At 66.6% G+C, this 56,993-nt stretch carries 52 protein-coding genes (1 of these 52 running past the window's edge); 26 read left to right on the forward strand and 26 right to left on the reverse strand.

All coding sequences use genetic code 11. The features are described 5' to 3' along the window. Positions 1-95: 95 nt before the first annotated feature. Both fdhF and JHL17_RS24095 read right to left on the reverse strand, forming a co-directional pair. The gene (gene fdhF / locus JHL17_RS24090; RefSeq protein WP_247893784.1) at positions 96-2,255 is read right to left on the reverse strand and encodes a formate dehydrogenase subunit alpha; all 2,160 of its coding nucleotides are present in this window, start codon (positions 2,253-2,255) and stop codon (positions 96-98) included. A 267-nt stretch (positions 2,256-2,522) separates the two neighbouring features. Further along, a complete protein-coding gene (locus tag JHL17_RS24095) occupies positions 2,523-3,068 on the reverse strand; it encodes a 4Fe-4S dicluster domain-containing protein (protein WP_200197092.1) in 546 nt (181 codons plus the stop codon). Positions 3,069-3,617: 549 nt separating this feature from the next. Between JHL17_RS24095 and JHL17_RS24100 the strand changes: the two genes are divergently transcribed. The 12 genes from JHL17_RS24100 (at position 3,618) to JHL17_RS24155 (ending at position 15,985) form a co-directional block, all read left to right on the forward strand. Continuing rightward, the gene (locus JHL17_RS24100) at positions 3,618-4,211 is read left to right on the forward strand and encodes a 4Fe-4S dicluster domain-containing protein (protein WP_200197094.1); all 594 of its coding nucleotides are present in this window, start codon (positions 3,618-3,620) and stop codon (positions 4,209-4,211) included. Next, positions 4,208-6,235, forward strand: a complete 2,028-nt coding sequence (gene hyfB / locus JHL17_RS24105) for a hydrogenase 4 subunit B (protein ID WP_200197096.1) — start codon at positions 4,208-4,210, stop codon at positions 6,233-6,235. The genes JHL17_RS24100 and hyfB overlap by 4 nt, the downstream gene beginning before the upstream one ends. Before the next feature lie 12 nt (positions 6,236-6,247). Then, positions 6,248-7,186, forward strand: coding sequence for a respiratory chain complex I subunit 1 family protein (locus JHL17_RS24110; RefSeq protein WP_200197098.1), 939 nt, complete (start codon positions 6,248-6,250; stop codon positions 7,184-7,186). 19 nt (positions 7,187-7,205) lie between these two features. Continuing rightward, entirely contained in the window at positions 7,206-8,669 is a 1,464-nt protein-coding gene (locus tag JHL17_RS24115; RefSeq protein WP_200197099.1) for a hydrogenase 4 subunit D, read from the forward strand. A gap of 14 nt (positions 8,670-8,683) precedes the next feature. Further along, a complete protein-coding gene (gene hyfE, locus JHL17_RS24120; RefSeq protein ID WP_200197100.1) occupies positions 8,684-9,337 on the forward strand; it encodes a hydrogenase 4 membrane subunit in 654 nt (217 codons plus the stop codon). Positions 9,338-9,342: 5 nt separating this feature from the next. After that, positions 9,343-10,983, forward strand: a complete 1,641-nt coding sequence (locus tag JHL17_RS24125) for a hydrogenase 4 subunit F (RefSeq protein ID WP_247893785.1) — start codon at positions 9,343-9,345, stop codon at positions 10,981-10,983. After that, entirely contained in the window at positions 10,980-12,695 is a 1,716-nt protein-coding gene (locus JHL17_RS24130; protein ID WP_211113543.1) for a hydrogenase large subunit, read from the forward strand. The genes JHL17_RS24125 and JHL17_RS24130 overlap by 4 nt, the downstream gene beginning before the upstream one ends. A gap of 12 nt (positions 12,696-12,707) precedes the next feature. Then, on the forward strand, positions 12,708-13,268 hold the full coding sequence (locus tag JHL17_RS24135) for a formate hydrogenlyase complex iron-sulfur subunit (protein WP_200197102.1): 561 nt from the start codon (positions 12,708-12,710) through the stop codon (positions 13,266-13,268). Continuing rightward, positions 13,265-14,083 (forward strand): NADH-quinone oxidoreductase subunit B family protein, encoded by an 819-nt coding sequence (locus JHL17_RS24140; protein ID WP_200197103.1) that lies wholly within the window; start codon positions 13,265-13,267, stop codon positions 14,081-14,083. Before JHL17_RS24135 ends, JHL17_RS24140 begins: the two co-directional genes overlap by 4 nt. Further along, positions 14,080-14,550 carry a formate hydrogenlyase maturation HycH family protein gene (locus JHL17_RS24145; protein WP_200197104.1) on the forward strand — a complete coding sequence of 157 codons (471 nt, stop codon included), beginning with the start codon at positions 14,080-14,082 and terminating at the stop codon, positions 14,548-14,550. The genes JHL17_RS24140 and JHL17_RS24145 overlap by 4 nt, the downstream gene beginning before the upstream one ends. Then, positions 14,547-15,005: a hydrogenase maturation peptidase HycI gene (hycI, locus tag JHL17_RS24150; protein WP_200197105.1), complete on the forward strand. Its 459-nt coding sequence runs from the start codon at positions 14,547-14,549 to the stop codon at positions 15,003-15,005. The genes JHL17_RS24145 and hycI overlap by 4 nt, the downstream gene beginning before the upstream one ends. Positions 15,006-15,076: 71 nt before the next feature. Continuing rightward, the gene (locus JHL17_RS24155; RefSeq protein WP_200197106.1) at positions 15,077-15,985 is read left to right on the forward strand and encodes a formate/nitrite transporter family protein; all 909 of its coding nucleotides are present in this window, start codon (positions 15,077-15,079) and stop codon (positions 15,983-15,985) included. A gap of 75 nt (positions 15,986-16,060) precedes the next feature. On the opposite strand, the gene fdhD is transcribed toward JHL17_RS24155, so the two are convergent. Then, positions 16,061-16,927, reverse strand: a complete 867-nt coding sequence (fdhD, locus tag JHL17_RS24160) for a formate dehydrogenase accessory sulfurtransferase FdhD (protein WP_200197108.1) — start codon at positions 16,925-16,927, stop codon at positions 16,061-16,063. A 502-nt stretch (positions 16,928-17,429) separates the two neighbouring features. Here fdhD and hypA point away from each other — a divergent pair. The 6 genes from hypA to JHL17_RS24190 all read left to right on the forward strand — a co-directional run bounded on the left by hypA (position 17,430) and on the right by JHL17_RS24190 (position 21,770). Then, the gene (gene hypA / locus JHL17_RS24165; protein ID WP_200197110.1) at positions 17,430-17,771 is read left to right on the forward strand and encodes a hydrogenase maturation nickel metallochaperone HypA; all 342 of its coding nucleotides are present in this window, start codon (positions 17,430-17,432) and stop codon (positions 17,769-17,771) included. A 23-nt stretch (positions 17,772-17,794) separates the two neighbouring features. After that, complete coding sequence (locus JHL17_RS24170) at positions 17,795-18,076, forward strand: HypC/HybG/HupF family hydrogenase formation chaperone (protein WP_200197111.1); 282 nt, start codon at positions 17,795-17,797, stop codon at positions 18,074-18,076. 43 nt (positions 18,077-18,119) lie between these two features. Continuing rightward, positions 18,120-18,689, forward strand: coding sequence for a HupE/UreJ family protein (locus tag JHL17_RS24175; protein WP_200197113.1), 570 nt, complete (start codon positions 18,120-18,122; stop codon positions 18,687-18,689). A gap of 759 nt (positions 18,690-19,448) precedes the next feature. Beyond that, positions 19,449-19,823, forward strand: coding sequence for a hypothetical protein (locus tag JHL17_RS24180; RefSeq protein WP_200197115.1), 375 nt, complete (start codon positions 19,449-19,451; stop codon positions 19,821-19,823). A gap of 21 nt (positions 19,824-19,844) precedes the next feature. Continuing rightward, on the forward strand, positions 19,845-20,681 hold the full coding sequence (locus JHL17_RS24185) for a Crp/Fnr family transcriptional regulator (protein ID WP_200197117.1): 837 nt from the start codon (positions 19,845-19,847) through the stop codon (positions 20,679-20,681). A 201-nt stretch (positions 20,682-20,882) separates the two neighbouring features. Next, entirely contained in the window at positions 20,883-21,770 is an 888-nt protein-coding gene (locus JHL17_RS24190; RefSeq protein WP_200197118.1) for a universal stress protein, read from the forward strand. Between the two features lie 170 nt (positions 21,771-21,940). Here the strand turns inward: JHL17_RS24190 and JHL17_RS24195 are convergent, their stop codons facing one another. Then, positions 21,941-22,813 (reverse strand): universal stress protein, encoded by an 873-nt coding sequence (locus tag JHL17_RS24195; RefSeq protein WP_200197121.1) that lies wholly within the window; start codon positions 22,811-22,813, stop codon positions 21,941-21,943. A 192-nt stretch (positions 22,814-23,005) separates the two neighbouring features. Between JHL17_RS24195 and JHL17_RS24200 the strand changes: the two genes are divergently transcribed. Then, on the forward strand, positions 23,006-23,404 hold the full coding sequence (locus JHL17_RS24200) for a c-type cytochrome (protein ID WP_200197123.1): 399 nt from the start codon (positions 23,006-23,008) through the stop codon (positions 23,402-23,404). Positions 23,405-23,582: 178 nt separating this feature from the next. On the opposite strand, the gene JHL17_RS24205 is transcribed toward JHL17_RS24200, so the two are convergent. Beyond that, positions 23,583-24,038: a phasin family protein gene (locus JHL17_RS24205; protein ID WP_200197125.1), complete on the reverse strand. Its 456-nt coding sequence runs from the start codon at positions 24,036-24,038 to the stop codon at positions 23,583-23,585. Positions 24,039-24,455: 417 nt separating this feature from the next. On the opposite strand from JHL17_RS24205, the gene JHL17_RS24210 reads away from it, so the two are divergent. Beyond that, positions 24,456-25,250, forward strand: a complete 795-nt coding sequence (locus JHL17_RS24210) for a trypsin-like peptidase domain-containing protein (protein ID WP_200197127.1) — start codon at positions 24,456-24,458, stop codon at positions 25,248-25,250. A 294-nt stretch (positions 25,251-25,544) separates the two neighbouring features. Beyond that, complete coding sequence (locus JHL17_RS24215; protein ID WP_200197129.1) at positions 25,545-26,105, forward strand: Hsp20/alpha crystallin family protein; 561 nt, start codon at positions 25,545-25,547, stop codon at positions 26,103-26,105. A gap of 190 nt (positions 26,106-26,295) precedes the next feature. On the opposite strand, the gene mgtA is transcribed toward JHL17_RS24215, so the two are convergent. Continuing rightward, on the reverse strand, positions 26,296-28,857 hold the full coding sequence (mgtA, locus tag JHL17_RS24220; RefSeq protein ID WP_200197131.1) for a magnesium-translocating P-type ATPase: 2,562 nt from the start codon (positions 28,855-28,857) through the stop codon (positions 26,296-26,298). A 184-nt stretch (positions 28,858-29,041) separates the two neighbouring features. Here mgtA and JHL17_RS24225 point away from each other — a divergent pair, with 184 nt between their 5' ends. Both JHL17_RS24225 and JHL17_RS24230 read left to right on the forward strand, forming a co-directional pair. Beyond that, a complete protein-coding gene (locus JHL17_RS24225; protein ID WP_200197132.1) occupies positions 29,042-31,174 on the forward strand; it encodes a glycogen debranching protein in 2,133 nt (710 codons plus the stop codon). 139 nt (positions 31,175-31,313) lie between these two features. Further along, complete coding sequence (locus JHL17_RS24230; RefSeq protein WP_200197133.1) at positions 31,314-31,565, forward strand: hypothetical protein; 252 nt, start codon at positions 31,314-31,316, stop codon at positions 31,563-31,565. 23 nt (positions 31,566-31,588) lie between these two features. Here the strand turns inward: JHL17_RS24230 and JHL17_RS24235 are convergent, their stop codons facing one another. Next, a complete protein-coding gene (locus JHL17_RS24235) occupies positions 31,589-31,867 on the reverse strand; it encodes a hypothetical protein (protein WP_211113544.1) in 279 nt (92 codons plus the stop codon). Between the two features lie 122 nt (positions 31,868-31,989). Then, the gene (locus JHL17_RS24240; RefSeq protein ID WP_200197134.1) at positions 31,990-32,445 is read right to left on the reverse strand and encodes a DUF3775 domain-containing protein; all 456 of its coding nucleotides are present in this window, start codon (positions 32,443-32,445) and stop codon (positions 31,990-31,992) included. A gap of 203 nt (positions 32,446-32,648) precedes the next feature. Here JHL17_RS24240 and ftsH point away from each other — a divergent pair, with 203 nt between their 5' ends. Further along, positions 32,649-34,541 carry an ATP-dependent zinc metalloprotease FtsH gene (gene ftsH, locus JHL17_RS24245; RefSeq protein WP_200197135.1) on the forward strand — a complete coding sequence of 631 codons (1,893 nt, stop codon included), beginning with the start codon at positions 32,649-32,651 and terminating at the stop codon, positions 34,539-34,541. Between the two features lie 196 nt (positions 34,542-34,737). Beyond that, entirely contained in the window at positions 34,738-36,645 is a 1,908-nt protein-coding gene (locus JHL17_RS24250) for a PHA/PHB synthase family protein (RefSeq protein ID WP_247893786.1), read from the forward strand. A gap of 189 nt (positions 36,646-36,834) precedes the next feature. On the opposite strand, the gene JHL17_RS24255 is transcribed toward JHL17_RS24250, so the two are convergent. The 18 genes from JHL17_RS24255 to JHL17_RS24340 all read right to left on the reverse strand — a co-directional run bounded on the left by JHL17_RS24255 (position 36,835) and on the right by JHL17_RS24340 (position 56,034). After that, positions 36,835-37,215, reverse strand: coding sequence for a RidA family protein (locus tag JHL17_RS24255; RefSeq protein ID WP_200197136.1), 381 nt, complete (start codon positions 37,213-37,215; stop codon positions 36,835-36,837). A 26-nt stretch (positions 37,216-37,241) separates the two neighbouring features. Next, complete coding sequence (locus JHL17_RS24260; protein WP_200197137.1) at positions 37,242-38,714, reverse strand: NAD-dependent succinate-semialdehyde dehydrogenase; 1,473 nt, start codon at positions 38,712-38,714, stop codon at positions 37,242-37,244. Between the two features lie 38 nt (positions 38,715-38,752). After that, the gene (locus tag JHL17_RS24265; protein ID WP_247893787.1) at positions 38,753-39,718 is read right to left on the reverse strand and encodes a dipeptidase; all 966 of its coding nucleotides are present in this window, start codon (positions 39,716-39,718) and stop codon (positions 38,753-38,755) included. A gap of 43 nt (positions 39,719-39,761) precedes the next feature. After that, on the reverse strand, positions 39,762-40,502 hold the full coding sequence (locus JHL17_RS24270; protein ID WP_200197139.1) for a hypothetical protein: 741 nt from the start codon (positions 40,500-40,502) through the stop codon (positions 39,762-39,764). Beyond that, positions 40,499-42,244, reverse strand: a complete 1,746-nt coding sequence (locus JHL17_RS24275) for a hypothetical protein (protein WP_200197141.1) — start codon at positions 42,242-42,244, stop codon at positions 40,499-40,501. The genes JHL17_RS24270 and JHL17_RS24275 overlap by 4 nt, the downstream gene beginning before the upstream one ends. After that, entirely contained in the window at positions 42,241-42,963 is a 723-nt protein-coding gene (locus JHL17_RS24280; protein ID WP_200197142.1) for an IclR family transcriptional regulator domain-containing protein, read from the reverse strand. The genes JHL17_RS24275 and JHL17_RS24280 overlap by 4 nt, the downstream gene beginning before the upstream one ends. Before the next feature lie 226 nt (positions 42,964-43,189). Next, positions 43,190-44,767 carry an acetolactate synthase large subunit gene (locus tag JHL17_RS24285; protein WP_200197144.1) on the reverse strand — a complete coding sequence of 526 codons (1,578 nt, stop codon included), beginning with the start codon at positions 44,765-44,767 and terminating at the stop codon, positions 43,190-43,192. 2 nt (positions 44,768-44,769) lie between these two features. After that, a complete protein-coding gene (locus tag JHL17_RS24290) occupies positions 44,770-45,852 on the reverse strand; it encodes an ABC transporter ATP-binding protein (protein ID WP_200197146.1) in 1,083 nt (360 codons plus the stop codon). Between the two features lie 9 nt (positions 45,853-45,861). Beyond that, a complete protein-coding gene (locus JHL17_RS24295; protein WP_200197148.1) occupies positions 45,862-46,749 on the reverse strand; it encodes an ABC transporter permease in 888 nt (295 codons plus the stop codon). Further along, positions 46,746-47,582, reverse strand: coding sequence for an ABC transporter permease subunit (locus JHL17_RS37250; protein ID WP_200197150.1), 837 nt, complete (start codon positions 47,580-47,582; stop codon positions 46,746-46,748). Before JHL17_RS37250 ends, JHL17_RS24295 begins: the two co-directional genes overlap by 4 nt. A gap of 76 nt (positions 47,583-47,658) precedes the next feature. After that, the gene (locus JHL17_RS24305) at positions 47,659-48,747 is read right to left on the reverse strand and encodes an ABC transporter substrate-binding protein (RefSeq protein ID WP_200197152.1); all 1,089 of its coding nucleotides are present in this window, start codon (positions 48,745-48,747) and stop codon (positions 47,659-47,661) included. Between the two features lie 1,385 nt (positions 48,748-50,132). After that, positions 50,133-51,092 (reverse strand): agmatinase, encoded by a 960-nt coding sequence (gene speB / locus JHL17_RS24310; RefSeq protein WP_200197154.1) that lies wholly within the window; start codon positions 51,090-51,092, stop codon positions 50,133-50,135. A 7-nt stretch (positions 51,093-51,099) separates the two neighbouring features. Further along, entirely contained in the window at positions 51,100-51,888 is a 789-nt protein-coding gene (locus JHL17_RS24315; protein WP_200197156.1) for a creatininase, read from the reverse strand. Positions 51,889-51,903: 15 nt separating this feature from the next. After that, complete coding sequence (locus JHL17_RS24320; protein WP_200197159.1) at positions 51,904-52,614, reverse strand: SDR family NAD(P)-dependent oxidoreductase; 711 nt, start codon at positions 52,612-52,614, stop codon at positions 51,904-51,906. Then, a complete protein-coding gene (locus JHL17_RS24325) occupies positions 52,608-53,366 on the reverse strand; it encodes an SDR family NAD(P)-dependent oxidoreductase (RefSeq protein WP_200197161.1) in 759 nt (252 codons plus the stop codon). The genes JHL17_RS24320 and JHL17_RS24325 overlap by 7 nt, the downstream gene beginning before the upstream one ends. Beyond that, entirely contained in the window at positions 53,363-54,139 is a 777-nt protein-coding gene (locus JHL17_RS24330) for an ABC transporter ATP-binding protein (protein WP_200197163.1), read from the reverse strand. Before JHL17_RS24330 ends, JHL17_RS24325 begins: the two co-directional genes overlap by 4 nt. A gap of 12 nt (positions 54,140-54,151) precedes the next feature. Continuing rightward, positions 54,152-55,006: an ABC transporter permease gene (locus JHL17_RS24335; protein WP_247893788.1), complete on the reverse strand. Its 855-nt coding sequence runs from the start codon at positions 55,004-55,006 to the stop codon at positions 54,152-54,154. A gap of 32 nt (positions 55,007-55,038) precedes the next feature. Then, the gene (locus tag JHL17_RS24340; RefSeq protein ID WP_200197165.1) at positions 55,039-56,034 is read right to left on the reverse strand and encodes an ABC transporter substrate-binding protein; all 996 of its coding nucleotides are present in this window, start codon (positions 56,032-56,034) and stop codon (positions 55,039-55,041) included. Between the two features lie 122 nt (positions 56,035-56,156). On the opposite strand from JHL17_RS24340, the gene JHL17_RS24345 reads away from it, so the two are divergent. Further along, on the forward strand, positions 56,157-56,993 hold the 5' portion of the coding sequence (locus tag JHL17_RS24345; RefSeq protein WP_200197167.1) for a LysR family transcriptional regulator. 66 nt of this gene lie beyond the right edge of the window; only the first 837 of its 903 coding nucleotides appear in the window; it begins with the start codon at positions 56,157-56,159; its stop codon lies off the right edge, out of view.

Genomic DNA, 56,993 nt, shown 5'->3' on the forward strand with positions numbered 1-56,993 from the left:
TCTCAACCCTGTGCGAGGGCGCTGCCCTCGCACAGTACTTGTGTTGATAGATTAGCCCCGGAGGGGAGAGGGAGTAAGGTGCCGTTCCCCAAACCTCACGCGTAGGCCGGAGCCTTCTTCGCCGCACCGGTCACCGCATTGCTGAGACCGCCCTTCAGTTTCGCGTATTCCTGCTGGACGTGGTTCTCGGCCCAGACCTGATCGGCGATCGCCTCGACCCGGACGGCGGCGTATTTGTATTCCGGCGTCTTGGCGATGGGATCGACGGCGTGGATGGTCAGCTCGTTGCAGGCGCCGATCCACCACTGGTAGGTCATGTAGACGGCCCCCTTGTTGGTGCGGTCGGTGACGCTGGCCCGGCTGATCACCTTGCCGCGGCGCGACGACACCCAGACCAGTTCCTGGTCGCGGATCCCCAGGGCTTTGGCGTCCTTCGGGTTGATGGTGACATAGCCGGGCTCGTCGGCCAGCGTCTGCAGGGCGGCGCAGTTGCCGGTCATCGAGCGGCAGGAGTAATGGCCGACCTCGCGCACCGTGCAGAGGATCAGCGGGAACTCCTCGGTCAGCTTGTCATGCGGCGGACGCCATTCGGTGGCGAACAGCAGGCCCTTGCCGCCCGGCCGCTGGAAGACGTTGCCCTCGTAGAGATATTTGGATCCGGCCGAGTCGAGGTCGCGGCAGGGCCACGGCACGGCGCCCAGTCCCTCCATCTTCTCGTAGGTGGCGCCGTAGAAGATCGGGCAAAGCTCGCGCAGCTCGTCCCAGATCTGCTTGGTGTTGTCGTAGTGCATGGGATAGCCCATCGCCGTGGCGAGCAGGCTGATGATCTCCCAGTCGTGCTTGACGTCGCCCTTGGCGTCCACCGCCTTGGTGAAGCGCTGGAAGCTGCGGTCGGCGGCGCTGAACACGCCCTCATGCTCGCCCCAGGAGGTCGCCGGCAGGATCAGGTCGGCGAACATCGCCGTCTTGGTCATGAAGATGTCCTGGACGATGACGAACTCCATCGCCTCGAAGCCCTTGCGCACCTGCGCCAGGTCCGGCTCGGTCTGGGCCGGATCCTCGCCCATCACATACATCGCCTTCAACTTGCCGGTTTCCGCCAGATGCGGCACGTCGGTCAGGCGGTAGCCGATCTGGTCGGGCAGCGACTCGACGCCCCAGGCCTTGGCGAACTTGGCGCGAATCTCCGGATCGGTGACCATCTGGTAGCCCGGGAATTCGGTCGGCAGCACGCCCATGTCGCAGCTGCCCTGCACGTTGTTCTGGCCACGCACCGGGCCGACGCCGACATTCGGACGTCCGAGATTGCCGGTCAGCAGCGCCAGCCCCGACAGGCCCTTCACCACGTCGACGCCCTGGCCCCACTGGGTGACGCCCATGCCCCACAGGATGGTGGCGGAGGGAGCGGCGGCATAGATGCGCATCGCTTCGCGGATGTCGGCGGCGGGCAGGCCGGTGATCGCCTCGGCGTATTCGGGCGTGTATTTTTCGACGATCTTCCTGTACTCGTCGAAGCCCTCCGTGTAATTGGCGACATACTCCTTGTCGTAGAGCCCTTCATTGATCAGGACATTGGCGAAGGCGTTGACCAGCGCCATGTTGGAACCGTTGTTCAGCGGCAGCCACAGATCGGCCAGCCGCGCCGTCTCGATCTTGCGCGGATCGCAGACGATGACCTTGGCGCCGCGCTCCTTGGCCCTGATGATGCGCTTGGCGATCACCGGATGGCTGTCGGCGACGTTGTAGCCAAAGACCAGGACGCATTTGGTGTTCTCGATCTCGGGGATCGAGTTGCTCATGGCACCGTTGCCCAGCGTCACCTGCAATCCGGCGACCGACGGGCCGTGGCAGACGCGCGCGCAGTTGTCGACATTGTTGGTGCCGAGGACCGCGCGGGTGAATTTCTGCATCACATAGTTGGTCTCGTTGCCGGTGCCGCGCGACGAGCCGGTGGTCATGATCGAATCGGGGCCGTATTTGGCCTTGATCTCGCCGAGCTTCTTCGCCGCGTACTGGATCGCCTCGTCCCACGACACCGCCTCGAAGGCGGCATCGCGGCTGCGACGCAGCATCGGGTTGCGCAGCCGCGGCGTCAGGATCTTGGTGTCGTTGATGAAGTCGTAGCCGAAATACCCCTTGAGGCAGAGTTCTCCCTCGTTGGTGACGCCGTTCAGGGGTTCGGCACCGACGACCTTCCCACCCTCGACCAGCAGATTCAGTTTGCAGCCCGTACCGCAATACGGGCAGACCGCCATATGCTTTTCCATCTCGACCTCGATCTTCGTTCGATTGTGCCGGCTGTGCGTCAGCCGCAGTGATGGGAATCAGGGTTCGCAAGGGTCTGCCAGGAAGACGCCGGCCACTTGGGTCACCATGGCAACCCCCAGGCTGCACCTCTCCCAGGCGTCATTCCCGCGAAGGCGGGAATCCAGTCGGCTCAGCCACTTGCCTGCGGAGTTTCCTGGATCCCCGCCTTCGCGGGGATGACGACGGGAAAGTATCCCCTGCAAACCGATAGGCTCTCAGGCCGCGACTTCGGCGGCTTCCAGGGCGGCGCGCTCGCGCCGGCGGCGCAGGGTCTCGTCCATCGCCTCCCGGTCCATCAGGGTCAGGGCGCTGGTCGGGCAGACCGACACGCAGGCCGGGCCGGCATCGCCACGCTCGATGCACAGGTCGCATTTGTGCGCCTGCGCCTTGACGCCCAGGCTGAGCGTCATGCCGGCGAATTGCCGCACCGCCGGCACCGTCACCACGTCCATGACGCCGAACGGGCAGGCCAGCACGCAGTTCTTGCAGCCCAGGCAGCGCTCCTGCTCCACCTGCACGCTGTGCTGGCGGTAGACGATGGCGTTGTTCGGGCAGGCGTTGACGCAGGGCGCGTCCTCGCAATGGTGGCACATCACCGCGGTGCTGACGTCGGCCGTCTTCACCATGCGGATGCGCGGTTTGAAGGTCTCCGGCGCCAGTCCTTCGACGCCGGCTCCCTCGGAATGGGCAAGCGCACAGGCGACCTCGCATGTGCGGCAGCCGATGCACTTGCTCGGGTTGGCAGTGACGAATCTGTTCATTCCCGTCGTCCTTGTTGGCAGCCGGAGGAAGCCGTCGAACGGATCCGCCCCGGCATCGCTTCACTGTTCCCTGGCGTTGCGCGCCGGTTGGCCGCATCGGGCACCGGTGGCTTCACGTCCGATAGAAATCACTTATCGCTCGATCTTTAAAAGTAATCGCCGCCGATAAGCCGATCCTATCGAGTAAATTCTCTTTCTTATCGGAGTTCATCGGGGGCGATTTGACAGTCAAACCGTCTTCACACTCCCTGTCTTCGTGTCGCCGACCTTATACCCACTTTTTTTATGTGTCTAGTTGACATCGCATCATCGGGAGGAATAGCGTGGCGAAGTCAACGGCGATCCAAAATCAAGACCGCCATTTTGACAAAGATTCGCAACAGCTGGCTCTCCTTCTGCTGCACCGCCCGTGACAACAGGCGGCGCAGGGGTGTGCGCGAGCCAATACTGTCTTCCTATTGGTCGATCAGGTTTTCTTATCGGGACTTTTCAAAGAACACCCTGATCGGCCGATACGACGCACCCGCCCGGGAAGCCGGAGGCCTGGACATGAATCGCTTCGTTATCTCGGAACCGAGAAAGTGCATCGGGTGCAACACCTGCATGGCGGCCTGCACCGAGGCACATAAGAAACAGGGGCTGCAGGCGCATCCCCGGCTGACCGTCATGCGGACCGGCGACGACACCGGCCCCGTCCTCTGCCACCAGTGCGAGGACGCGCCCTGTGCCCGCGTCTGTCCGGTCAACGCCATCACCTTCGGGGCCGATGCCATCCTGCTGAACGAGCAGACCTGCATCGGCTGCAAGATGTGCGCGCTGGCCTGCCCCTTCGGTGCCATCACGCCAAGCGGCACCGGCATCGCCGGGGTTGCCGGGATCGCCGTCGCGACGCCCAGCCATTCGGCGGCGCTCGATCCGCTGCTGACCTGGGAGATCGGCGTCCGCAGCGTGGCGGTGAAATGCGATCTCTGCGCTTTCTCCGGCGACGGCCCGGCCTGCGTGCGCGTGTGCCCGACCGCCGCCCTTTACGCGGCCGACGCCGATGCCATCCGCCAGGCTGCCGCCGTCAAGCGCACGCTGGCCGCGGCGGCACCGGTCAGTCCTGAAACGCCGCTCGCCTCGCTGGAGGGGCTGGACCCATGATTCCACTCTCCCTGCTCATCATGTCGCTGCTGCTGTCCTGCGGCGGCGCCATCCTCTGCCTCCTCCTGAAACATCGGGAGGGGGACATCCGTCTTGGCGGCAGCGGCGTCGGCATCGCCGCGGCGCTCGCCGGGCTCGGCGCCGGGCTGACGGCCATCGGCGCCGGCCAGCCGGCCGTGCTCGACGCCGCCGGCCCCTACCCCTTCGCCCATTTCGTCCTGCGGCTCGACCCGCTGGCCGGCCTGATGATCGCGGTCATCTCGCTCTTGTCGCTGGTCGCCTGGATCTACGGCTTCGCCTATGTGCGCGAATATGCCGGGCGCGGCGTCGGGGCGATGGGCTTCTTCATGAACGCCTTCATCGCCTCGATGATGCTGGTGGTGGCGGCCGACAACGCCTTCTGGTTCCTCATCTTCTTCGAGATGATGTCGCTGGCCTCCTATTTCCTGGTCATCTTCGACCAGGACGACGAGGCGGTGGGCGCCGGCTTCCTCTATTTCCTGGTCGCCCATGGCGGCTCGGTGCTGATCATGGCCGCCTTCTTCCTGATGGCGAACCAGGCCGGCAGCTTCGATTTCGCCGCCTTCCGCGCCCATCCGCTGCCGGCCCCGCTGGACAGCGTCGCCTTCCTGCTGGCCTTCGCCGGCTTCGGTGCCAAGGCCGGAATGATCCCGCTGCACATCTGGCTGCCGCGCGCCCATCCGGCCGCCCCGTCGCACGCCTCGGCGCTGATGTCGGGCGTGATGATCAAGATCGGCGTCTTCGGCATCGTCAAGGTCGGCATCGACCTGCTGGGCGCCAGCGCCGGGCCGGCGATGCTGGGCTGGGGCCTGCTGGTGCTGGCCTTCGGCGCGGTGTCGTCGGTGCTGGGCGTCGTCTATGCCCTGGCCGAGCACGACATCAAGAAGCTGCTCGCCTACCACTCGGTCGAGAATATCGGCATCATCCTGCTGGGCGTCGGCACCGGCATGATCGGCATGGCGCTGCACCAGCCGGTGCTGGCGGTGCTGGGGCTGATGGCCGGCCTCTATCACCTGCTGAACCATGCGGTGTTCAAGGGCCTGCTGTTCCTCGGCGCCGGGTCCACCATCTTCCGCATGCACACCAAGGACATGGAGGAGATGGGCGGGCTGGCCCGCAGCATGCCCTGGACCGCCCTGTCCTTCCTGGTCGGCGCGCTGGCGATCTCGGCGATCCCGCCGCTGAACGGCTTCGTGTCGGAATGGTACACCTACCAGGCGCTGTTCGCCGCGGCGCTGGACGGCACCCCGCTGGTGAAGTTCGCCGCTCCCATCGCCGCCGTCATGCTGGCGCTGACCGGCGCGCTGGCGGTGATGTGCTTCGTCAAGGCCTACGGCATCATGTTCGCCGGTGCGCCGCGCAGCCGTCACGCGGAGGAGGCGCGCGAGGCGCCGGCCGCGATGGTCGCCGGCATGGCGGTGCTGGCCGTCGCCTGCGTCGCGCTCGGCCTGCTGGCTCCGCTGGTGGCGCCGGTGATGGGCCGCATCGCGGCGGCGACCATCGGCACCGCTCCGGTCACGCTGGCGGTCGGCACCACCCTGCTGCCGGGCGACGCCCAGCAGGCGACGCTGTCCACCCCGCTGATCGCCATCCTGCTGATCGCCATGGCCTTCCTGCCCATCGCGCTGAAGGCGGCCTTCGCCGCCAAGCGCGGCGGCGACCGCAAGGTGGCGGCCCCCTGGGCGGCCGGCTATCTGCCGGACCATCACATGCCCGCCAGCGCCGGCAGCTTCGCCCAGCCGATCCGCATGTTCTTCGCCCCGCTCTATACCATGCGCCGCGCGATCGCCGGGCGCTGGACCGGCATCGCGCTGGGCTTCGAGCGGGTGGTCACGCTGGCGCGGCGCACCGAACCGCTGGCCGACCGCAGCGTCATCGCCCCGATCGCCGGCGCCGTCGATGCCAGCGGCAAGTGGCTGCAGGTCATCCAGGCCGGCGATTTCCGCATCTACTGCCTCTACATCGTCGCGGCGCTCATCGCGCTGCTGGCGCTGGCCGTCTGACGGGAGGACGCCATGCTGACCTTCTCACACCTGATCCTGGGACTGTTCCAGGCGCTCCTCCTGCTTGCCGCGGCACCGCTGGTCTCCGGCCTGTCGCGCATGATCCGGGCGAAGCTGCACACCCGCCACGGGCCGGGCCTGCTGCAGGATTATCGAGACATCGCCAAGCTGATGACCCGCCAGGACCTGACCCCGCCGGACAGCGGCTTCGCCTTCCGGGCGATGCCGGCGGTGATGCTGACAACGGTGCTGGTCATCGCCATGGGCATCCCGATGCTGACCCGCTTCACGCCGGTGGCGCCCATCGGCGACCTGATCACCATCATCTACCTGTTCGCGCTCGCCCGCTTCTTCTTCTCGCTGTCCGGCATCGACAGCGGCAGTTCCTTCTCCGGCATCGGCGGCAGCCGCGAGCTGACCATGGGCGTGCTGGTGGAGCCGGTGATGCTGCTGTCGCTGTTCGTGGCGGCCCTGCTGGCCGGCTCGACCAACCTCGGCGCCATCGGCACCGCCATCGCCGACGGCCATGTCCACTCGGCCACCGCAACCATCGTCGCCGCCCTGTCCTTCGCCTACGCCATCTACATCGAGCTGGGCAAGCTGCCCTACGACATGGCGGAGGCGGAGCAGGAGTTGCAGGAAGGCCCGCTGACCGAATATTCCGGCCCGTCGCTGGCGCTGATCAAATGGGCGATGGCGCTGAAGCAGACGGTCGTCGTCGCCTGGTTCGTCGGCGTCTTCCTGCCCTTCGGCAGCGCGTCCGGGATGACGTTCTTCGGGCTGCTGTTCGGGCTGGTCGCCTTCGCCATCAAGCTGGTCCTGATCTTCGCCGCGGTCGGCGTGGTCGAGAACAGCGTCGCGCGCGTCCGCTTCCGCCTGACCCCCCAGCACAGCTGGGTCGGGGTCGGCGCCGCCTCGCTCGCCTTCGTCTTCTATCTGGTCGGCCTGTGAGCCGGCGAGGGGCAGCATCATGATAACACTCCCCACGGAACCGCTCGGGCTGTTGGCGCTGGCCGCCATCCTCGTCCCCTTCGGCGGTGCGGCGGCAATCGCGGCATCGGAACGGGCATCGGCCAAATGGCTGTGCCAGGGCTTTGCGGCCGCCACCGTCGCGGTGATCGCCATCCTCGCCATGTCGCTGCTCGGCGACGGCAAGATCGGCGGCACCTATGAACTGATCTCCTTCGGATCGGTCTCGATCCTCGGGCTGGTGGTGGACAGCGTCAGCGTGCTGATCGCGCTGGCGGTGATTTCCATCGGCCTCCTGGTGGCGATCTATTCCGCCGCCTACCTGAATGCCGGCAACCGCGAGCATCCAGACATCGGCCGGCGGCGCTACTACGCCTTCCTGCTGGTGTTCATCGGCGCCATGACCGGGCTGGTGTTCAGCTCCACCGTCGTCGGCCAGCTCGCCTTCTTCGAGCTGACGGGCGCCTGCTCCTGGGCCCTGATCGGCTATTACGAATCGCCCAAGGCCCTGCGCTCGGCGGCCAAGGCGCTGCTGGTCACCCATGTCGCCTCGCTCGGCCTCTATGTCGCGGCGGCGCTGCTGTTCCTGTCGACCGGCACCTTCGCCCTGACCGCCATCGCCGATCTGGCGCCGGGGATGAAGGCGGTGGTGCTGCTGGCGATCCTGGTGGCGGCCTGGGGCAAGTCGGCCCAGCTGCCCTTCCACATGTGGCTGCCCGACGCCATGGAGGCCCCGACCCCGGTCAGCGCCTACCTGCATGCGGCCTCGATGGTGAAGGTCGGCGTCTACATCTTCGCCCGCGGGCTGATGTCGGCCGGCGGCGCGCCGGAGATCGTCGGCTGGGTCGGTTCGATCATGGCGGTTCTGACGCTGGTCTACGGCTTCTTCATGTATCTGCCGCAGGTCGACCTGAAGCGCCTGCTGGCCTATTCGACCATCACGCAGCTGGCCTACATTCTGCTGGCGCTGTCGCTGTCGGTCTTCGGCTCCGACCTCGCCTTCAAGGGCGCCATCGCCCACATCTTCAATCACGCCTTCGCCAAGACGCTGTTCTTCCTGGTCGCCGGCGCGCTGAGCTACACCGCCGGCACCCGGCTGCTGCCGTCGTTGCGCGGCATCGTCACCAAATCGCCGCTGCTCGGCGTCGCCTTCGTCTGCGCCGCCCTGGCGATCACCGGCGTGCCGCCCTTCAACGGCTTCTTCAGCAAGTTCGCCATCTTCGCCGGCGGGTTCGAGGTCGGGGCGCATCATTGGGCTCTGATGCTGCTGGTCGTCATCGCGCTGGCGGAATCGGTCGGCTCTTTCGCCTGGTTCCTGAAATGGCTGGGCCATTCGGTGCCCGGCAAACCATCCGCCACGATGGCCGCGGCGGCCCCTCTGCCGGCCGGCATGAAGTTCGTGCTGGTGGCCCTGGTGGCGATGACATTGGTCTCAAGCTCCATCGCCGCCTCGTGGCTCGGCTGAGGGAGGGAACGGTCATGAACGGATTTCTCATCGTCAACGGCCTGTCGGGCCTGCTGATCGTCAGCTCCCTTCTGGTCACGCTCGCCGGCAATCCGGCCAACTCCGCCCGCTTCTACGCGCTGCAGAGCTTCATCCTGGTGATGCTGTTCGTGGCGCTGGCAGGGGCCACCGGGTCGGGCGAGCTGTATCTCTGGTCCTTCACCGCGCTGCTGACCAAGGTGATCCTGGTCCCGGCCATCATGGTCCGCGCCTTCCGCCGGCTGAGCGACCCGGCCATCGGCACGGGGGCGGTGATGCCGACGGCGCTGTCCATCGTCGGCGCCGCCGTCGCCCTCATCCTCTGCTTCGTCGTGGCGTCCAAGGTGACGCTGCCGGCGGCGGATGCCATCAAGCCGGCACTGGCGGTGTCGCTCGCCCTGTTCTTCATCGGGCTCGCCTGCATCGTGGCGCAGCGGAACATCCTGAAGCAGGTGTTCGGCTATTGCCTGATGGAGAACGGGTCGCACCTGACCCTGGCCCTGCTGGCCCCCAACGCGCCGGAGCTGGTGGAGATCGGCATCGCCACCGACGCCATCTTCGCGGTGGTGGTGATGGCGGCGCTGGGATCGCGGATCTTCGACACGCTGCACACGCTCGACGCGCGCCAGCTCACGAGCCTGAAGGGATGACCGCCATGGTATCCTCGATCCTTCCCCCACTTCTGCTGATCGGTCCGCTGGCGGTGGCGGTGTTCCTGCTGACCCTGCCCTGGTTCCGGGAGTCCCTGCCCGAAGCCCTCGCGACCGACCATGGCGGCGTGACGCTGCTGGAGCGCATCCATCTGGGCTCCATCGGCTATGTCTTCCTGCTGAGCATCGCGGCGCTGATCCAGGTGCTGTCGAACGGCGCCATTTCCGCCTTCGGCGACTGGCTGTTCGTCGACGCGCTCGGCGCCGTCTTCATGATGCTGATCGGCGTGGTCGGCCTGATGACCGGCCTCTATTCCATCGCCTACATCCGCCACGACCTGGAGTCCGGCGCCATCGACGCCGGCAAGGTCCGGATCTACTACGGCTTCTTCAGCCTGTTCCTGTTCACCATGCTGCTGGCGGTCACCGCCAACAACATCATCATGATGTGGGCGGCCATCGAGGCGACGACGCTGGGATCCGCCTTCCTGGTCGGGCTGTACGGGCAGAAATCCTCGCTGGAGGCCGCCTGGAAATACGTGATCATCTGCACGGTCGGCGTCGCCTTCGGCCTCTACGGCACGGTGCTGGTCTTCGCCAACGCCGCCGACGTGCTGGCCGACCCGCATCAGGCGGTGCTGTGGACGGCCCTGGTCGGCCATGCCGCCGAACTGGACCCGATGCTGGTCAAGCTGGCCTTCGTCTTCGCCCTGATCGGCTTCGGCACCAAGGCCGGCATCTTCCCGATGCATGCCTGGCTGCCCGATGCCCATTCCGAGGCGCCGAGCCCGGTGTCGGGCCTGCTGTCGGGCGTGCTGCTGAAATGCGCGCTGCTGATCGTCATCCGCTTCTACGTCATCACCGTCGGCACGGTGGGCACCGGCTTCCCGCAGATGCTGCTGCTGACGCTGGGCCTGCTGTCGGTCGGCGTCTCGTCCCTGCTGTTCTTCGTGCAGCAGGATCTGAAGCGCAAGCTGGCCTATTCCAGCATCGAGAATGTCGGGCTGATCGTCGTGGCGCTCGGCGTCGGCGGGCCGCTCGGCATCGCCGCCGCCCTGCTGCACGCCATCAACCACAGCGTCACCAAGGCCCTGTTCTTCTGCAGCGCCGGCAATGTCCTGATGAAATACGGCACCCGCGACCTGCGGGCGGTGAAGGGCGTGCTGCGGGTGGCCCCGGCCACCGGCCTGCTGATGATGGGCTGCGCCCTGGCGCTGGCCGGCTTCCCGCCCTTCAACATCTTCGTCAGCGAATTCATGGTCTTCATGGCCGGGCTGAACGAAGGCTATGGCTGGATCATGGCGCTGTGCGCGCTGTTCCTGTGCATCACCATCGCCGGTCTGGTGAAGATCGTCGCCGACAGCGTGCTGGGCAAGAGCCCGGAGACGATGGCCAAGGGTGACGTCGGCTGGAGGGCGCTGGCCCCGCTGGGCGTGCTGGCGGTGCTTGTGCTGATACTGGGCTTCGCCGTGCCGCAGCCGCTGTCCAATCTGGTGCAGCAGGCGACCGCGGTGGTGATGAACGGTGACAGCCGCCCGGTGGTGGCCGCCCCCTGGCAGACATACGACAAGCCGAAATACGACACGGCCCGCGCCGGCGGTTCCCTGGTAACCGGCAGCCTCTCGCAGACGGAGATTTCCAAATGAACCTCATCACTCCGGTCCGGGTCGGGAGCGGCACCATCGCCTCCCTGCGCGAGAGCCTGCCCCATGCGATCCTCGATGAATCCTGGCAGACCGAGGCCCAGGTCACCATCACGGTCAAGCCCGTCTCGCTGCCCGATGTCGTCGCCAGCCTCTATTACGACCACAATGGCTGGCTGTCGGTGGTCGTCGGCAACGACGAACGGCCGCTGAATGGCGCCTACGCCGTCTACTATGTCCTGTCCATGGAAGGCGCAGACAAGTGCCATGTGGTGGTGCGCTGCGAGGTGCCGGCCGACACGCTGGAATACCCCTCCGTCACCCGGCGGGTTCCGGCTTGCGTCTGGGGCGAGCGCGAGGTGCGCGACATGTTCGGCCTGCGCCCGGTCGGTCTGCCCGACGAACGCCGCCTCGTCCTGCCCGACGACTGGCCGGACGAGCTCTATCCGCTGCGCAAGGATTCAATGGATTACCGGCTGCGGCCGGCACCGACCGCCGACGACGAGACCTACCAGTTCATCAACGAGGCCAAGCAGGAAACCCGCGTCGTCCCGCTGGGTCCGCTGCACATCACGTCGGACGAGCCCGGCCATTTCCGCCTGTTCGTCGACGGCGAGGACATCATCGACGCCGATTACCGCATGTTCTACGTCCACCGCGGCATGGAGAAGGTGGCCGAGACGCGGATGGGCTACAATGACGTCACCTTCCTGGCCGACCGCGTCTGCGGCATCTGCGGCTACGCCCACAGCGTCGCCTATGCCAACTCGGTGGAGAATGCGCTGGGCATAACGGTGCCGCCGCGGGCCCAGGCCATCCGCTCCATCCTGCTGGAGACGGAGCGGATGCACAGCCATCTGCTGAACCTCGGCCTCGTCTGCCATTTCATCGGCTTCGACACCGGCTTCATGCAGTTCTTCCGCGTGCGCGAGAAGGCGATGACGCTGGCGGAGCTGCTGACCGGCGCCCGCAAGACCTATGCGCTGAACCTGATCGGCGGCGTGCGCCGCGACATCCTGGGCGACCAGCAGGCCAGGACCCGCGAACTGGTCGCCGAGCTGCGCGACGACGTGACCCGGCTGGTCGACGTGCTGCTGTCCACCGCCAACGTCAGCGGCCGCGTCAAGGGCGTCGGCCGGCTCGACCCGCAGATCGCCCGCGACTACAGCCCGGTCGGGCCGGTGGTGCGCGGCAGCGGCCATCGCCGCGACACCCGCGCCGACCATGCCTTCGGCGGCTACAAGCTGCTCGACATGCCGGTCCATGTCGAACAGGGCTGCGACGTGCTGTCCCGCACGCTGGTCCGGGTGGCGGAGTTCTTCGACAGCCTGTGGATCATCGAACAGCTGCTGGACAAGGCGCCCGCCGGTCCGGTGCTGACCGAGGATTTCACCTATGTCCCGCACAAATTCGCGCTGGGCTTCACCGAGGCGCCGCGCGGCGAGGACATCCACTGGTCGATGACCGGCGACAACCAGAAACTCTACCGCTGGCGCTGCCGCGCCTCGACCTACAACAACTGGCCGGTGCTGCGCTACATGCTGCGCGGCAATACGGTGTCGGACGCCCCGCTGATCGTGGGCAGCATCGACCCCTGCTATTCCTGCACCGACCGTGTGACCGTGGTGGACGTCCGCAAGAAGCGCTCCAAGACCATCGCCTACAAGGAGATGGAGCGCTACTGCCGCGAACGCACGGATTCACCGCTGAAGTGACGGGGGCCAGAGATGCTCAAGCTACTCAAGGAAATCTTCCGCACGGGCGAGGCGACGGTCAAATACCCCTTCGCCCCGATGCCGGTCTGCAAGGACTTCCGCGGCAAGCCGGAACACAAGGCGGAGGACTGCATCGCCTGCGCGGCCTGCACCGTCGCCTGTCCGGCCAACGCCATCGGGATGGAGACCGACACCGCCGCCGGCAGCCGCACCTGGTCGATCGATTACGGGCGCTGCGTCTTCTGCGGCCGCTGCGAGGAATCCTGCCCGACCAGCGCCATCCGCCTGTCCGACGATTTCGAACTGGCGGTCGGCAGCAAGGCCGACCTGACGCGCAAGGCCGTCTTCACGCTGGCCGACTGCGCCTGCTGCGGCAAACCCTTCGCCCCGGCCAAGGAGGTCGACTACGTCGCCCGCCTGCTGAGCCAGTCGGCCCGCAGTGCGGAGGAAGCGGACCGGCTGCGCCTGACCGCCTCGACCTGCCCGGCCTGCAAGCGCGCCCAGGATGTCCACCACATCGCCGACATGGGGATCGCTCGGCAGATGACTCAGGAACTGGAGACCACGCCATGAACGTCCCGCTAGACCCCAAGACCCTGGTGGCGGAGATGTCGCCGGTCTCCACCAGCGAGCACATCGCCGCGATGAAGAAGGCGCTGCTGAAGAACATCCAGCGCTCCGCCTACGTCTATCGCGTCGATTGCGGTGGCTGCAACGGCTGCGAGATCGAGATCTTCTCGTCCATCACCCCGGTGTTCGACGCCGAGCGCTTCGGCATCAAGGTGGTGGCCTCGCCCCGCCATGCCGACATCCTGCTGTTCACCGGCGCCGTGACCCGCGCCATGCGGATGCCGGGGCTGCGCGCCTATGAGGCGGCCCCCGACCCCAAGATCGTGGTGTCCTACGGCGCCTGCGGCTGTACCGGCGGCATCTTCCACGACCTCTACTGCGTGTGGGGCGGCACCGACAACATCGTGCCGGTCGATGTCTACATTCCCGGCTGCCCGCCGACGCCGGCCGCGACCATCCACGGCTTCGCCGTGGCGCTGGGGCTGCTGGAACAGAAGCTGAAGGCCGAGACCCATGTCGAGGCCGCCGGGGAAACCGCCGCCCTGCCCCATCCCGACATCCCCTACGCGCTCCGCGTCCGGCTGGAGCGCGAGGCACGGCGCATGGCCGGCTACCGCCAGGGCCGCGACATCGCCGAGGAGTTCATGGCCCTGCTGGAAGGACGGGCCCACACGCCCGGCTCCTTCACCCTGCTCGAATGCATGATGGAAGCCATCGCCGAGGAGCGCGACCCGCGCCGTGCCGAGATCATCGGCCATCTGGCCGAGGTGGTGCAGCAGGCCATCCGGGGAGAGGCGCCCAGGGGAGAAACGCCATGAGCACCCTCGCACAAGCCGCCGATCCCGGCTCAATCCCCGGCCTGCGCGCCGGCCGGGGCGCGACGCCGGAGGTGGTGTTCTACCAGCTGAACGCCAAGGTGCTGGAGCGGAAGGAGGACATTCCCGAAGATGCGAAGCAGGTGGTCTATTATTCGCTGGCCATCGGGCATCACATCGGCGTGTTCGACTGCTTCAAGCCGGCCTTCCGCTGCACCACCGCGGTGTTCGATCGCGTTCTCGACGCGCTGAAAGACAGTGACGAGGCGCACCGCAAACTGTCCGGCCTGCTGCGCTTCGGCGAGATCACGGTGGACAGCACCCACGTCCGGCTGCTGACGACGGCCGTCGATGCGGCGCTGCCGAATGCTCCGCCCGACGTGGCGGCGTGGCTCGACCGGCTGCGCACGGCCCTGGACGCGATCCGGCGCGAGCCTGCGATTTATCTGATGGGGAGACGGCTGTCATGACCGATGTCGTATTCACGGTTGGCAATGTCCTGCGCGGCGATGACGGAGCCGGCCCGCTGCTGGCCCAGCTGCTCGACGAGCGGCCGGCCCCCGGCTGGACCGTGGTGGACGGCGAAGATGTCCCGGAAAACCACACCCACCATATCCGCGCGCTGGCGCCGCACCGGGTGCTGATCGTCGATGCCGCCGACATGGAACTGCCGCCGGGCGAAGTCCGCCTGATCGAGCAGGACAGCGTCGCCGAGCAGTTCATGGTCACCACCCACGCCATCCCGCTCAACTTCCTGATCGACAGCCTGCGCGAGACCATACCGGAGATCCTGTTCCTCGGTATCCAGCCGCAGGACACCAGCTTCTTCGCTCCGGTCACCACCACCGTCCGCAGCTCGGTGGAGGCCGTTCACGACCGGCTGGTCCGCGGCGAGGGGTTCGAGGCCTACGAGACGGTGGGCTGAACGGACCGGTTTGGTCCGGCAGTCGAGGCAACGCAAGACACGCACTTCAAGACAGGTGGAGGAAATTCGCCATGGGTGATCCTGCATCGAAAGACACCCCGGTTCTCGGCATGGACGCCTACTCGCCCGCCGAGATCCAGGACAAGGTTGAAAAGCTGGGGGTGAAAAAGGCGACGATGCCCTTCCTGCCCAGCTTCATGCTGGCGGTGGTCGCCGGCGGCGGCATCGGGTTGGGCGGCATGTTCTTCGTCATCGTGCTGGCCGACCCCGCGCTCAGCTTCGCGGTCCAGCGGATATTGGGGGGGCTGGTCTTCTCGCTCGGCCTCGCCATCGTCATGGTCGGCGGGGCGGAGCTGTTCACCGGCAATTGCCTGATCGTGATGGCACGGGCCAACGGCCAGATCAGCACGGCGCAGGTCCTTCGCAACTGGGCGACGATCTGGATCGGCAATGCGGTCGGGGCGATGGGCCTCGTCTTCCTGATCTTCCTGTCGCACCACACCGAGATGAACAACGGTGCGGTCGGCGCCGCCGTCCTGAAGCTCGCCATCGGCAAGATCGCACCCGACGCGGTGACGATCTTCTTCAAGGGCATCCTGTGCAACCTGCTGGTCTGCCTGGCGGTATGGCTCGCCTATGCCGGCCGCACGGTGACCGACAAGATCGTGGCGCTGACCCTGCCGGTCGCCGCCTTCGTCGCCGCCGGGTTCGAACACTGCATCGCCAACCTGTATTTCCTGCCGCTGGCCTATCTGCTGAAGGTGACGGGCCATGTGCCGGCCGGGCTGGACGTGTCGATGATCACGGCGGGCGGCATCCTGCACAACCTGCTGTTCGCCACGCTGGGCAACATCGTCGGCGGCTCGGTGTTCGTCGGCGGCATCTATTGGCTGATCTACCGCAAGGGGCTGGGCGGCTTGACCCCGCTGCCGATGCACAAGCCGCTGCCGTCGGTCGGGCAGCCGGCGGCGACGCACTGAAAGGAACGCACCGGCAAAGGAAAGCCCGCGGAACGGCGATGAGCCGGCCCGCGGGCTTTCTGGCTCAGATGCGGCTCAAACGGGCATCGCGACCCGCGACGGGACGGCATAGACGGTGAGACGGCCGTCACGCACGAAGGCGACGACCCCCACCCCAACCGTCTCGGCGAAGCTGACGCACAACGAGGTCGGGGCGGAGATGGCGGCGATCAGCGGGATGCCGGCGGCAGCCGTCTTATGGACCATCTCGAAGGAGCAGCGGCTCGACACCACGACGAAGCCGCCGCTGGGGTCGATCCGCGCGCGGGCGAGCGCCCCGATCAGCTTGTCGAGCGCGTTGTGCCGGCCGACATCCTCGCGCACCGCCACCAGTTCGCCGTCGGGCCCGGCGAAGCCCGCGGCATGGACCGCCCCGGTCTCCCGGTTCAGGCTCTGTCCCGACGGCAACGCCGTCATGGCGCGGCCAATCGCGTCCGGCGCGATACGGGCGGTGGAGCGGACCGGATCGAGCGGCCTCAGGGTTTCCGCGAAACTGTCGGTGCCGCAACGGCCGCAGCCCGACCCGCCCATCAGGTTGCGCTTGCGGCGCAGCAGGGCGGCAAGCCGTTCCACCGGCAGCTGCATGCGGATGCGGACACCGTCCGCCAGCTCGTCGATGGCGGTGACGGCCAGTTCGTCGGCACTGCCGACGATCCCCTCGCTGAGGGAAAAACCGGTGGCGAAATCCTCCAGGTCGGTGGGCGTCGCCAGCATGACGGCGAAGAGATCGTCGGCATAAAGCAGCCCGACCGGCAGCTCGTCGACGATCTTCTCCTCGCGGATGTCGACGCCCGATCCGGTGCAGACGGTCGCCCGCACCAGCCGGGTCCCGCGGCGGGACAGCGGGTGAGCCAGGGAAAGCGGAGTGGAGAGCGGGGCCGCACGGGCGGTTGCATGTTCCATGATGAGGCCGAAACCCTGGCTGTGGCGACATTGCGGATGGTAAGGCGCGGGCGCCGGCCGGACGGTCCGTCACGGCGTACCGTCGGTGCAGCCGGTCCTGGAGCATTGATCCCGGCGGCAAGGTCAGGCAGGCGTCCGCTGCCCGACTCTGCACCCGACCGCTACCGAACGACATGCGACATTCCGGCTCACCGTAAATATTCATCGGCGGTCATCAAATAGGAACCGCTTATCGGTTCATATAAATCTATTATCAACCAGTTCAGATCGATAGTCCCCAGGTAAATTTCCGAATAGAGGTTTGCAACATGCATGCAGTGGTGATAGTTCTTGGGAACTGCCGGAACACGCGGTCGGTTGGGCGACAGGTCCTCGACCCGTCCTCTCCGTCTTCATGACGATAACGTGCCCAGAGCTTGATCGATCCGGCCATGATCGGTCGATCGGCACGGATCCGGTGCTGTCGGATCGGGCCTGCCGGCTCCCATAGCGGAGAAGGACGATGCATGAGCTTTCATTGTGCGAGCGCCTGCTCGAGTTGCTACAGGAGGAATCGCGGCGCCACGCCTTCCATCGGGTCACGCGGATCCGGCTGGCGGTCGGGCGGTTCGCCTGCGTCGATCCCGACGCTCTCCGCTTCGCCTTCGACGTGGTCAGGCGCGATACATTGGCCGAGGAGGCGACGGTCGACATCGACCAGCCGCCCGGTCTGGTCTGGTGCGAGGACTGTGCCCGCGAGCGGCAGGTTCCGACGCGGCTCGCCCCCTGCCCGGCCTGCGGCGGCTTGCGCCTGTCCCCGCGCGGCGGCGAAGACCTGACCCTGGTCGAACTGGAAGTGGCGTGACCGCTGCGGGAAGGAGCCCTGCCATGTGCCTTGGAGTGCCGGCCAGGATCGTCGCCATCGCCGATGCCGGGCGCATGCTCGCCATCGCCGACATCCTGGGCGAAAGGCGGGAGGTCGACCTCTCCTGCATCGCCGAACCGGGCGAAGCGCTGTCCAAACAGATCGGGCAGTGGGTCCTGGTCCATCTGGGCTTCGCTCTTTCCCGCATCGAGGAAGTCGACGCCCGGGTCACCCTCGACCTGCTTCGCCAGATCGACGAGGCGGAGGACGGGAAAGGGCACTTGAAGGCCTCCCTGCTCGCCTGACTTGGGCGACATGGTCGGCCGAACCCCACAGGAGATCGTTCCGATGAACAGATTGCTATCCGCCGGCCTCGTCGGCGTTCTGGCGGCGACGCTGGCCCTGCCGGCCGCCGCCCATACCGGCCATGCCGGCGACGCGATGTTCCTTCAGGGGGTGCTTCACCCGCTGACCGGCATCGACCATCTGCTGACCATGCTCGCGGTCGGCGTCTGGGCGGCGCAGAATGGCGGCCGTGCGATCTGGCTGTTGCCGACGGCCTTCATCACCATGCTGTCCGGCGGTGCCGTGCTCGGCATGTCCGGCATCGAACTGCCGGCGGTCGAAGCCGGCATCGCCGCCTCGGTGGCGGTGCTCGGGCTGCTGGTGCTGCTGAACCGGCGGGTGCCGGTCGCCGCCGCCGCGATCCTGGTCGGGGCCTTCGCCGTCCTGCACGGCCATGCCCACGGCACCGAGATGCCGCAGACCGCGGACCCGCTCCTCTACGGCCTGGGCTTCGTTCTCTCCACCGCGATGCTGCACGGCACCGGCATCGCCCTGGGTCTTGCTCGCCATCTTCCGCGTCGGCTGCTCGCATTCCGCGAACCGGAATCGACGGCACCGTCAAATCGCTGCTGATGGGAGGAACGGGGAGCCGGGAGTCCGCTGCCTGGGCACGGACTCCCGGGACGCCGTTGGCCGTTCGATCGACCTGCCCGGCCTGCATCGGTGCTCAAGATCGATCGGGGTTCACCACCGGGATCAACGCGCTGACGATGTCCTGCACCGGGGCTGCCTGAACGCCGATTTGCTTGGCCGGTCGATCCATGGCTTGGCGATCCGCGCGAGCGCTGCCCGGATGCGCAGCGACGGGATATACCAACGCTTCGGCTCTTTCGAGCCGGGGCGTTCGGTGTCGGTGATGGCGGGGGCCTGACTTGGCGTTTACCGAACATGCCGGCCGCTCCTGACGAAATGATTATTTCCCAATAAAATCAAATGCCGCCTGGTAGCCGCGCCGATTGGTGCGGCGGCGGCACATGCCGCTCGAGCTTTTGATCCTGACTGGACAGGACCAAAAGCCGTTGGCTTAAAACACGTTCCAGTTCATTGGAATCGTCATGACGGGCGAATTACCCCAATCGCCCGACACCACCTCACCGGACATGATTGGCGCCCAATCGACACGGAAGCCATGCCGACCCAACCCTGATTGAATTCAGGGGTAGGTTCTTGAACCCTGCTCCATTTATTTGAAGTTTCTTTTGTCCCATTGGTAGGGGTTCACGCAAAATTGATCCATATCAAATCGCCATCGACTATGATGGTGCGAACCTCGTTGCTGAACGAGTTTTCCCAACATCGCCGCCAGAATTTGACGGTCCCTTGGAGATGACCATGTCGTCACCGCATGGCTTTTCAAGAAGCGAAACGCTCTACGCAGAGCTTTTGGATTTCGCTGTTGCCGCACTCGCGAGTGGGACGCACAGCGACCACGCTCTCCTGCTGCTGCACAAATACTATCAAGACGCTGAAGACGGCGAAGCGGTTCAAAGGAAGTGGTTGTTGCGATCGCTCATCAGCACCCCTGCTCAAACCCCGCTCGGCGTCGCTGTAAAGCTCACGGTCGCCTGTCGTCTCGACGGATATCTCGATGCGGCCCAAGAGGCGTCTGACGGACCGCTCGGCAGCCACATCATCGTTTCGGCCCTGATGGACTCCCTTGCGCAGGCCCAACTGCTTCCCACGAACCGAAGCAATCCAAGGCATTGAGATTTGTGAGAAAGGCTTCCCATGCGGCCAGAATGCCAATCCTGCCCGGTCCGGCGCGACGGTTTGTGCGCCAGTGCTTCGGATGCGCACCTCATCGCGCTGGGCAACATCAAGCACCCGCTTTGGCAGGTGCAGGCCGGGGGGTGCGTCTTCGCCGAAGGGGATGCGAGCGAGACGGTGTTCATCATCCGCCGTGGTTGGGCGGTCGCCTCGACCTTCCATGAGAACGGGCGTCGCCAGGTGCTTCGCTTCGCCATGCCGGGGAGCATGGTTGGGTTCGAAACGACCGCCGACGGCTTCATGCCCTGCACGACGGAAGCATTGACGGACCTCACGGTTTGTCCGATACCGCGGCAGTCGTTGATCCGCCTCTGTCAGTCCGCGCCAGAACTGGCTTTGCGGATGGCATCGCTTCTTGCGGCAGAGACAATCTCCGACTGGCGCCTGTTGGGAGGGCTTGGCACCTGCAACGCAACCGAGCGGATCGCCCGCCTTCTCCTCGCGCTTTGCCAGCGTCAGAACCGTGCCTTCGGCACCGGTGAGGAAGAGTTCGCACTCCCCATTACCCAGACACTGATCGCCGATGCCACCGGCCTCACATCGGTCCATGTCTGCCGAACATTGAAGGAGATGCGCGCCGTCGGTTTGCTGAGTTTCATGAAGGGCCGCCTGCGCATTATGGACTGGTCGCGGTTGGCCGAACTCGCGGAGATGAGCGGATCACGAGAATCCGATTTCCCGACCCCGACACCGAACCCGCGGTTGGGGCCTGAAGCGTGGAGCGAGGCTGCTTGGCGCAGGATGTCCGACCGGTGTCCAAGCTCGGTCCATATTGGATCGCATGTCGGATCGACATGACCCTGTCGACCAAGAGGATCCGCCTGTGTCCCATCTGCCCGCGGCAGCGATCGGAGCCCGGCCCTCGATCATTGCAGCGCCGACGAGCCGATACGCTGGCGCCTTTCATAGTAAAAGCACCGGGCTTTAATCTGGATCAAGGTCGCCGTCCGCCCACCGCGCGACGGTGGGGAACCAACCCTCCGCAGCTGGAGACGGTTCATGATCAAGCATATTCTGGTTCCGCTCGATGGCGCCGCCACGGATGAGCGGGCGCTGAACGCAGCCTTCACCATCGCCAAGCTGTTCCATGGGCATGTGGATGCCCTGCATATCCGGCCAGACCCGCGGATCGCGATTCCGCTGGTTGCCGAAGGCTTCTCGTCCGAAATGCTCGAGCGCTTGATCCGCGAAGCCGAGCAAGCCGATCAGGAACGGGCGTCGCAAGCCAGACGCAGCTTCGACAGGGCCATCACCGCTGCCGGCGTTCACAGCGTCGGTTATCCGGATCCGGAGATCGCTGTTGCGTCCGGTTCGATCACCGCGACATGGCGGGAGGTGATGGGACAGTCCGAGGACACTCTCGTCCAACGCGGACGATGCGCCGACCTGATTCTGTTCGCCCAGACCTTCGACACTCCGCCCGATGTCATGCGGCTGGAGACGGCTTTGTTCGAAACCGGTCAGCCGATCCTGCTGGCGGCGCCGGGCATGGACGCCGAAGCGCTCTCTTCCGTTGCGATCGCCTGGAACGGCAGCCGACAGGCGGCCAGGGCGATTGCCGGAGCCATGCCGCTCCTGCGGCGTGCGCGGACCGCCACACTGCTGACGGTCGCCGGGCGCAGCGCCGTCACCGGCCCCACGGCGCCGATGATCACACATCTTTCCGACCACCTTGCATGGCATGGCATCTCGGTCGCAGTCGACGTGCTTCACGAGGATGGTCGCCCGACCGGGGAATTGCTGGCCGACCGGGCGAAAGAAACTGGTGCGGGTCTGCTGGTCATGGGTGGTTATGGACATAGCCGGTTCCGCGAAATGGTTCTCGGCGGCGCCACCCGTTACGTACTGGAAACCGCGCTCGGCTGTTCGGTCCTGATGGCGCATTGATGACGCCATCCCCCGGCCGCCGTCAGCGAAGGTATCGATGCCGCAAGATGAAGTGATACCAGCGGTCATTGACAATGACCGCTGGTGTTCGTGTCGACCGATGCGGCGGCGACACATGCCGCGGAAGCATTCGATCCTGACAGTTCAGTATCGAAGCCGTTGGTATAAGGTCAGTGCATCAGGAATACGGGGATATTGGCAAGGGCTACCACATGGGATGTGGTGCTTCCCAGCGTCCATTCCCGCAGGCGGTTGCGGCCATGCCCACCGAGGACAAGGAGATCGGCTTCGAATTGCGCCGGCAATCCGAGCAGGACGCCGCCAGTTTCACGCAGGCTTTTCGGCAGATGCTCCACCTGGGCATCCACCCCGTGAATCAGAAGATAGTCTCTCAAACGTCCGGCATCCGTTTGCAGGTCCTCATCCAACCCGGCGGTTCCGATGAAAACGCTTTGTGCTTGGCGCAGCAGGGGAAGTGCCGCCGCAACCGCTCTGGTTGCTTGCGGGCTCCCGTTCCAGGCGATCATGATTTTGGATCCTATGCGCGGTATGGAGGATGACGGCATCAGGATCACCGGACGTGCGGATGCGAACAGTGCCGCGTCGAACATCGACCTCCAGACGCTGTCCGCCATATCGCCGGTCTCCGGCTTGCCGAACACGATAAGGTCGGCAAAGCGCCCGGCAATTCCGGCCATTCTGTCGGCCGGCCCTTCCACCTCATGCCACACCACCGCGGGGCAGAGGCCAGAGGCTGCATCTTCAGCCGCGGGGCTGCCGGTTTGGCCGCAAATCCGTTGCATGCGCTCGTGGGCCGCGTCGCAATCCCTTCCAATCTTTGCCTGCACCTCGCGTAGGGCGTTTTCCAGCATCGTACCGGCAAAGCCCTTTCCGAGCACCAGGATCAGGGCCTGCGGACTGGGCCGGGCATAGAGCACCTCGACCTGCGAACCGAACATCTGCCCGATGTGAATGGCGGCCTCGAGTGCTGCCGCCATGCCGAAGGCCGCATTGGACAGAGGAACAAGGATCTTGCGGTACATGGTCCATCCTTCCGACTGACGGGACCCGAGCGTTCCCGAACACAAGATCCAACGTCGCGGATGACCCGGCATTAATCCCGGTTAAGGCCCAGGGGGCGCATTCCCGCCATCTTGAACGTCAAACCGACGATGGAGGGTTTCATGGGATCTATCCTATCGGGAGGGCGCTTCTTCGCTTACGGTATCGTCGCCATGGGCATCGCCATGACAGGCTCGCCGGGCTTCGCGCAATCGCGCGCCGGAAAGTCCGCGGAACCGATCGGCCAATCGTCGTACTTGGCGAACTGCGCCGTGTGCCATGGCGCCGGTGGGCAAGGCGACGGCCCCTATGCCGGCTACCTCACCAGGAAGCCGGCGACGCTGACCACGATCCGGGAGCGCAACCACGGCATCTTCCCGCTCGAATACCTGTACAAGGTGATCGACGGTCGCGAAATGGTCGCGGCACATGGAACACGCGACATGCCGGTTTGGGGAGAGGTGTTCAGGACGGAGTCGGTTCAGGACTTCTGGCCCTGGGGATCGGAGCAGCTGGTGCGCGGAAAGATCCTGGAGTTGATCTATTATATCCAGATGATCCAGGAGAAATAATCGCCATTGTCCGGGCCGATGCGGATCGCCGAACCGGCCCGGACCTGCGATGTATGCTGCAGAGCATGCAGCAGACCTTTTTTTCGATCGGATTTACGCTTCAAATCGATTCCGATTTTATGCGACCCGATCTATTTCCCCGCCGATGGAGAATCTTTCCTTCCGGCGGCTTCGGGCTTCAACTGTTCGTTTCCTCACTCTTTCGGTCCCGCCGCACCCCTGCACCATCTGCGTGCCTTTCCTTCGCTTGCAAAGACCGCTGGACTGTTGCGGACGTCTGGTCGGCGATGGTGCGCGAAACGCTCTGCGCCTGCTCCACCATGGCGGATGCCTCCTCGGACCAACGCTTCATGCGGTCGGCCAGCCATTCGTTCCACAGCGAAGACCGCTCCGCCGCATTCTCGATCGCTCCCATCCGCTCCACGGCGGACAATGCCGAGCGGATATCGTCCTGCCGGTGCTCCAGCCAGCTATGGCTCAGGCTTTCGAAGCCATCAAACAAGTTGGACTGCATTCGCAAGATCGCTTCTGTCCGCTGCAGAAAGGTGTTCTGCACAAGGTTGCCGGAAGTCCAGGCCGAAAGCTCGTTGGCCAATCGGGGGGACGCATATGTGCTTGCCGCTTGGTTCCTCATCAATAATCCTCCTCATTCACCCCACTCCTCCCCCGCCACCGTGCCGGGTTGTTTTTCCAGAGTTATACAAGGCGGATTCTTCACCTCCACTTAATCCAGGTTAAGTGCGATATGGAGCATTCGGACGGGTATACTTCCTTTGAAAGGCACAGCCTCCCGGACGCGGCATGCCCATCGCCGGTGGTTCACGGGTTCGCGAACAGTCCTTTATTCAAGTTAAGGCGCTGGCGACCCCACCCTTCAGGATTGGATCGTCTCGGCGGCCGACCACGTCGCCCGTGGCCCCGGGACCCGGTCGAAGAGTTGACGCGACCGAGCGGGTTCTCGCCATGGCCGTGCATTCCCGCCGCTGAATTGCGGCGTCACCTGACAGGGGCAAAGCGCATGCGTCGACAAACCCGATTGAGGATCGGCAGCATGGTCCGGCAGATGGCAATCGACCTGGCGATGGTGATGAGCATCACCGCCTGCGCCCTCGATGGGACCGGTTCCCCCAAAGACGACACCGTCACGGACGCCATGCCGACGCTCGCCCCCATGCTGGAACGGGTGCTTCCGGGAGTGGTCAGCATTGCCGTGGACGGGCGGTTGTCGGCTGAGGAGATGCTGCTGCTCCGCGACCCCGAATTCCGCCGCATGTTCGGCCTGCCCAAGCGCGTACAGCCCGAGGAGCGTCGTTTCCTCGCCCAAGGCTCCGGCATCGTCATCGACGCGGCGAACGGCACCATCGTCACCACACACCACCTCGTCGATGGTGCCGAAGAGATATCGGTCACATTGGCGGACGCCCGGCGCCTGTCCGGCCGGATGATCGGCGCCGACGCAGCCAACGACATCGCGGTGATACAGGTGGAGTCCCGCGATCTGGTGGCGGTGCCGCTGGGAAACTCCGACACGCTGCGCGTCGGCGATTACGTGGTGGCGATCGGCAACCCGTTCGGTCTCGCCCAAACCGCGACGCTGGGGATCGTCAGCGGCATCGGGGCGAGAAATCCCGTCGAACCGGACGGCCGCTTCATCCAGACCGACGCCGCGATCAATCCGGGCAATTCCGGCGGAGCCCTGGTGAATGTCAGGGGAGAACTGGTCGGGATCAACGACAGTCTGATCGGTTCGGCCGTCAGCAACAGCGGCATCGGCTTTGCCATCCCGATCACCCGGGCGAAACAGGCCGTCGACCGCCTTCTCCACCCGACCCCCTCCCGGTCCTGAGGGAGGCATACACGGACCGTCCGCCCGTGATCCCCATGGATTTCAAGCCTGTCTCAGCGCCCCCGCGGCGTGCCTCCGATGAAACACCGCCACCTTAATCCAGATAAAGTCGGCCGGTCACGCCGGATGCTAAGCCATGGTGTCATACGCGGTCAGAAAAATTCTGACCGCTGCGTTCATACGCCACGCAGGCTTCGCGCCTAGCGGCGCGCGCCCGCAGTCGCGGGCGATACCGGGTTCGAAAAGTCAGAACTTTCCGAATCCGGTATCACCAGGGTAATCCAGGAGGATACCATGACCATGACCGATCCAAGTGTCACCGAAAAGCCCAAGCAGGACCTTTCAGCCACCGGCTTGGCCGCAAAAGACGTCGCCGACCGCAATCGCCACCCGCTGTTCGCGCTGCGCGATGAGTTCGACCGCCTGTTCGACGAGGCGTCGTCCATGCTGCGCTTCCCATGGAGCCGGCGGCCCATGTTCAGTCTGGAGCCGCTGCTGCGCGGCGAAGCCGATCTGCAGGCGATCGTCCCCGCGGCGGAGGTCGACGAGCGCGAGACCGAATATCAGGTAACGCTGGAAATCCCCGGTATGGACGAGAAGGACACCGAGGTCAGCCTCCAGGACGATGTGCTGACCATCAAGGCCGAGAAAAAGGAGGAGAAGGAAGAAAAGGACAAGAACCGCTACTTCTCCGAACGCCGCTACGGCCTGTACGCGCGTTCCTTCCGTCTGCCGGCCAATGTGAATGCGGACGGCATCACCGCCACCGTCAAGAACGGCGTGCTCACCATCGTTCTGCCGAAGACCGAGCCGAGCAAACCCGGCAAGCGCACCATCGAAATCGCCAAGGTCTAGATCGTACCCCGCAAGATCGGAATCGATTTGACGCGTGAATCCGATCGTCTAACGAAGACACTCGGAAGACCGGTATCGCCGACGGACGACCCGACCGTCGGCGATGCCACGTCTTGTCCACTGCCAGAACTCCCACCGGACTTCGGCCCGCGCCGGGCGATGCTCATCGCTTTCCGCCGCGTGCCAGCCGTCAAGCCGTCCTCCCTTGTCGGGACGAATGTCTGAACTGACGGTAGAACAATCGTTTGAAGCCTTCCGCCAGGAGCAGATAGGCGACGACGGCCAAAGCCAGGAACGCAAAATACGCGGGCGGCAACGGCACGAAACCGAACAACGGTCCGAGCGGGCTCAACGGCAGGGCCGCCGCGAGCAGAACCGTCCCCACCGACAGGGCCGCCAATAATGGATGAGGCCGGCTGACCAGGGGCGATCTCCGTGTCCGGATGACGAGGATGATCAGCACCTGGGTCGCCAGTGATTCGACGAACCAGCCGGTCTGGAACAGCGCCTCGCCGGCACCGAACAGGGACAGCAGGGCGTAGAAGGTGAGGAAGTCGAACAGGGAGCTGACCGGTCCCAGGACGAGCATGAAGCGGTGGATCAGCTCCATGTTCCAGCGGACCGGCCGGACGATGGTTTCCGGATCGACGCGGTCGAAGGGAATCCCGATCTCCGATGCGTCGTAGAGCAGGTTGTTCAGCAGCACCTGGATCGGCAGCATCGGCAGGAAAGGCAGGAACAGGGCCGCGCCGGCCATGCTCAGCATGTTCCCGAAGTTCGAACTGCTGCCCATCAGGATGTATTTCGTGACGTTCTCCACCGTTCGGCGGCCTTCCAGCACGCCGCCGTGGATCACCGACAGGTCGTGCTCGAGCCGGATCAGGCTCGCCGCATCCTTGGCCACGTCGGCGGCGCCGTCGACGGAGATGCCGACATCGGCGGCGTGCAGCGCCGCCGCATCGTTGATGCCGTCGCCGAGAAAGCCTACGGCGTGGCCGCGCTGCTTCAGCGCCAGCAGCACCCGCTGTTTCTGCGGCGGCGAGAGCCGGCAGAACACGTTGGCCGTGGCGAGCCGGACGCGCAACGCCTCCTCGCTCATGCGCCGCATCTCGTCGCCGTTGATCAAGCCGGTCACCGCGAGGCCCAATTCGCGGCAGACATGCCGGGTCACGCGCTCGTTGTCCCCGGTCAGGATCTTCACGGCGACCCCGGCATTCGACAGCGCGTGCACGGCGGCCGCCGCATCCGCCTTGGGCGGGTCGAGAAAGGCGGCGAAACCGGCGAAGACCAGTTCGGCTTCGTCCGTGACCCGCGCCTCCCTCTGCTCCGGCCCGACCACGCGGGACGCGATGGCCAGAACCCGGAAGCCGTCCTCGCCCAGGTCTTCGAACAAGGCCTGAACCCGTGCCTTGGCCTCGGCATCGAAAAGGCACGGCTCACCCCGACCATCCGGTTGGTAATGGCTGGACAAGCCCAGTACGTCCTCCGGCGCCCCCTTCACGATCAGCCGGTGTTCGCCGCCGCGCTCCAGCAGCACCGAAACGCGGCGGCGCTCGAAATCGAAAGGCACCTCGTCGAGCTTGCGCCAATCGACGGCAACCGGCTGGCCATGGTCCAGGATCGCGTCGTCGAGCGGGCTGCGGATCCCGGTTTCGAAATGGCTGTTGAGCCAGGCGAGCCGGAACACCTCCTCGCTGTCCCGCCCCTGAGCGTCGATGTGCCTGACCAGTTGGATGCGTGCCTCGGTCAGGGTCCCGGTCTTGTCCGTGCACAGGACATCCATGGCCCCGAGATTGTGCAGCGCCGTCAGGCGCTTGACGATGACCTTGCGTTCGGCAAGGCGCAGGGCGCCGCGGGCGAGGGTCACCGTCACGATCATCGGCAGCAGTTCCGGCGTCAGCCCGACCGCAAGGGCGACCGCGAACATCAGGGAGTCGAGCCAGGGCCTGTGGAACAATACGTTCGCGAGCAGCACGAACAGCACCAGGAACACCGTGACCCGCAGGATCAGCAGACCGAAATGGCGGACGCCGGTTTCGAAATCGGTGGGCGGCGGGGGCGTGGTCAGGCTGTGGGCCATGCCGCCGAGCAGGGTGGCGCTGCCGGTCCGCAGAACCACCGCCCGCCCCGTCCCGCTGATCACCGAGGTTCCCATGAACAGAGTGTTGGTGGCCCCGCCGGGATCGACGGCTTGCGGCAGGTCGGCCGCCTGCTTTTCCGCGGGAAAGGGCTCACCGGTCAGCAGCGCCTGGTTCACGAAGAGATCGCGGGACTCGATCAACCGGCCGTCCGCCGGTACGAGGTCGCCGGCGACGAGGCGGACGACGTCGCCCGGAACCAGCCGCTCGACCGGCAACTCGCATTCCCGGCCGTCGCGCAGCACCTTGGCCCGCAGCGCGACGGAACGGCGCAAGTCGTCGATCGTGTTGTTAGCGCGCCTCTCCTGCACGAAGTCGAGAACGACACTGACCAGCACGATGACCACGACGATGACGAAGCTGTAAAGATCGCCGGCCGCCGCCGAGAAGCCGCTGGCCAGAAGCAGGATGATCAGGAGGGGATTGTGCAGACGGTCGAGGAATTGAAGCCACGGCGGCCGTCGCCGCACGGCTGAAAAGTCGTTCGCCCCGCAGCGGGCCAGCCGCGCCTCCGCATCGTCGTCACCCAGCCCGTCCGCCGAACTCCCGATCTCGCCGAGAAGGACGGCAAGCGGCCGGCCGGCCAGGGCAACGCTGTCGAGCCCGTTCTGCATGTTCCCCGACTCCCGCTCGAAGCACCCGCGCCACTTCGCTTTCCGCTACGCCGTCCACCCACCGGCAGAACGCTCCCTGAATGGAGTTCGCGCGCTCCTCCGCGGCATCAAAGCATCGAATTGCGGACCGGATCCTAACCTGGATTAAACCCCGCCCCCCGACACGGGCATAGCCTGCGGCGCGATGCCGCCGTCTTCGGCGCCGGGAGAGTGGACGCAGCAGGAACACCGCAACGGAAGGTACAATAATCCAATGGACGATTGGACGAGACGCGAAGGGTCCCCCTCGCCCCTGGGAGTTTCCTTCGTCCCCGATGAAGAGGCCTACAACTTCGCCCTGTATTCGAAGCATGCGACATCGGTCACTTTGCTGCTTTTCTCCGCGGAGACTCAAATCGACCCCATCGCCGTCCAGGCCTTCGATCCCCGCTGCAACAAAACCGGCCGCGTCTGGCACGGCCGCCTGCCCGCAGCGACGGTTGACCGCGCCGCCTATTATGCCTATCGGGTCGACGGACCACGCGCCCCGGCCGACGGACAGCGGTTCGATCCCGAAAAGGACCTGCTCGATCCCTATGCCACGGCGGTCTTCTTTCCGCCCGGCTTCAGCCGCGAGGCAGCCCGCCATCCTGGCCCCAATCCCGGCCGCGCCCCGCTCGGCGTCCTGCGCGCCACGGCGTCCGGATTCGACTGGGCCGGGGACCATCCCCCGCATCACACCCACGACACCATCATCTACGAGGTGCATGTCCGCGGCTTCACGCAGCGGGCGAATTCCGGCGTTCCGGCCGAACGGCGGGGCACATTCGCCGGCCTGATCGACAAGATCCCGTATCTGCGGGATCTCGGCGTCACGGCGGTCGAACTGATGCCGGTGTTCCAGTTCGATCCACAGGAGGGGAATTACTGGGGATACATGCCGCTCAACTTCTTCGCCCTCCACCACGCCTACGCGGCGCACCCGGAGCCGACCGGCCGGCTCGACGAGTTCAGGACGCTGGTCAAGGCGCTGCACGCCGCCGGCATCGAGGTCATCCTCGACGTGGTCTACAATCACACCGTCGAAGGCGACGGGACCGGCCCGACATACAGCTTCCGCGGCTTGGACAACACCACCTATTACCTCCTGGCGCAGGACCGCAGCCGGTACCGCAACGACAGCGGCACCGGCAATGTCCTGCACACGGCCAACCGCTACGTCTCCGGCATGGTCATGGACAGCCTGCATCATTGGGCGAGGCAGTGCCACATCGACGGCTTCCGCTTCGACCTCGCTTCGCTGTTCACCCGCCGGGACGACGGCTCCATCGATCTCGAAGAGCCGCCGGTCATCGGCGCGATCCAGACCCACCCCGATCTGGCGCGCCTGCGGATGATCGCAGAAGCCTGGGACATGGTCAGCTATCAGCTCGGACGCTCCTTTCCCGGAACCACATGGCTGCAATGGAACGATGCCTTCCGCAACGAATTGCGGTCCTTCATCCGTGGGGATCGCGGAAGCGTCGCGGGCCTGATGCGCCGCCTCGGCGGCAGCGGCGACATCTTCCCCGACACGCCGGAAGACGCCTATCACGCCTACCAGAGCATCAACTTCGTGACCTGCCACGACGGCTTTTGCCTGTACGATCTGGTCAGCTACGACCGCAAGCACAACGAAGCGAACGGCGAAGGGAACCGGGACGGGCGGGACGACAACCGTTCCTGGAACTGCGGCTGGGAGGGCGACGACGGCGTACCCGAGGCGGTCGTCCGGCTTCGGCGGCGGCAGGCAAAGAACCTGTTCTGCCTGCTGATGCTTGCGAACGGCACACCGATGTTCGTGGCCGGTGACGAGTTCCTGAACACGCAGCGCGGCAACAACAACCCATACAACCAGGACAACGAGACGACGTGGCTCGACTGGGACCTGCTGCGAACCAACGCCGACTTCCACCGCTTCTGCAAGTCCATGATCGCATTCCGCAAAGCCCATCCCACATTGGGCCGCAGCCGCAGCTGGCGCGAGGACGTGACGTGGCTCGGAACGGCCGGCGGCCTCGACCCGTCGGCCGACACCGGTGCGCTCGCCTTTCACCTGCGCGGCGGCACGCAGGCCGATGCCGATCTCTACGTCATGATCAACGCCTCGGCAGCGGAGCAGGAGTTCCTGATCCAGATTCCGCTGCCGCCGGTTCCGGCGCCACGGCCCTGGCGCCGGGTGATCGACACCGCCGGCCACAGCCCCGACGACATCGTTCCCCTGGACGATGCGGCGCCGGTCACCGAAGGGCGCCACAGGGTGGAAGCGCGATCCGTGGTCGTGCTCGTCCGGGGCTGAAGCGCGACGCCGGATCCCGGCTTCCTACCTCCAACGCCCAAGCCGGCCGCGCATCGGGCTTAACTTCGATAAAGGCGCTGAACGGTTCCCTTCGGGATACTGCCCGCATGGACGTAACGCGAGGCCCGGGAGGCCGCCCATGACGCCGATACCGCATCTCAGCTACATCGTTTCCCAAAGCGAAAACCACTGGACCGTCGGCTTCGCACCGGGGGACGATTGCGGAAAATACCCGTCGCGACGGGCAGCCCTGGAATCCGCGCTGCATGATGCGGTGCGGGTTCGGGAACTGGGATACGATGTCGATGTCTGGGTCCGCCGGAAGGACGGATCGCTGCGGCGGATCCGGGCCGGGACCGATCCCGGCGATTCCGCCTCCATACCGAGCTGAATCCGCCGGCGTGGACCGCGCCGTCAGGGATTGACGGTCCGGGCCGCCGCATGCTCCTGCAGGAAATGGCACAGTGCGAGCTTGAGCACCGCGGTCCTTCCGTGCTGGCCGTGCGCCTGCGCCTCGGCGATGTCATCCTCGATCATCCGGCGGATCTCGCCCTGCCCGGACTCCGTCGCGACCAGATAGCTGCCCAGTTCGGCGGCGACGATCTCCGGCAGATGCTCGTGCGCGGCGATCGCATCGATCTCTTCCTTCGTCAGCCCGCTCATGCCGACGCAATCTTCAAAGGTGATCACCATGGTCCGTCTCCCGTTGGTTGCGTTGCAGAGATACGTCGAACATCTGGATCGACTTGGCCGGATCGACTTGGGCGGATCGACTTGGCCAAATCGAGACGGCCGGTCCACGGACGGCGTCGCCCTCACAGGCGGCCGATCTCGAACTCCTCACAGGAATAGCCGAGCTGCGCGGCCCCTTCCTCAAGGCAGTCCCCCAGGTTGGGAATGCCGATCAGATACTCGGCGGAACGGCCGGTATGGCGTTCCTCGGCCAGCGTCCGCGCTTGGGCCCATTCCTCCGCCGAGAAATCGCCGCGCCCCATCCAGCCCAGGGCGATGACATCGATCACCTCGTCGTCGTCGAGGCCGTCGATCGCATCCTTCAGTTCCGCCAGGGTCGGATCGTCCGCGTAATCCTCCAGCACCGCCCGCATGCCGTCATCGCTCGGATTCGAACCCTCATCCAGATCGGACGGCGCCACCTTGGCGTCGAATTCACGCGCCTTGACGATCAGGTAGCAGAGCTTCTGCAATCCGATGCTCAGTTCCGGCTCCGGTTCGGCGGGAAAGGCCGGCTGGGGAGGAGCGAGTTTGGCCATGACGGTCCGGACTCCTTTGGCGAACTCCCGGAACGGCATTCGTGCAACCGCATCGGGAGAATGCCGCCATTGAGCCACGGCTTCCCATCGGCGACCTTAACCTGAATAAAGGACAGGACGCCAAGGCACCCACAGCATCGAGCGCACCGGCAACCTTGCCGGGGTGGAGGCTGCGGGCGGTTCCGACCGCATCGGAGGGCGTCATGGACGACAAGAAGGACAGGGACCGCGGCGCCGACCTGCTGCTGTGGCTTGCCCTTGCCCTCTTGATCGGGTTCGGCCTGTTCGTGCTATGGGCGCTCCCCGGCGCTCCACAGGCTCAAACGATTCCCTACAGCCAGTTTCTGGATCTGCTGGATCATGACAAGGTCGAGCAGGTCATGGTCGGCGAAACCACCCTGACCGGAACGCTGAGCGAAGCCCTGCCCAGCGGGTTGCGGGCTTTCGAAACCGTCCGTGTCGCGCCCGACGTCGCCCGTGACCTCTCGGCCCGTCACATTCCCTTCGGCGGCGTGACCGAACCGGGATGGGCATCCGGCCTCGTCGGCTGGTTCGGCTGGTTCCTGATCCTGTTCGCCGCATGGAGCCTGACCGGGCTGTCCGGCATGCGGACGGGCGGCGGCCTGCTGTCGATCGGCCGCAGCAAGGCCAAGCTGTTCGCCGAAACCGGCATTTCCATCCGGTTCGACGATGTCGCGGGAGTCGACGAGGCGAAGGAGGAACTGCGGGAGGTGGTGGATTTCCTGCAGAAGCCGGGAGAGTTCTCCCGCCTGGGCGCCCATGTGCCGAAAGGGATTCTGCTGGTCGGGCCGCCTGGAACCGGTAAGACGCTGCTGGCCAGGGCCGTCGCCGGGGAAGCCAAGGTTCCATTCATATCGACCAATGGATCGGAATTCGTCGAGATGTTCGTCGGGGTCGGGGCCGCCAGGGTGCGGGACCTGTTCACGCTTGCGCGGTCCCGAACGCCGGCGATCATCTTCGTCGACGAGCTTGACGCGCTCGGCCGTGCGCGCGGGTCATTGCCGATGCTGGGTGGGCACGACGAGAAGGAGCAGACGCTCAACCAGCTTCTGGCCGAACTGGACGGCTTCGATCCCAGCGCCGGACTGGTTCTGCTGGCGGCGACCAACCGCCCGGAAATCCTCAATCCGGCCCTGCTCCGGGCGGGGCGGTTCGACCGGCAGATCCTGGTGGATCGGCCGGAGAAAGCGGGACGGGCGCAAATCCTGGCGATCCACACCAGGCGGGTCCCCCTCGCCCCGGACGTGGACCTCGGTCATCTGGCCGCCCTGACCCCGGGCTTCACCGGCGCCGATCTGGCCAATCTGGTCAACGAAGCGGCGATGATCGCGACGAGGCAGGGCGCCAGCGCCGTGTCGACGGAGGATTTCGAGGACGCCATCGAACGGATCGTCGCCGGATTGGAGAAGAAGTCGCGCATTCTCAGCCTGCACGAACGATCCATCGTCGCCCACCACGAGATGGGGCATGCGCTGGTCGCCATGGCGATCCCCGGTGCGGATCCCGTCCCGAAGGTATCGATCATCCCCCGCGGCATCGGGGCGCTCGGCTACACCATCCAACGTCCGACGGAGGATCGCTTCCTGATGGGCCGTCACGAACTGGAGGATAAGATGACCGTTCTGATGGCCGGTCGGGCGGCGGAGCGGATCGTGTTCGGCGAGGTGTCGACCGGTGGAGCCGACGATCTGGCCAAGGTCACGGACATCGCCAGGGGCATGGTGATGCGTTACGGAATGGACGAAACCTTGGGAGCGGTCTGCTACGACACCGAGCCGGGCCATCTCCTCGGCCAGCCCCAGGGAGCCTTCTGGCAATCCCGTCCTTACGGGGAGGCGTCGGCGAGCCGCATCGATGCGGCGGTCCGCGCTCTGGTCGAAGCCGCCGCGTCGCGGGCATCGGACATCCTGCGCAGAAACCATGCCGTACTGGAGCAAGGGGCAAGTCGCCTGCTGGAGCGGGAAACCCTGACCGCGGGCGAACTGCCGCAGCCGCTGCCGGAATTCCCGGGCGCGGAAAACAACCCGGAAGAGGATGCTGGCCAAGCCCCGCTATGTGCTCTCGACGCCCAGTGAGCCACAATCGGAAATCCTGAAATTCCGCAAACGGGCCGATCCGACAGTCGCGTTCGTAGAAGACGGGTCGCTTAACCGACGTTAAGGCCCGGCCTTTCGCAGGATGCTGGGATGGCCGGACGCGTCACCCGCCGGCACCGGCCGATCATGGCGGACCGCTCCGGGTGACATGGTCGCAAAGGCAAGGAGAAGAGCCATGCCGATGGCCCAACTGAACGTCGAACGCCCCGTCGCCTCCGCCCTGCCCGAAGCCTTGCCGGCAACGGACGGTCCGGCGGCCTCTTCGGAAACCCGTCTCGGAACGACTATGCCGGGAACGGCGATACCCGGAACTGCAATGCGCAGCCCGGCCTACGGCTTCCCCTACCTGCCCTTCGGCGGCGATGTGGTCGATCGTCTGGTTCATGCCTGGCAGGGGCGCTTCACCCTGTCGATCTCACCGTCGGCCGTGACGCTGGCCTTCGCCGACTGGGCGATGCATCTGGGCAATGCTCCAGGCAAGCAGGCCGTCCTGGCCGACAAGGCTGTCCGCAAGCTGGTGCGGCTGATGGTCTATGCCGGCGCCGCGGCCGTGGACCGCGACACCCCGCCCTGCATCGACCCTTTGCCGGGAGACCGCCGTTTTGCCCATCCCGACTGGCGGCAGTTTCCCTACACGCTCTACGCCCAGTCCTTCCTGCTGGCGCAGCAATGGGTGCACAATGCGACCACCGGCATTCCCGGACTGTCGCAGGCCAATGCCCGCATCGTCCCGTTCGTCGCCCGGCAACTGCTGGACGTGGCGGCACCGTCCAACAACCCCTTCACCAATCCCGAGACCTTGCGCACGGTCTTCGCCACCGGCGGAATGAACTTCGCTTTCGGCATGGCGAACTGGACGGAAGATGTCCTGCGCCTGATGACCGGGCGCCGACCCAAGGGACTGGACGCGTTCCAGGTCGGCCGCGACGTGGCGGTGACGCCGGGCAGCGTCGTTTTCCGCAATGAACTGATCGAGCTGATCCAGTACGCGCCGTCCACCGCTTCGGTTCACGCCGAGCCGGTGTTGATCGTGCCGGCCTGGATCATGAAATACTATATTCTCGATCTGTCGCCCGAGAACTCCCTGGTGCGATATCTGGTCGGGCGCGGCTTCACCGTCTTCGTCATCTCCTGGCGCAATCCGGGACCGGAGCTGCGCGACTGCGGCCTCGACGATTACCGGCGGCTGGGCGTGATGGCGGCGCTCGACGCCATCGACGCGATCTGCGAAACGGGAAAGACGCCGCCGCCGGTCCACGCCTGCGGTTATTGCCTGGGCGGCACGCTGCTGACGATCGCGGCGGCCGCGATGGCACGCGACGGCGACCCGCGGCTGAAGACGCTCACCCTGCTGGCCGCCCAGACCGACTTCACCGAGGCGGGCGAGTTGATGCTCTTCATCAATGAAAGCCAGGTGGCCTATCTGGAGGACATCATGTGGGAGGCGGGATACCTCGACACCGCCCAGATGGCCGGCGCCTTCCAGATGCTGCGCTCCAACGACCTGATCTGGTCGCAGGTCGTCCAGGAATATCTCCGCGGCCGGCGGCCGGAGGTGAACGACCTGATGGCCTGGAATGCCGATGGAACGCGGCTGCCCTACCGGATGCATTCGGAATACATGCACCAGCTTCTGCTGGGCAACGACCTCTCGGAAGGACGATACCGGGTGGACGGCCGCCCCGTGGTCCTGTCCGACATCCGGGCGCCCATCTTCGCCGTCGGGACGCGGCGCGACCATGTGGCGCCCTGGCGGTCGGTCTACAAGATCAATTTGCAGAGCGACACGACCACCACATTCCTGCTGACCGACGGCGGCCACAATGCCGGCATCGTCGCCGGCCCCGACCGTCCGGACCGCCAGTACCGCATGAGCGAGCGCGGGCCGGACGACCGCTATGTCGACCCCGACCTGTGGCTGGAATCGACGCCGGCCGCCTCCGGATCATGGTGGCGTGCATGGGCCGACTGGCTGGACCGGCGATCCGACGCCGAGCCGATGGCGGCGCGACCCGTCGGGTCGGCGGAACATGGATTGGGGCCGCTCTGTCCGGCACCGGGACATTATGTTCTGGAACGGTGAGTGAACCGCGCCTTTGTCTCGGCGGGGAAATGTTGCCGATGGGCTCGACATGCGTACCAAGGCGACCTTCGGCGCACGTGTATCCGGTGTTACCGCCCGACCATGCGGGCGCCACGGCTCCTCATTCCCGCCGTCGAATTTTGCAACAGCACGAGTGACAGCGCCGCCCGGCCATGACATCGCGGGTGGTCAAGTTTCGAGAACGGCAGTCGCCACGAACTCGATACGGACGCCTGGAGACAGGAGTTCCTTGACCACCACGGTGACACGGCAGGGATAGGGCGGCTTGAAGAACTCCGTATAGATCGCGTTCATACCGGCTGCATCGGCTCGGTCGACCAGATAGATGGCCATGTACACCACGTTGGCCAAGGATCCGCCGGCGGCGCGCATCGCCTGATCCAGGTTGCGCAGCGCCTGCCGGGCCTGGGCCTCGATGTCGCCCTGCACGATGGCGCCGGTGAGCGGGTCCTTCGGGATGTGCGCGGAATAGACCGTGTTGCCGGCGCGCAGGGTGGCGGTCACCGGTCCCTTGGGTGGGACGATGCCGGTGTCGATGGGATCGAACATTGGGAAACCTCGTGGGTGCCCGCCGGTCAGGGCATGTCATGCCGGTGGGTGATGAATTTCGTGGTCAGGTAGCCGTCGAAGGTCTCCTGCCCCCCCTCGCTTCCGTAGCCGCTGTCGTTCACCCCGCCGAACGGGGTCTCGGCGAGCGCCAACCCGAAATGATTGACCGACACCATGCCGGCCGAAAGCCCGTGCGCGACGGTGTGGGCCGTGCCTGCGGACCGGGTGAACAGGTAGGCGGCCAGCCCGAACGGCAGGCTGTTGGCCCGACGCAGCACATCCGCCGCGTCGTCGAAGGGCGTGACGATGCCGAGAGGGCCGAACGGCTCCTCCCGCATGGCGCGGATGTCGTCCGGCGCATCGTGGATGACGGTCGGCGCGTAGAAGAAGCCCGGTCCGTCCAGCCGCCGCCCGCCGGTGGCGATGGCGGCGCCGCGCGAGCGGGCGTCCTCCACCAGCGCGTCCATGGCATCCTGCCGCCGGGCGTGGCAGAGCGGCCCCATCGTGACGTCCGCACCGAGCCCGTCGCCGACCCGCGCAGTGGCGAGCGCCGCGACGAAGCGGTCGAGGAAGCGGTCGTGGACGCGCCTCTGCACGTAGAAGCGCGTGGGCGAGACACAGACCTGCCCCGCATTGCGCAGCTTCTGCGCGGCCAGCGCCTGGGCCGCGGCCTCCACATCGGCGTCGTCGAACACGATGGCCGGGGCATGTCCGCCCAACTCCATGGTCGTGCGCTTCATGTGCTGTCCGGCCAACGCGGCCAGTTGCTTGCCGACCGGGACGGAACCGGTGAAGGATACCTTCCTCACCGCCGGGGACTCGATCAGCATGCGGGAGACCACCGCCGGCTCGCCCCAGACCAAGTTCAGACAGCCGGGCGGCAGGCCCGCTTCCATGAAAAGGCGACCGATGGCGACGATGGCCGAGGGCGTGTCCTCCGGTCCCTTCAGGATGATGGTGCAGCCGGCGCCCAACGCCGCGCAGACCTTGCGCACCGCCTGGCTGAAGGGGAAGTTCCACGGCGTGAAGGCGGCGCAGACGCCGACCGGCTCGCGCAGGACCGACTGGGCGACGCGCGGATCGCGGGGCGGGATGATCCGTCCATAGATGCGCCGGCATTCCTCGGCATGCCAGTCGGCGTGCTCGGCCGAGAAGCGGACCTCGCCCAGCGCCTCGGCCAGCGGCTTGCCCTGGTCCAGGGTGATGCCGCGGGCGATGTCCTCGGCATTGGCCCGCACCAGTTCGGCGAAGCGGCGCAGGACCGCGGACCGGACCAGGGGCGAAGTGCTGCGCCAGGAGAGGAACGCCCGCTCCGCCGATACGACGGCGCGGCCGAGATCCGCGGCATCGGCGTGCGGAAGCTTCCCCAGCATGCCCCCTGTCGCCGGGTTGATGATGTCCTGCGTCGCCCGGCCGTCCGCACCCAGCCATTCGCCGTCGATCAGCAGGCCGACCGACGGGTAGGCGGCCGTGTCCGCGCTCCTCCGTTCGTGCTGCATGGGGCACTCTCCTCTTGGTCTTGGCGGAAACCCTGCGGTCAGCCCATCACGGCCTGATAGAGGCGCAGCCAGTTGCCGCCCAGGATCTTCTCGGCTTCCTCGGCACCGAATCCGACACGGCCAAGTCCGTCGCGAACCGAGGAGAGCTGGCCGGCCCGGACGATCCAGTCGGGCTTCGGCACCTTGCCCGGACGCGCGGCGGAACCGGCGCCATACTGCACCGATCGCGTCCAGCGCCCCTTGCGCATCCAGTTGATGTCCACCTGCGTGGTATTGTGGCTGTAGTCGGTGCCGATGCCGACATGGTCGATGCCGGCCAGGTCGACGGTGCGGGCCACCATCTCGCACCAGCCCTCGACCGTCGCGCAGGCCGCTTCGGGGGTGATGTTGCGGTAGGCGACGCAACCGATGACACCGCCGTTGCGGCTCAACGCCTTCAGCACGCCATCGCTCTTGTTGCGCTTGTGCGGGAACAGCGAGGCGGCGTTGGCGTGGGTGATGGCGACCGGCTTCTCAGACCATTCGATGGCGTCCAGCGTCGTCTTGTCGCCGACGTGGGAGAGGTCGACCACCATGCCGACGCGGTTCATCTCGCGAACCACCTCGCGGCCGAAGCGGCTGAGGCCGCTGTCCTTTTCCTCGTAGCAGCTTCCCCCCAGCTCGTTCTGGTTGTTGTAGGTGAGCTGCACGACGCGGACGCCGAGGTCGGCGAACAGCTCGACATAAGCGATGCGGTTCTGGAACAGGTTGCTGTTCTGGTAGCCGAGCAGGACGGCGACCCGTCCGGTCTCCTCCGCGCGGCGGATGTCGGCGGCGGTGCGGGCGATCAGGAACAGGTCGCCCATCTCCCGCTCCATGTCGCGCCACCGTCCGACGGCGTCGAGCGATTCCAGGGTGTCCTCCCAGAAGCCCAGCGTCGGGGTGACGCAGGTATAGCCGCTGGCCTTCAGTTCTTCGAAAACGGCGCGGTCGAAGTGACCGCACTGGAGTGCGTCGATCAGCATGGATGCATGTCCGTCGGAAAGGGGGGAGCCGGTCGGGCGCGGCTCAAGCCGCGGAGGCGTCGTCGTGCAGGAGCGAAAGGTCGGTATCGTCCTCGTCCTGGCGGCCGACGACCCGCCCGTCGGCGGTGACCATGATCGCACCGGCATGTCGGCGGGAGGTGTAGCTGTCCGGTGCCAGCGCCTCGTTGGCGAGATGGAACAGCCGCCACCACAGCGCCGTCTCCACCGGGATGCCGTGGCGGCGGATGGTGTCGAGCACCGTCGGGCTGCCGTCGGCCCGGGGCCGCACGGACAGGCGGACGGCGGTGCCGCCATCCTGCTCCACGACGGTCACGGTCGCGGACAGGCCGTTGGCTTCCGCCAGTGCCCCAGCGATGCGGAGTTCGTCCGCCTCGATGAGATTCCGCGCGACGAGGACCCCGGGCAGCCCGCGGCGATGCCGCTCGACGCACAGGTCGACGAGGGCCGGCGCGACGATCCAGGCATGCTGCCCGGCGCACTCCGCCACCGGCTCCTCCAGCGCCGGCATGTCGGCGCTTTCGAGGAGGCGCAGACCGATCGGCTTGGCCGTCCGCAGCAGGTCCAGATGGCGCAGCAGCTCCGGGAAGCCGCCGAGGCCGAGGGCGGCGGAATAGAGGGCGCAGTCGCGCAGGCTGGGGACCAGCCCCGGCTCCACGCGGGTCACCTGCATCAGCCGCTCCAGCACCAGACGGCTTTCGCGCAGGCTCACCTGCATCGACGAGCCGCTGCCGGCGGTCGCATCATTGGCCGTCGGTATGGTCATGACAAGGGCTCCGCAGGATAGAACCAGGTGTCGTCCGCGCCGGCGGCCAGCTCGGCCGGGGTCGGCGCGCCGTGGAACAGCACGCCGCGCAGGTTGCGGTTCAGGAAATCGCGCGTCTTGTCGATGCCGTGGATGCCGACGTTCAGCAGGCGCGTGATATGGGCGGGAACGAAGCCCTCGCTCATGATGTCGGCATGCGGCGAGTGATAGGAGAGCCCGGCCAGCGCCTGCACCCGCGTGACGATGGCGCGGTGGTGCGGGTGGGCCAGCAGGAAGCGCGCGACGCTCTGCTTCGGGTCCTGCGCCGCCAGATCGCCGTCGAGCCGGACGATCAGGCGCGGCAGGTCGAGGCCGAGATTGACGGCCTCGCCCACCTCGTCGCGCGGGCCGCGGCGCGGTTCCTCCGCCGTCACCGACTTGTACCAGACGTAGCGAAGCGCGGTGTCGGACTCCAGGTCGAGTCCGAAGGCCCAGGCATACTGGCCGTGGATGATCTCCCGCAGGCGGCCGACCGGCATTTCCGGCCGTGCCGTCAGTTCCTCGTCGATCACCAGCGTTTCGACCAGCGCGTCGGCCGCCTCCGGCACCAGTTCGATCAGCAGGGAATGAAGCGTCTCCATCGCGTCCGGATGGATGCGCCCGTCCAGCGAGGCGCAGAGGTCGGCGAGCGGATGCTCGGCCGCCGCCTCGCCCTGGCGCAGGCGGTCGAGCAGGCGCTCGACCTGCCCGCGGACGACGGCGAGGTCGGCGGCCACCACGTCGCTGGGGGTGATCGCCTCGTAGACGACGCGGTCCTGGCGACGGAACAGGATGGCCTTGTCCAGCAGCCGCAGCAGGGTCGCGACCTCCGCGGCGTCGGGGCCGGTGACCAGGCACTTCGCCCGCGCGATGGCCTCTTCCCGGCTCCACAGCCAGCGGTCGATCAGGCGCGGGTGGTTGTTGACGAACAGCATCAGCCCGAGCGCCGAGCCGTTGCCGACGCCGAGATACCGCGCCAGCTCGGGCGCCAGCGTCACCGCCTGCGGCGATGCCAGACGTGCCAGATGGTGCAGCAGGTCCTGGGCGAAGACCCGCATCATGTAGGCGCACAGCATCTGGGCGGAGAGCGACCAGCGCAGCGGATGGTCCTTCTCGAAGGCGAGGAAGCTCTTGGTCCCGAAGGTGCCGTTGCCATCCAGCCCGGTGTTGCGCATCAGGTAGCAGATCTGGCCCAGCTGGGCGACGTCCGGCTGCCGCCCGGCGGCCAGCGACTGCAGGGCATGGTCGAACAGCCGCTGGCTGCGGTTGGAGCGGCACCAGATCAGCGTGCCGGGCGTCGCCCGGCCCTCGTAGAGCTTCGGCAACTCGACGCGGGTCCGTTCCACGTCGGCCGGGCTGATGTCGCCCTCCACCAGGGCGCCCATCATGTCCCAGGACCGGCCGATGATGCGGCCGGAACGGCCCTGGCTCGACGGCTCGAAGGAGAAGACCGGGAAGGAGAAACGCCAGCCGCCGATGTCGATGCGGTAGCCGGCGGTGCCGCGCCCGCGCTCGTCGATGTCGAAACCGGTGCGGGTGATGGTCCAGCGGTTCCGGATCGCCCGGCTCATCAGCGCGCGCGAGGCGCTGACCCGGGAGGGCTGGATGGAGGCGAGGCGTTCGGGGATCATCAGTTCCGCCGGGCTCCGCATCAGCCGAAACAGGCTGTGCGGGTCCGGACCCGGTGCTGTGCCCCCCGCCGGTGAGGACAGGGCAAGGCTCATTCTCTGGCTCCGCGTAGGCGAGCGTTGACCCGGGCCGCTGCCGCGACCACGACACTCGCGCAGGTTTGTGTGTTGAAGCCGGCCGTCGGTCCCGAAAGCGACAGGGCGGCGATGCAGTCGCCATGGCTGTCGACCACCGGGGCGGCCACGGCGGAAACGGTTCGGGGGCCGGTGATGCCGGAAACCGCATAGCCGTCGGCCCGGATGCGCTCGACCAGCTCCTCTTCCGGCAGCACGACGCCGGCCTCGGCCAGTCGTGCCAGGGCATCCGGACGCGCGAAGGCGCTGAGGGCTCGGCCCAACGCGGTGCGCGCCAGATCGAGGCGGGTGCCGACCCGCAGGTCGGCCCGCAGGATGCCCTTGGCTTCGACGCGACGCATGATGACGGCCTCATGCCCGTCGAGCACGGCCATGGAGGCGGTTTCTCCGCTTTCGGCGACCATGTCGTGCAGGATGTCGGCCAGCCGGGCACCCAGGTTCGCCTGTTCCATGGCCATGGCCGCGTGGGCGACGATGCGCAGGGCAAGGCGGTAGCGCCCATCCTCCGTCTGCTCGACCCATCCGGCTTCGACCAGGGTCTGCAGGCGCTGGTGCGTCGCCGCCCGGGCCTCCTCGACCGCCCGGGCCACGTCCGCCAGGCGCACGGGCTCCGGCGCCGCCGCGACGATGTCGAGGACGGCAAATGTCTTCAGCACGGAGGAAAGCGGACGAACACTCACGGACGGCTCCTAAGCTGCTCTGCAGCGTTTCTGTCTTCTATTGGGAGACGCGGTATTCTATAAAAATCATAGCGCGACGAGAGAAGACGTCAATATTGTTTTTGTTATTGAAGAGTTGTTCAAATATTTACTTTGAAAAATTGAGAACACATGCCGACGACGCAATATTCACATATCGATCCAATACGCGTATTCCATTGATTTCCGGAGGACCAGCGCCTGATCTTCATATCACCGCCTCGATCAGGAACGGTCCCTTCCGGCGAAAGGCTGCCGACAGCCGGTCGGCGAAGGCTCGGGAATCCTCCACCCGTGCCGCCTCCACCCCCATCGACTTGGCAAGGCCGGTCCAGTCGATCACCGGATCGACGAGATCGAACAGGCGGTCGGCGTTGCGGCCCGGTTCCCCGGCGCCGACGCTGCGGTACTCGTTGCGCAGGATGGCGTAGGAGCGGTTGGCGAAGACGATGGTGACGACATCCAGTCCCTCCCGTGCCTGCGTCCACAGGGCCTGGGCGGTGTACATGCCGCTGCCGTCGGCCTGCAGCGCGACGACCTTGCGATCCGGACAGGCCACGGCGGCGCCGGTCGCCAGAGGCAATCCAATGCCGATGGATCCGCCGGTCAGCGCCAGGAAATCGTGAGGCGGCGCACCGCGGGTGAGTTCGAACAGGCGCCGACCGGAGGTCAGTGCCTCGTCGCACAGGATGGCCCCCTCCGGCATCAGGGCGCCGAGGGCCGCCGCGATGGAGTCCGGGGTCAGCGCCCCGTCGATCATCGCCGGCCGTTCGATCTGCTGGACCAGCGGATGGGAACCCGGCCCGATGCCCAGCGCATCGGCCAGCGCGGCCAGCGCGCCGGGCAGGTCGGCCTCCGGCTCGGCCAGCGTCAGGATACGGCACCCGTCCGGCAACAGGCTGCTCGGACGCCCGGGATAGGCGAAGAAGGCAACGGGTGCCGCGGCGCCGACGAGGATCACCTGCTCGACGTCGCGGAAGGTGGCGATGGCACCGTCCAGCGGATAGGGAACGCGCTCCACCGGCACGCGGCCGGCGCCGCGTTCGATGCGGGCGTTCGACTGCTGCGCGAGCAGCCGGACCCCGGCGGCCCGGGCGATGCGGTCCGCCGTCACGAGCGCCGGCGCACGAAGGGCCCGGCCGGTCAGCAGCAGCACCGTCCGCCGGCGCGAACGGATCGCCGCCGCAGCCTCTGCCACCCTGTCCTCCGACACCTCCGCGGCCGGCGCGGCCGGCAGCGGAGGCAGGTCGGACGAGGTTTGCCCCCAGGCCGCATCGGCCGGCAGGATCAGCGTGGCGATCCGGCCGGGTGCGGTGCGGGCGGTCCGGATGGCCTCCGCCGCATCCCGCGCGACCGTTGCCGCGGAGTCCGTGCTGCGCACCCAGTCGGACATCGGCCGCGCCAGCCCCTCGACATCGCTGGTCAGCGGCGCGTCGTAGGCGCGATGATAGGTGGCATGGTCCCCGACCACGTTGACGACGGGGGACCGCGCGCGCCGCGCGTTGTGCAGGTTGGCCAGCCCGTTGGCCAGCCCCGGCCCGCAGTGCAGCAGGGTGACGGCCGGCTTGTCGGCCATGCGGGCATAGCCGTCGGCGGCCCCCGTCACCACCCCCTCGAACAGGCCGAGGACGCAGCGCATGCGCGGCCGGCGGTCGAGAGCGGCGACGAAATGCATCTCCGACGTGCCGGGATTGGCGAAGCAGACATCCACCCCGCCGGCCAGCAGCGTGTCGCACAGCGCGTCGGCGCCGGTGTAGGGCGTATTCCCGGATGTTCCGTGAGCCATCGTCATGCCGCCGGGATGGCGTGCACGGCCGAAGCCGGCCAGAGCACGTCGAGCGAGGTGCCGCTGCCGATGCCGTCCGCTTCCTGCGCCCGCAAGCGGATGCGCAGGTCGGCGCCGCCGGAGCGTCCGATCAGCAACGTGCTTTCACCGTAGGGCACGATCGTGTGGACGTTCACCTCCGCACGGTTCGGCCGGTCCGCCGCGCCGCGGGCGTCGGGTTCCGCGACATGGATCGATTCGGGCCGCAGCATCAGCGTCACTTTTGCCCCGATCGCCGACGGCAGCCGATCCTGCAGGCGCAGCAGGCCGAAATGCTCGGTCCTGACCAGCCCGTCCTCGGGATCCAGCACGATTCCGGGCAACAGGTTGCTGTCGCCGACGAAGCGGGCGACGAAGGGGGTGCTGGGGCGGCGGTAGACTTCCTGCGGGGTACCGATCTGGTCGATGCGGCCCTGTTCGAACACGGCGATGCGGTCGGACATGGTCATCGCTTCGGACTGGTCGTGCGTGACGAAGATCGTGGTCACGCCCAGGCTCTTCTGGATGCGTTTGATCTCGATCTGCATCTGCTCGCGCATGTTCTTGTCGAGTGCGCCCAGCGGCTCGTCCAGCAGCAGGAGCGACGGCTCGAACACCAGCGCGCGGGCCAGCGCGATGCGCTGCTGCTGGCCGCCGGACATGTCCTTGGGCCAGCGTCCGCCGTAATCGGACAGGCCCACCAGATCCAGCATGGCGCGCGCCCTGCGCTCGGCTTCCGCCGCCGGGACGCCGCGCATGTTCAGCGGGAACATGATGTTCTGCAGTGCCGTCTTGTGCGGGAACAAGGCGTAGTTCTGGAAGACGATGCCGATGTTGCGGGCGTGCGGCGGGATGTTGCTGAGCGAGCGGCCGCCGACCTTGACGGTGCCGGACGTCGCCGTCTCGAACCCGGCGATGATCATCAGCGTCGTGGTCTTGCCCGAGCCGCTGGGCCCGAGGAACGTGACGAATTCGCCTTTTTCCACGTCGAGCGACACGCCGCCGAGCGCCGTGACGCTGCCGTAGGATTTGGTCAGGGCGGAAACCTGAAGGTAGGGATCGGGCATGGTTCGGCCTCAAGCCTCCAGCTGCACGCGAGCCGGCGCGCAGGGGTTGGTGTCGGATGGCGCGGTGCCGGTGATCGCCGGGCCGTTGCCGCGGGCGGCCGAGCCGGAGCCGCTGCGGGAGCGGCGGCTCTGCACTGCCTTCCACAGCACCGGCATCAGGATCGCCAGCACCACGGCGGCGAACAACAGGGTGGACACGACCGAGATGACCGGGTCGGCCTGCATGCGGATGCTCTCGAACATCTTGCGCGGCAGGGTCTCGCTTTCGCGTCCGGAGATGAAGAGAGCGACGACCGTCTCGTCGAAGGACTGGATGAAGGCGAACAGCGCGCTGATCGCGAAGCCCGGACGCAGTACCGGCAACGTGACGTGCCAGAAGGTCCGCAACGGGGTGGCGCCCAGGCTCATGGCCGCGCGCTCCAGGTTGCGGTCGAACCCCTTCAGGTTGGCCGACAGGATCAGGAAGGCGACGGGGACCGACAGCGCGGTGTGGGCGATGATCACCCCGATGTGCGTCTGCGTCAGCCGCAGGTCGCCGAGATAGGAGTAGTAGCCGATGGCCAGCACGATGTGCGGCATCGCCATCGGCATGGTCAGCATCAGGTTGGCGATCCCGCGGCCGAGGAAGCGGTGGCGCACCACCGCGAAGGTCGCCGGGGTGACCAGCAGCATGGTCAGCAGCATCGTCCCGAAGGCGATGATCAGGCTGTTGATGGTCGGCTGCGTCCAGCGCTCGTCGGAGAAATAGGCGGCGTAGTAGCCGAGCCAATAGCCGGGCGGCGGGAACTCCAGCGACGGTGCCGTGCTGAAGGACATCGGCACGACGATGAGCAGCGGAGCGGCGATGAAGGCGGCGACGAGGAAGCCGATCAGGCGGGGCAGGAGCCTCATGGTCATCCCCACAACCGGTCGAGGCCGAAGCGGCGGTGATAGACGGCGAGCACGATCAGCGTGCTGGCGAGCAGGACCATGGCCATGGCGGAGGCCTGGCCGAAATCCAGGAATTCTTCGATCTGCGTGCCGATCAGGCCGGCGACCATCTGCTCCTGCGGGCTGCCCAGCAGCACCGGCGTGACGTAGAAGCCAAGGCAGATCATGAACACCAGCGTGGCGCCGTTGACCATGCCGGGCGCGCTCAGCGGCAGATAGACCTGACGGAACACCCCCCAAGGCTTCGCGCCCAGGCTTTCGGCCGCCCGCAGCAGGGCGGGATCGATGCGTTTCATCACCGAATAGAGGCTCATCACCATATAGGGAATGAGGATGTGCACCATCGCGAGGGTGGAGCTGAAGCGGGTGAACAGCAGGTGGGGTGGTGGATCCCAGCCAAGGAAGCCCAGCAGTGCGGTCAAGGGGCCGTTGTTGCCCAGCAGCACCATCCAGGCGTAGGTGCGGACCAGGAAGCTCGTCCAGAAGCTCATGGTGACCAGCAGCATCAGCAGCGCCGCAACGCGCGGCGACGACTGCGCCATCAGGTAAGCCAGCGGGTATCCCAGCAGCAGGCAACCGACCGCCACCCCGAACGCCGTCAGGAAGGTGTTGAGGAAGACCTGCAGGTAGAGCGCGTCGCCTGCAAGATGGGCGTAGTTGCCGAAGCCCGGTTCGGGCTCGGTCACGCTCATCATCGCGACTTGGCCGAGCGGGACCAGGAAGAAGGTGCAGAGGAACAGGGCCAGCGGAAGCAGAAGAAGCCAGGGCTTCGACGCTCCCCGGAGAGCGGTGGGAATCACAGGCATCTCCCTTCGCGGATACAGCGGGAGGCGGTCGGCTGGAACCGGCCAGCGGGAACCGGTCGGCAGGCGTCGTTCAACTCGCCAGCCACTGCTCGAACCGCTGGGTCACCTTTTGCAGGTTGCCGCCGAAATCCTCGACGTTCTGCTCGAAGGCCAGGGGATAGTTGCGCGGTCCGGTCGGCATGCGGTCGGCTTCCTCCTTCGGGATGAACTCGAAGGCGGCCGGGTTGAGCGGACCGTACAGTGCCTCGCGACAGAAGCCGGCCAGCCGTTCCGGCTGGACGGCGCTCTGGATGAACTTCCAGGCGATCTCGCGACGCGGCGTGTCTTTGGACACCACCCAATAGGCGCGGTCGATCTCCGCCTGTTTCCAGGAGATGCCGACCGGGTGGCCCTGGTCGATCAGTTCCAACGCGCGGGAATGCCAGATGCCGACCATGTCCACTTCGCCGTCGCGCAAAAGCTGCTGCGACTGCTGGCCCTGGGTCCACCAGACCCGCAGGTCCGGCTTGATCCGTTCGAGCGCACGGAAGGCGCGTTCGGTGTCGAGCGGATAGAGCTTGTCCTGCGGCACCCCGTCGGCCAGCAGGGCCAGCGGCAAGACGCGGGCGCAATAGCGCTGCAGGCAGCGCGATCCCGGGAAGTCTTGCCGGTTCCAGAAATCGGCCCAGGTCTGCGGCCCGCCCTTGGGAAAGCGGTCGGTGCGGTAGGCGATGATGGTGGAGAAGGCGTGCGAAGCGACGCCGTTCTCGAACACGGCGTCTTTCCACGGCCCGTTCGCGCCCAGCGGACTGCCCGCCACGGCATCGATGATTTTGGCGGCGTTGGCACGGACGATGTCGCCGCCGCCCAGTGTCGTCACGTCGAATTCATAGACACCCGTACGGACCTGTGCCGCCAGTTTGGCGAAGGACACCGGCGACACGGTGCGGATCTCCACCCCGGTTTCCCGGGTGAACGGCTCGAACAGATGCTTCGCCGCGGCTTTTTCCCAAGTACCGCCCCAGGTATTCACGTAGAGGACTTCCGCCGCCCGCGCAGTGCGGACGATGGCCGGCATCGCAAGCGCACCCGCGGTGCCGGCCGCCGCCTTGATGACCGAACGGCGGGACCAGCCCTGCGGCGCGCACTCGTCGCCGGCCTTTTCGACGTCTTTGCTCATAGCCCCTCCTGTGCGACGGAACATTCCCTGGCGATGGCCGCAGCCTGGGGCTGCGGCACACCTATGGGTTTGCCGTTCATGATGGTCACAGCACCGCAGGCCATCCGCCCCTTATCGCGATGTCCTGAATGGCATGAATGGGTTACGCCCTATCTCACCTGTTTCGACTGACGGCTGCTTTGCGCCGCGCTTGACCTAGAGGACGAGAAAATGTATTCTAATAGAATACAGCGTCTTTCTAAGGAATATGCTGCGCCCTGCGTCGCCGCCGTGTCAAATCAACGCAGCGTCAATTTGCCGCATACCAGCCATGCGCCATCGCAATGCCTGCCTTGCGCCTACCTCTATCTATTTGAAGGCGACGTGCCGCCGAAAATGACGTCCGTCCGCGGGCTGTATTGAGGCCGGACCGCGGCAGGCGATCTTGCAGCACCGTCAACTTTCCGGCCCTCGCGGTTCGGAAGGGCGCGGCTTGGCCAAGAACGGCCAGGGACACGATCTCATCGGGTTTGTTGGTCCACGTTATCGGGCCGTTTGCTGATCCCCTTGTGCTGACGGTGCTGCACACTCGGAATGACGTCCCGCTTGGCCGCAATGTGACTTCAACTTATCGGCCACCAACAGGCATGGGATCCGGCTCTGCCTCTTCAGCAGCTTGCCCGGAAAAGGAACGTAGGCGGCGTCACAGAGCAGGGTCGGTTCGGAATCCCGAGCCGGACGCGTGGCGAACGGAGGCGCCAACGAAATCGTGAAGATCGCATCGAAAACAGGCCGTCAACTCTTGCGCAGTCCAAGCGGGGTTGAGTTCCAGTCCCGGTCTCGATGCCTTTTTCAATAGTCATCGGTGGCAGCCAACCGGGGGCGGAGTGCTGCAGGCAATGGCCTGCAGCCCAGCGATCCGTCTTCGGTCGCACCGCCTATGCCTGGCATCGCGAACCGAGCGGCGCGGTGTGGGGTTGGCGCGTTGGAACCGGAGGCCACGCCCCACGGCGGCTGTTCGGCGGCGTATTCGACCGCCTCCCCAGCCTCAAGCTGCTCCTCGGTCCCATGGACGAGGGGCCTCCCATGCCGCGCCGGCGTTTCGCCGTCTATTGGCACGGCCTCGAACTCAAGCACCATCCGTCGGGATGATTCGGCCGCAACATCGCCATCACCAACTCCAGCGGCGCTTTGATGCGCGATCGACGAGATGGGCTCGGACGCCGTGACGAGCGCGGCGAATGCGGAGTTGCTCACGCTCTGACCGGCGGCCGGGCCTTGAGGTGGACAGCCGACCTCGGCTGCCCGGACACCATCCGCATCGTGTAATCAGAAGGCCGGGAAAGGTAACCGGTGACCGAAATTCCCCCGCTGCGACAAAGTCCTGTGGCCGTGCCGGACCGAGATCAGCCTCGCCCATCCCGCCTTGCAACGGAATCGGCAAGAATGCACAGCAACTCGAAGAGCAGCGTCGATGCGGTGATCGCCGTCAAGCCGGATGGATCGAAGGGGGGCGAGACCTCGACCAGATCGGCGCCGATCAGGTTCAGGCCACGCGCGAGGCGGAGCATGGCCTGCGCCTCCCGCGTCGACATGCCGCCGATCTCCGGCGTGCCGGTGCCGGGGGCGAAGGAGGGATCTAGGACATCGATGTCGAAGGTCAGGTAGGTCGCCTGGTCGCCGACGATCGCCCGCGCTTCGGCCATGACATCCTCGGGACCGCGTTCGATGAACTCCTCGATGAAGATCAGGCGGATACCGGCCGCCCGCGCGAAGTCATAATTGGACGCGTCGGAGATCGCGCCGCGCAGGCCGATCTGGACCATGCGCTTTGGATCGAGCAACCCCTCCTCCACCGCTCGCCGGAAGGGCGTGCCGTGGTTGTAGCGGTTGCCGAAGAAGTTGTCGTAGGTGTCGGAATGGGCATCGAAGTGGATCAGGCCGACCGGACCGTCCGTCACCAGCCCGCGCAGGATGGGCAGCGTGATCAGATGGTCGCCGCCGACCGTCAGGGGCGCCGCACCAGCCCGGCGGATGCCATCGAAGAAGCCGCCGATGCTCTCCAGGCTTTCATTGAGATCCAGCGGATTGATCGGGGCGTCGCCGCAGTCGGCGACACGGACGAGATCGAACGGGGACACCCCGGTGACGTGATGGACGCGGCGCACCAGACTCGACTGGTTGCGGACCTCGCGCGGCCCGTGCCGGGTGCCCGGACGGTTCGTCGTCCCGCCGTCGAAGGGCACGCCGACCAGTGCGACATCGACCTCCTCCGGCCGCGCGACGGGAAGCCGCATGAAGGTCGGCAGCCCGGCGAAGCGGGGAACGATGCCGGAATCGAGGGGCTGGAATTTCTGCTCGGTCATTCTGCGGTCAAACTCCGGTTTCCGGCCGGCCGAATTCCGACGCGACCGCCTTGGTGATGCGGGCGACATGGTCGTCCAGAAGAAGCCGGCCCTTTTCGGCCGATGCGCCTTGCGCACGGGCCAGGACGCCGGAAGCCGGGACGAAGCCCTCCGGCACCGGGTAGCGGTCGTAGGTCGGGAAGCGCGCCGGGCCGTCCGTGGGCACCTTGCTCATATCCACCAACTCCGGACGCAGGAGAAGCATCAGCGACGTCTCCAGCAAACTGGCGTGCTCCAGATCGGTTCCCGGGAATCCGTCCGGGAACAGCGTGTCCAGCGTGTCGCGGCCGACGAAGTCCCAATATTCCAGGCGCATCACCTGCATGTCGTCGATGCCGTCGCGCCGCAGCTCGCGCAGGGCCAGATGCACCCCCTCGACCGACGGCCAGGCGTTCTCGAAATGGCCGATCACCACGACGAGATTGCGCACCCCGTCATGGCCCAGGCTGCGGATGACGTCGCGCACCACCAAGGAAAAGGTGTGGGCGTCGAGGCTGGTGGTGCCGGGGAAGCCTTCGCCGCCGCCGGAGCGCGGCTGCGACTTGTAGCCGTAGGGGACGGGCGGGGCGACGATGCCGCCGACGTTGCGCGCCACCCGCTCGCAGACGGCGGTGGGCAGCACGACGTCCACATTCATCGCCATGTGCGGCCCGTGCTGTTCGGTGGCGCCCAGCGGCAGGAAGACGATGACGCCTTCCTTCACCTTGGCGGCAAACTCCGGCCAGCTCAGCTCGGCCATGAAGACGCTGTCGACCATGGGTTCCAGATCCTTTCAGTGCATCGCCGCGCCGCCATCGACGCTGAGGCATTGCCCGGTTGTGAAGCTCGCGGCCGGGGAGGCCAGGAAGACGATCGCCGCGGCGACCTCCTCCGGACGGCCGATCCGGCCCATGGGGTTGTCCGTCTCGACCGCCCGCTGCGCGTCGGTCATGCGCCCATAGCCCAGGAGCGGCGTGTCGATTGGGCCGGGCGCCACCGCGTTGACCAGGATGCCGGGCGCCAGTTCCCGCGCCCAGGACCGGGTCAGCGACAGCATGGCGCCCTTGGTCGCACAGTACCCCGAGGCTCCCCGGCGGCCGAGATAGGCGAGTTCGGAAGCGACGTTGATGATGCGCCCGCCTTCGCCCATCGCCTTCAGCGCCTCCCGCGCGACCAGGATCGGCCCGCGGATGTTGACGGCGTACATGCGGTCCATGCCGGCGATGTCGATGGCCGCCAGCGGCGCGTCGATCTCGATGCCGGCGCAATTGACCAGCACGTCCAGACCGCCCAGCCGGTCCACCGCCGTCGCCACCGCCGCGACGACCTGCGTCTCCTCGGTGAGGTCGCAGACCACCCAGTCGGCATCGCCGTCCGGCGCCGCGGCGCGGTCGAGCCCGACCACCCACGCCCCCGCGGCGGCGAGCGCCGCCCGTGCGGCACGGCCGATCCCGCTCGCCGCGCCGGTGACCAGCGCGCGGCGCCCCTCCAATCCCGTCACCATGGCACTTCTCCACGATCCGCCCCGATGCTCTGTCCGGTGATGTTGCCGGCGAGGCCGGAGGCCAGGAACAGGTACGGCCCGGCGACGTCGGCCGGCTCCATCAAACCGGGAAGCGCCTGCACGGCGACGATGTCCGCTAGCAATTCCGCCTCCGCCCGCCCCGCCCGTTCCGCCATCCGGCCGAGCGAGCGCATCGACGCCTCCGTCCTGACCCAGCCGGGGCACACCGCGTTGACCCGGATGCCGCGCGGCCCGAGCTCCTTCGCCCAGCTCTTGGTCAGGCCGATCACCGCGTGCTTGGACGCCACATAGGCGGCGAACAGCGGTTCGGCCACGCGGCCCCAGACGGACGCGGTGTTGACGACGCTCGCGCCTGAGCCCATTCCCGGCGCCACCGCGCGGGTGACCAGGAAGGTGCCGACCACGTTGATCTCCAGGATGCGGCGGAAGGCCGCCTCGTTGCCGGCGCTGGCGTCGTCGAGCGGTGTCATCAGCTCCAGACCGGCGTTGTTGACCAGCACGTCCACCGCGCCGATCCGGCCGGCCATCCCCCCAACCGCGGCGGCGTCCGTGATGTCCACCTGATGGGCCGCGGCCCCCAATGTCGCGGCAGCCGCGTGGATGCCGTCATTCTCCGCCGCGAGATGCAGGTCGGCGCCGGCCTCGGCGAAGGCCTGGGCGATGCCGAAGCCGATGCCGCGGCTGGCTCCGGTGACCAGCACCCGCCGTCCGGTGAAATCGATATGCGTCATTCGTCGTCTCCCGCCGCTTCGCGCAGCAGCTTCAGCACCGCGTTGCGCAGCCGGAAGAACTCCGGACTGTCGCGCAGTTCCAGCGGCCGTTCGGCACCGAGCTGCGCGGTCACGTCGATGTCGGCGACCAGCCGGGCCGGCCGCTTGGAGAAGACGATGACCCGGTCGGCCAGGAACACCGCCTCCTCGACGTCGTGGGTGACGAAGACCACCGTCTTGGTGTCGCGCCGCTGGATGCCGCGCAGCTCCACCTGCAGCTTCTCGCGGCGCTGGGCGTCGAGCGCGCCGAAGGGTTCGTCCATCAGCAGCACCTCGGACCCCGCGGCCAGCGTGCGGGCGATCGCCACGCGCTGGCGCATGCCGCCCGACACCTTGTTCGGATAGGCGTCGGAGAACTCGTAGAGCCCGACGAGGTCCAGGTAATGGTCGCGGCGGGCGCGTTTCTGCTGCTCGGTCAGGTCGGTGCGGTAGCGCATGCCGAACAGCACATTCTCCGCCACGGTCAGCCAGGGGAAGGAGGAATAGGACTGGAAGACCATGCCGCGCCGGTGGTCGGGACCGCCGACCGGCACGCCCTCCAGCCGGATGTCGCCGCCCGTCGGCGTGTCGAGGCCGCCGACCATGCGCATCAGCGTGGTCTTGCCGCAGCCGGAAGGCCCCAGGAAGACGATGAACTCGTTGCGGGCGACGGTCAGGTCAAAGGGCTGGCCGACCACGTCCAGCGCGCCGAAACGCTTGGTGACGCCATCGAAGGCGAGATAGGGCTCGGTCATGGGAAATGGCCCTCAGAGATAGCGGAAGGCGCGGCGGTGGGCGGCGCGCAGAAGCTGGTCGGTCACCAGCCCGATGATCCCGATCACCACCACGCCGGCCATGACCTCGGGCGTCTTCATGTAACGGCGGGCCGTCCAGATGACGAAGCCGATGCCGCTGTCCGCCGCGACGATCTCGGCGATGATCAGGTAGGTCCAGCACCAGCCGAGCGTGATGCGCAAATTGTCCACCAGCCCGGGAAGCATGGCGCGGAAGGCGACGTCGCGCAGAACCTGCGGCGTCCTGGCGCCCAGCGTGTAGGCGATCTCGACATATTCCTGGGGCACCCGCCGCATGTCGTCGGCGACCAGCAGCACGAGCTGGAAGAAGGTGCCGAGCCAGAGCAGGTAGAGCTTGGTGCTTTCCCCGACGCCGAACCAGATGATCGACAGCGGCACCAGCGCCGGCACCGGCAGGTAGCGGATGAAGTCGATGATCGGCTCCAGCGCCGCGCCCACCACGCGGTAGCTGCTCATCAGGATGCCGACGGGGACGGCCATCGCGGCGGCGAGGGCGAAGGCCGTCCAGACGCGCAGGGTCGAGACCCCGGCGTGCCACAGCAGGTTCTGCTTCTGCACCATCAGGAGCATGGCGTTCAGCACCGCCACCGGCGACGGCAGGAAGGTGCTGTTGACCAACCCGGCCCGCGCCGCCGCCTCCCATGCCAGCAGGAGGAGCAGGCTGGTGCCGACGCCGACCGCGGCCTGCATCCGCCGCGACAAGGCGCCGCGGAAGGCCCAGAGAGACGATGGACGGGATGTCCGGCGCGGCGCCGGGGCGGACCTGCCGGCCGGATTGGCCGCCATGGACGGAGGGGCCTCGCTCATGGCGGCTCCCGGCTGGATGGCACCGTCCGGCATCACGGCTTCGCCGCCGTCACGCCTGCGATCACTGATGGGTCGATCTGGCCGGCAGCGGGCAGCTTGGCGTCGGCTGCGCCGTTCTCGATGTTCAGCTGCATGACGGTGTCGAAGACCCCGTACAGCCCGCCGGGCTTGCCGGGGGCGCCGATCAGCGCCTTGACCTCGTCGAGCGGCGTGTAGAGAAGGCTGGTGTCGATCACCTCCTTCACCTCCGCCTCGCTCAGATTGTAGTGGGGAGCGGCGAGCTTGATGAAGCCGGCGGGGTCCGCCTGGTAGTAGGCGATCGCCCGGTAGATGCCGGTCAGGAAGTTCTGGTACTTCTTCGGATTCTTTTTGATGTCGTCCTGGCGGGCGGTGATCACGTCGATGATGATGTCGGAGTCCTTGGAGGACAGCAGGATTTTGCCCTTGCGCGCGGGCGTCGCGGTGATGGCCTGCGACAGGAAGGGCTGGTAGGTGCCGACGGCGGCGATGCCGGTGTCGGCGAAGACGGCGACGGTATCGGCGGTCGCGATCTCCTTGATCTTCAGGTCGTTCAGGGACATCCCGTCCTTCTTGAGCGCCATCTGCAGCAGCAGGCGGGCGGGGATGTTCGGCTCGACCGCGATGGTCTTGCCATGCAGGTCGCGGACCGAGGCGACTGAGCCGTCCGCGATCACGCCGTCGCCACCGACCGACTTGTCGATCGTCCCGATGATCACGCCGGGCGTGGCGGCATCGCGCGGCCGGCCCTGGTGTTCGCCGACCGTGCGCATGTCGACCTCGATGTCACCGCGCGCCATCGCCGCCATGACATTGGCGCGGTCGTCCTCGAACCTCATGTCGACGGTCAGGCCGAGCTCCTTGAAATAGCCCTTGTCCATGGCGACGAAGACCGGCGCGAAGCCGGGCCATGTGGGGGCGAGCGCGCGGATGCTGTCGGCGGCCAGGGCCGGCGTGGAAACGCTGGTGAAAAGCAGGGCGGCGGCGGCAAGGCGACGGATCGGCAGCATCGGTGGACCCTTTTCGTTGGAGCACGCTTGCCCTCATCATCGCTGGCGCTTACATCGGCAAAAATCTTTTTTAATGAACGGATACATCGAAAGCTGCCGATATATCCGCGACCGGGGGCTCCATGAGACGGCTCGACAACATCGATCTGCGCCTGCTGCGCGTCTTCGTGACGCTGGCCGACTCCGGCGGCTTCGCCGACGCCCAGATCGCGCTCAACCTGTCGCAGTCGACGCTCAGCACCCATCTGGCGGCGCTGGAGCGCAAGCTCGGCGAACCGCTGTGCGAGCGCGGACGCCGCGGCTTCCGGCTGACCGAGTTCGGGGAGGCGACCTATGACGCCGCCAAGCGGCTGTTCGCGGAGATCGATGCCTTCCACGCACGCATCGGCCACAATCGCGGCAAGCTGACCGGGCGGCTGCGCATCGGCATCGTCGACGGTGTCGTCACCTCCCCGGCGCTCGGCATCCACCATGCGCTGGGGCGCTACCGCGCCTATGCCCCCGACGTCTTCATCGACCTCGTCCAGGGCACCCCGGCGGAGCTGGAAAGCGCCGTCACCGACGGCGTGCGGGACCTCGTCATCGGCCCGATGTCGCAGAAGGTTCCCGGGCTCACCTACGTGCCGATCTACCGCGAGCCGCACGCGCTCTATTGCGGCCGGCAGCATCCGCTGTTCACCCTGCCCGAAGCCCGCATCGACCGCACCGCCATCGAGGAGGCTTCCTTCTCGGTGCGCGGCTACCGGCATTTCGACGATCTCTACCGCACCGACCACCCGCGCCCGTCGGGCACCGTGATGCACATGGAGGCACAGGTCATGATGATCCTGTCCGGCGGCTTCATCGGCTTCCTGCCCCGCCACATCGGCGATTTCTGGGCAGGTCGCGGCGACATGCGCGCGCTGAAGCCGACCGTCTACACCTTCGCCTCCCAGCATTTCGCGGCGACGCGCAGCAGC

It is taken from the genome of Azospirillum endophyticum (assembly GCF_016595245.1).
Lineage (GTDB): Bacteria > Pseudomonadota > Alphaproteobacteria > Azospirillales > Azospirillaceae > Azospirillum > Azospirillum endophyticum.

Coding starts and splice junctions, on each gene's coding strand:
- fdhF (WP_247893784.1), bottom strand. CDS start 2,255: ATGGCGGTCTGCCCGTATTGCGGTACGGGCTGCAAACTGAATCTGCTG.
- JHL17_RS24095 (WP_200197092.1), bottom strand. CDS start 3,068: ATGAACAGATTCGTCACTGCCAACCCGAGCAAGTGCATCGGCTGCCGC.
- JHL17_RS24100 (WP_200197094.1), top strand. CDS start 3,618: ATGAATCGCTTCGTTATCTCGGAACCGAGAAAGTGCATCGGGTGCAAC.
- hyfB (WP_200197096.1), top strand. CDS start 4,208: ATGATTCCACTCTCCCTGCTCATCATGTCGCTGCTGCTGTCCTGCGGC.
- JHL17_RS24110 (WP_200197098.1), top strand. CDS start 6,248: ATGCTGACCTTCTCACACCTGATCCTGGGACTGTTCCAGGCGCTCCTC.
- JHL17_RS24115 (WP_200197099.1), top strand. CDS start 7,206: ATGATAACACTCCCCACGGAACCGCTCGGGCTGTTGGCGCTGGCCGCC.
- hyfE (WP_200197100.1), top strand. CDS start 8,684: ATGAACGGATTTCTCATCGTCAACGGCCTGTCGGGCCTGCTGATCGTC.
- JHL17_RS24125 (WP_247893785.1), top strand. CDS start 9,343: ATGGTATCCTCGATCCTTCCCCCACTTCTGCTGATCGGTCCGCTGGCG.
- JHL17_RS24130 (WP_211113543.1), top strand. CDS start 10,980: ATGAACCTCATCACTCCGGTCCGGGTCGGGAGCGGCACCATCGCCTCC.
- JHL17_RS24135 (WP_200197102.1), top strand. CDS start 12,708: ATGCTCAAGCTACTCAAGGAAATCTTCCGCACGGGCGAGGCGACGGTC.
- JHL17_RS24140 (WP_200197103.1), top strand. CDS start 13,265: ATGAACGTCCCGCTAGACCCCAAGACCCTGGTGGCGGAGATGTCGCCG.
- JHL17_RS24145 (WP_200197104.1), top strand. CDS start 14,080: ATGAGCACCCTCGCACAAGCCGCCGATCCCGGCTCAATCCCCGGCCTG.
- hycI (WP_200197105.1), top strand. CDS start 14,547: ATGACCGATGTCGTATTCACGGTTGGCAATGTCCTGCGCGGCGATGAC.
- JHL17_RS24155 (WP_200197106.1), top strand. CDS start 15,077: ATGGGTGATCCTGCATCGAAAGACACCCCGGTTCTCGGCATGGACGCC.
- fdhD (WP_200197108.1), bottom strand. CDS start 16,927: ATGGAACATGCAACCGCCCGTGCGGCCCCGCTCTCCACTCCGCTTTCC.
- hypA (WP_200197110.1), top strand. CDS start 17,430: ATGCATGAGCTTTCATTGTGCGAGCGCCTGCTCGAGTTGCTACAGGAG.
- JHL17_RS24170 (WP_200197111.1), top strand. CDS start 17,795: ATGTGCCTTGGAGTGCCGGCCAGGATCGTCGCCATCGCCGATGCCGGG.
- JHL17_RS24175 (WP_200197113.1), top strand. CDS start 18,120: ATGAACAGATTGCTATCCGCCGGCCTCGTCGGCGTTCTGGCGGCGACG.
- JHL17_RS24180 (WP_200197115.1), top strand. CDS start 19,449: ATGTCGTCACCGCATGGCTTTTCAAGAAGCGAAACGCTCTACGCAGAG.
- JHL17_RS24185 (WP_200197117.1), top strand. CDS start 19,845: ATGCGGCCAGAATGCCAATCCTGCCCGGTCCGGCGCGACGGTTTGTGC.
- JHL17_RS24190 (WP_200197118.1), top strand. CDS start 20,883: ATGATCAAGCATATTCTGGTTCCGCTCGATGGCGCCGCCACGGATGAG.
- JHL17_RS24195 (WP_200197121.1), bottom strand. CDS start 22,813: ATGTACCGCAAGATCCTTGTTCCTCTGTCCAATGCGGCCTTCGGCATG.
- JHL17_RS24200 (WP_200197123.1), top strand. CDS start 23,006: ATGGGCATCGCCATGACAGGCTCGCCGGGCTTCGCGCAATCGCGCGCC.
- JHL17_RS24205 (WP_200197125.1), bottom strand. CDS start 24,038: ATGAGGAACCAAGCGGCAAGCACATATGCGTCCCCCCGATTGGCCAAC.
- JHL17_RS24210 (WP_200197127.1), top strand. CDS start 24,456: ATGGTCCGGCAGATGGCAATCGACCTGGCGATGGTGATGAGCATCACC.
- JHL17_RS24215 (WP_200197129.1), top strand. CDS start 25,545: ATGACCATGACCGATCCAAGTGTCACCGAAAAGCCCAAGCAGGACCTT.
- mgtA (WP_200197131.1), bottom strand. CDS start 28,857: ATGCAGAACGGGCTCGACAGCGTTGCCCTGGCCGGCCGGCCGCTTGCC.
- JHL17_RS24225 (WP_200197132.1), top strand. CDS start 29,042: ATGCCGCCGTCTTCGGCGCCGGGAGAGTGGACGCAGCAGGAACACCGC.
- JHL17_RS24230 (WP_200197133.1), top strand. CDS start 31,314: ATGACGCCGATACCGCATCTCAGCTACATCGTTTCCCAAAGCGAAAAC.
- JHL17_RS24235 (WP_211113544.1), bottom strand. CDS start 31,867: ATGGTGATCACCTTTGAAGATTGCGTCGGCATGAGCGGGCTGACGAAG.
- JHL17_RS24240 (WP_200197134.1), bottom strand. CDS start 32,445: ATGGCCAAACTCGCTCCTCCCCAGCCGGCCTTTCCCGCCGAACCGGAG.
- ftsH (WP_200197135.1), top strand. CDS start 32,649: ATGGACGACAAGAAGGACAGGGACCGCGGCGCCGACCTGCTGCTGTGG.
- JHL17_RS24250 (WP_247893786.1), top strand. CDS start 34,738: ATGCCGATGGCCCAACTGAACGTCGAACGCCCCGTCGCCTCCGCCCTG.
- JHL17_RS24255 (WP_200197136.1), bottom strand. CDS start 37,215: ATGTTCGATCCCATCGACACCGGCATCGTCCCACCCAAGGGACCGGTG.
- JHL17_RS24260 (WP_200197137.1), bottom strand. CDS start 38,714: ATGCAGCACGAACGGAGGAGCGCGGACACGGCCGCCTACCCGTCGGTC.
- JHL17_RS24265 (WP_247893787.1), bottom strand. CDS start 39,718: ATGCTGATCGACGCACTCCAGTGCGGTCACTTCGACCGCGCCGTTTTC.
- JHL17_RS24270 (WP_200197139.1), bottom strand. CDS start 40,502: ATGACCATACCGACGGCCAATGATGCGACCGCCGGCAGCGGCTCGTCG.
- JHL17_RS24275 (WP_200197141.1), bottom strand. CDS start 42,244: ATGAGCCTTGCCCTGTCCTCACCGGCGGGGGGCACAGCACCGGGTCCG.
- JHL17_RS24285 (WP_200197144.1), bottom strand. CDS start 44,767: ATGGCTCACGGAACATCCGGGAATACGCCCTACACCGGCGCCGACGCG.
- JHL17_RS24290 (WP_200197146.1), bottom strand. CDS start 45,852: ATGCCCGATCCCTACCTTCAGGTTTCCGCCCTGACCAAATCCTACGGC.
- JHL17_RS24295 (WP_200197148.1), bottom strand. CDS start 46,749: ATGACCATGAGGCTCCTGCCCCGCCTGATCGGCTTCCTCGTCGCCGCC.
- JHL17_RS24305 (WP_200197152.1), bottom strand. CDS start 48,747: ATGAGCAAAGACGTCGAAAAGGCCGGCGACGAGTGCGCGCCGCAGGGC.
- speB (WP_200197154.1), bottom strand. CDS start 51,092: ATGACCGAGCAGAAATTCCAGCCCCTCGATTCCGGCATCGTTCCCCGC.
- JHL17_RS24315 (WP_200197156.1), bottom strand. CDS start 51,888: ATGGTCGACAGCGTCTTCATGGCCGAGCTGAGCTGGCCGGAGTTTGCC.
- JHL17_RS24320 (WP_200197159.1), bottom strand. CDS start 52,614: ATGGTGACGGGATTGGAGGGGCGCCGCGCGCTGGTCACCGGCGCGGCG.
- JHL17_RS24325 (WP_200197161.1), bottom strand. CDS start 53,366: ATGACGCATATCGATTTCACCGGACGGCGGGTGCTGGTCACCGGAGCC.
- JHL17_RS24330 (WP_200197163.1), bottom strand. CDS start 54,139: ATGACCGAGCCCTATCTCGCCTTCGATGGCGTCACCAAGCGTTTCGGC.
- JHL17_RS24335 (WP_247893788.1), bottom strand. CDS start 55,006: ATGAGCGAGGCCCCTCCGTCCATGGCGGCCAATCCGGCCGGCAGGTCC.
- JHL17_RS24340 (WP_200197165.1), bottom strand. CDS start 56,034: ATGCTGCCGATCCGTCGCCTTGCCGCCGCCGCCCTGCTTTTCACCAGC.